The organism is uncultured Gilvimarinus sp. (genome assembly GCF_963975215.1).
In the GTDB taxonomy this organism is placed as follows: Bacteria; Pseudomonadota; Gammaproteobacteria; order Pseudomonadales; family Cellvibrionaceae; genus Gilvimarinus.
In genome coordinates, this window is sequence record NZ_CAXBFW010000022.1 from 1 (window position 1) to 56,328 (window position 56,328).

60 protein-coding genes (1 of these 60 only partly in view) are annotated in these 56,328 nt (G+C 54.9%); 21 read left to right on the forward strand and 39 right to left on the reverse strand.

Annotated features, from left to right (window positions below; all coding sequences use genetic code 11):
* On the reverse strand, positions 1–342 hold a 342-nt coding region (locus tag AAC019_RS13315; RefSeq protein WP_339899477.1), incomplete at its 3' end, for an iron-sulfur cluster assembly accessory protein.
* 410 nt (positions 343–752) lie between these two features.
* On the opposite strand from AAC019_RS13315, the gene rnk reads away from it, so the two are divergent.
* Together rnk and AAC019_RS13325 are read left to right on the forward strand one after the other, a co-directional pair.
* On the forward strand, positions 753–1,142 hold the full coding sequence (rnk, locus tag AAC019_RS13320) for a nucleoside diphosphate kinase regulator (RefSeq protein WP_339899478.1): 390 nt from the start codon (positions 753–755) through the stop codon (positions 1,140–1,142).
* A gap of 57 nt (positions 1,143–1,199) precedes the next feature.
* The gene (locus tag AAC019_RS13325) at positions 1,200–2,480 is read left to right on the forward strand and encodes an aminotransferase class I/II-fold pyridoxal phosphate-dependent enzyme (protein WP_339899479.1); all 1,281 of its coding nucleotides are present in this window, start codon (positions 1,200–1,202) and stop codon (positions 2,478–2,480) included.
* A gap of 85 nt (positions 2,481–2,565) precedes the next feature.
* Here the strand turns inward: AAC019_RS13325 and AAC019_RS13330 are convergent, their stop codons facing one another.
* Entirely contained in the window at positions 2,566–2,949 is a 384-nt protein-coding gene (locus AAC019_RS13330) for a YbaN family protein (RefSeq protein WP_339899480.1), read from the reverse strand.
* 462 nt (positions 2,950–3,411) lie between these two features.
* Here AAC019_RS13330 and AAC019_RS13335 point away from each other — a divergent pair, with 462 nt between their 5' ends.
* The 3 genes from AAC019_RS13335 to AAC019_RS13345 all read left to right on the forward strand — a co-directional run bounded on the left by AAC019_RS13335 (position 3,412) and on the right by AAC019_RS13345 (position 5,247).
* Positions 3,412–3,600: a ParD-like family protein gene (locus tag AAC019_RS13335; protein ID WP_339899481.1), complete on the forward strand. Its 189-nt coding sequence runs from the start codon at positions 3,412–3,414 to the stop codon at positions 3,598–3,600.
* Positions 3,593–4,366 carry a type I methionyl aminopeptidase gene (map, locus tag AAC019_RS13340; RefSeq protein ID WP_339899482.1) on the forward strand — a complete coding sequence of 258 codons (774 nt, stop codon included), beginning with the start codon at positions 3,593–3,595 and terminating at the stop codon, positions 4,364–4,366. The genes AAC019_RS13335 and map overlap by 8 nt, the downstream gene beginning before the upstream one ends.
* 164 nt (positions 4,367–4,530) lie before the next feature.
* Complete coding sequence (locus AAC019_RS13345) at positions 4,531–5,247, forward strand: hypothetical protein (protein WP_339899483.1); 717 nt, start codon at positions 4,531–4,533, stop codon at positions 5,245–5,247.
* Positions 5,248–5,407: 160 nt separating this feature from the next.
* Here the strand turns inward: AAC019_RS13345 and AAC019_RS13350 are convergent, their stop codons facing one another.
* The 8 genes from AAC019_RS13350 to AAC019_RS13385 form a co-directional block, all read right to left on the reverse strand.
* The gene (locus tag AAC019_RS13350; RefSeq protein ID WP_339899484.1) at positions 5,408–6,817 is read right to left on the reverse strand and encodes a family 43 glycosylhydrolase; all 1,410 of its coding nucleotides are present in this window, start codon (positions 6,815–6,817) and stop codon (positions 5,408–5,410) included.
* A 187-nt stretch (positions 6,818–7,004) separates the two neighbouring features.
* Positions 7,005–7,352, reverse strand: a complete 348-nt coding sequence (locus AAC019_RS13355) for a GNAT family N-acetyltransferase (protein WP_339899485.1) — start codon at positions 7,350–7,352, stop codon at positions 7,005–7,007.
* 73 nt (positions 7,353–7,425) lie between these two features.
* On the reverse strand, positions 7,426–7,824 hold the full coding sequence (locus tag AAC019_RS13360) for a hypothetical protein (protein ID WP_339899486.1): 399 nt from the start codon (positions 7,822–7,824) through the stop codon (positions 7,426–7,428).
* A gap of 172 nt (positions 7,825–7,996) precedes the next feature.
* Positions 7,997–8,593, reverse strand: a complete 597-nt coding sequence (locus AAC019_RS13365) for a dUTP diphosphatase (RefSeq protein ID WP_339899553.1) — start codon at positions 8,591–8,593, stop codon at positions 7,997–7,999.
* 83 nt (positions 8,594–8,676) lie between these two features.
* Entirely contained in the window at positions 8,677–9,468 is a 792-nt protein-coding gene (locus tag AAC019_RS13370; RefSeq protein ID WP_339899487.1) for a TatD family hydrolase, read from the reverse strand.
* 53 nt (positions 9,469–9,521) lie between these two features.
* Positions 9,522–9,872, reverse strand: a complete 351-nt coding sequence (locus AAC019_RS13375) for a PilZ domain-containing protein (protein WP_041523574.1) — start codon at positions 9,870–9,872, stop codon at positions 9,522–9,524.
* Between the two features lie 150 nt (positions 9,873–10,022).
* Entirely contained in the window at positions 10,023–11,081 is a 1,059-nt protein-coding gene (locus AAC019_RS13380) for a lytic murein transglycosylase (protein WP_339899488.1), read from the reverse strand.
* A gap of 135 nt (positions 11,082–11,216) precedes the next feature.
* On the reverse strand, positions 11,217–12,221 hold the full coding sequence (locus AAC019_RS13385) for a DNA polymerase III subunit delta' (protein ID WP_339899490.1): 1,005 nt from the start codon (positions 12,219–12,221) through the stop codon (positions 11,217–11,219).
* Positions 12,222–12,346: 125 nt separating this feature from the next.
* On the opposite strand from AAC019_RS13385, the gene AAC019_RS13390 reads away from it, so the two are divergent.
* Complete coding sequence (locus AAC019_RS13390; RefSeq protein WP_339899492.1) at positions 12,347–12,997, forward strand: RluA family pseudouridine synthase; 651 nt, start codon at positions 12,347–12,349, stop codon at positions 12,995–12,997.
* Positions 12,998–13,050: 53 nt separating this feature from the next.
* Here the strand turns inward: AAC019_RS13390 and tmk are convergent, their stop codons facing one another.
* Positions 13,051–13,692, reverse strand: coding sequence for a dTMP kinase (gene tmk / locus AAC019_RS13395; protein ID WP_339899493.1), 642 nt, complete (start codon positions 13,690–13,692; stop codon positions 13,051–13,053).
* Positions 13,693–13,953: 261 nt separating this feature from the next.
* Here tmk and AAC019_RS13400 point away from each other — a divergent pair, with 261 nt between their 5' ends.
* The 6 genes from AAC019_RS13400 (at position 13,954) to AAC019_RS13425 (ending at position 20,541) form a co-directional block, all read left to right on the forward strand.
* Positions 13,954–16,299, forward strand: coding sequence for an efflux RND transporter permease subunit (locus AAC019_RS13400; protein WP_339899494.1), 2,346 nt, complete (start codon positions 13,954–13,956; stop codon positions 16,297–16,299).
* The gene (locus AAC019_RS13405; protein ID WP_339899495.1) at positions 16,296–17,120 is read left to right on the forward strand and encodes an outer membrane lipoprotein-sorting protein; all 825 of its coding nucleotides are present in this window, start codon (positions 16,296–16,298) and stop codon (positions 17,118–17,120) included. Before AAC019_RS13400 ends, AAC019_RS13405 begins: the two co-directional genes overlap by 4 nt.
* Complete coding sequence (locus AAC019_RS13410) at positions 17,120–18,484, forward strand: hypothetical protein (protein WP_339899496.1); 1,365 nt, start codon at positions 17,120–17,122, stop codon at positions 18,482–18,484. Before AAC019_RS13405 ends, AAC019_RS13410 begins: the two co-directional genes overlap by 1 nt.
* Positions 18,485–18,535: 51 nt before the next feature.
* Positions 18,536–19,246: a TetR/AcrR family transcriptional regulator gene (locus AAC019_RS13415; RefSeq protein WP_339899497.1), complete on the forward strand. Its 711-nt coding sequence runs from the start codon at positions 18,536–18,538 to the stop codon at positions 19,244–19,246.
* A 69-nt stretch (positions 19,247–19,315) separates the two neighbouring features.
* The gene (locus AAC019_RS13420) at positions 19,316–19,810 is read left to right on the forward strand and encodes a peptidylprolyl isomerase (RefSeq protein WP_339899498.1); all 495 of its coding nucleotides are present in this window, start codon (positions 19,316–19,318) and stop codon (positions 19,808–19,810) included.
* Between the two features lie 2 nt (positions 19,811–19,812).
* Positions 19,813–20,541, forward strand: a complete 729-nt coding sequence (locus tag AAC019_RS13425) for a UDP-2,3-diacylglucosamine diphosphatase (RefSeq protein WP_339899499.1) — start codon at positions 19,813–19,815, stop codon at positions 20,539–20,541.
* 43 nt (positions 20,542–20,584) lie between these two features.
* Here the strand turns inward: AAC019_RS13425 and AAC019_RS13430 are convergent, their stop codons facing one another.
* The 6 genes from AAC019_RS13430 to AAC019_RS13455 all read right to left on the reverse strand — a co-directional run bounded on the left by AAC019_RS13430 (position 20,585) and on the right by AAC019_RS13455 (position 26,916).
* Complete coding sequence (locus tag AAC019_RS13430) at positions 20,585–21,748, reverse strand: patatin-like phospholipase family protein (protein ID WP_339899500.1); 1,164 nt, start codon at positions 21,746–21,748, stop codon at positions 20,585–20,587.
* A 113-nt stretch (positions 21,749–21,861) separates the two neighbouring features.
* Positions 21,862–23,463 (reverse strand): AMP-binding protein, encoded by a 1,602-nt coding sequence (locus tag AAC019_RS13435; protein WP_339899501.1) that lies wholly within the window; start codon positions 23,461–23,463, stop codon positions 21,862–21,864.
* Between the two features lie 84 nt (positions 23,464–23,547).
* Positions 23,548–24,114, reverse strand: coding sequence for a CoA pyrophosphatase (locus AAC019_RS13440; protein ID WP_339899502.1), 567 nt, complete (start codon positions 24,112–24,114; stop codon positions 23,548–23,550).
* Complete coding sequence (locus tag AAC019_RS13445) at positions 24,107–24,418, reverse strand: YqfO family protein (RefSeq protein WP_339899503.1); 312 nt, start codon at positions 24,416–24,418, stop codon at positions 24,107–24,109. Before AAC019_RS13445 ends, AAC019_RS13440 begins: the two co-directional genes overlap by 8 nt.
* A 124-nt stretch (positions 24,419–24,542) precedes the next feature.
* Positions 24,543–25,715 carry a 3-phosphoglycerate dehydrogenase family protein gene (locus AAC019_RS13450; protein WP_339899504.1) on the reverse strand — a complete coding sequence of 391 codons (1,173 nt, stop codon included), beginning with the start codon at positions 25,713–25,715 and terminating at the stop codon, positions 24,543–24,545.
* Between the two features lie 82 nt (positions 25,716–25,797).
* Positions 25,798–26,916, reverse strand: coding sequence for a phosphoserine transaminase (locus AAC019_RS13455; protein ID WP_339899505.1), 1,119 nt, complete (start codon positions 26,914–26,916; stop codon positions 25,798–25,800).
* Positions 26,917–27,232: 316 nt separating this feature from the next.
* Between AAC019_RS13455 and rrtA the strand changes: the two genes are divergently transcribed.
* A complete protein-coding gene (rrtA, locus tag AAC019_RS13460) occupies positions 27,233–27,832 on the forward strand; it encodes a rhombosortase (protein WP_339899506.1) in 600 nt (199 codons plus the stop codon).
* On the opposite strand, the gene AAC019_RS13465 is transcribed toward rrtA, so the two are convergent.
* From AAC019_RS13465 to AAC019_RS13480, 4 genes are all read right to left on the reverse strand, one after another.
* Positions 27,819–28,478, reverse strand: coding sequence for a 2OG-Fe(II) oxygenase (locus AAC019_RS13465; protein ID WP_339899507.1), 660 nt, complete (start codon positions 28,476–28,478; stop codon positions 27,819–27,821). The genes rrtA and AAC019_RS13465 overlap by 14 nt on opposite strands.
* Before the next feature lie 108 nt (positions 28,479–28,586).
* Positions 28,587–29,039: a regulatory protein RecX gene (locus AAC019_RS13470; protein ID WP_339899508.1), complete on the reverse strand. Its 453-nt coding sequence runs from the start codon at positions 29,037–29,039 to the stop codon at positions 28,587–28,589.
* Between the two features lie 143 nt (positions 29,040–29,182).
* Entirely contained in the window at positions 29,183–30,220 is a 1,038-nt protein-coding gene (gene recA / locus AAC019_RS13475) for a recombinase RecA (RefSeq protein WP_339899509.1), read from the reverse strand.
* Between the two features lie 152 nt (positions 30,221–30,372).
* Complete coding sequence (locus tag AAC019_RS13480) at positions 30,373–30,876, reverse strand: nicotinamide-nucleotide amidohydrolase family protein (RefSeq protein ID WP_339899510.1); 504 nt, start codon at positions 30,874–30,876, stop codon at positions 30,373–30,375.
* 154 nt (positions 30,877–31,030) lie between these two features.
* Here AAC019_RS13480 and mutS point away from each other — a divergent pair, with 154 nt between their 5' ends.
* A complete protein-coding gene (gene mutS, locus AAC019_RS13485) occupies positions 31,031–33,619 on the forward strand; it encodes a DNA mismatch repair protein MutS (RefSeq protein WP_339899512.1) in 2,589 nt (862 codons plus the stop codon).
* An 82-nt stretch (positions 33,620–33,701) separates the two neighbouring features.
* A complete protein-coding gene (gene fdxA / locus AAC019_RS13490; protein WP_041523631.1) occupies positions 33,702–34,025 on the forward strand; it encodes a ferredoxin FdxA in 324 nt (107 codons plus the stop codon).
* An 82-nt stretch (positions 34,026–34,107) separates the two neighbouring features.
* Here the strand turns inward: fdxA and rpoS are convergent, their stop codons facing one another.
* From rpoS to AAC019_RS13530, 8 genes are all read right to left on the reverse strand, one after another.
* Positions 34,108–35,106: an RNA polymerase sigma factor RpoS gene (gene rpoS, locus AAC019_RS13495; protein WP_339899514.1), complete on the reverse strand. Its 999-nt coding sequence runs from the start codon at positions 35,104–35,106 to the stop codon at positions 34,108–34,110.
* A gap of 164 nt (positions 35,107–35,270) precedes the next feature.
* Positions 35,271–36,143: a peptidoglycan DD-metalloendopeptidase family protein gene (locus AAC019_RS13500; protein ID WP_339899516.1), complete on the reverse strand. Its 873-nt coding sequence runs from the start codon at positions 36,141–36,143 to the stop codon at positions 35,271–35,273.
* Positions 36,144–36,231: 88 nt separating this feature from the next.
* Entirely contained in the window at positions 36,232–37,194 is a 963-nt protein-coding gene (locus tag AAC019_RS13505; protein WP_339899518.1) for a DUF368 domain-containing protein, read from the reverse strand.
* Positions 37,194–37,838 carry a protein-L-isoaspartate(D-aspartate) O-methyltransferase gene (locus tag AAC019_RS13510; protein WP_339899554.1) on the reverse strand — a complete coding sequence of 215 codons (645 nt, stop codon included), beginning with the start codon at positions 37,836–37,838 and terminating at the stop codon, positions 37,194–37,196. The genes AAC019_RS13505 and AAC019_RS13510 overlap by 1 nt, the downstream gene beginning before the upstream one ends.
* A gap of 126 nt (positions 37,839–37,964) precedes the next feature.
* Positions 37,965–38,957 (reverse strand): tRNA pseudouridine(13) synthase TruD, encoded by a 993-nt coding sequence (locus AAC019_RS13515; protein ID WP_339899520.1) that lies wholly within the window; start codon positions 38,955–38,957, stop codon positions 37,965–37,967.
* Positions 38,950–39,441 carry a 2-C-methyl-D-erythritol 2,4-cyclodiphosphate synthase gene (gene ispF / locus AAC019_RS13520; RefSeq protein ID WP_339899521.1) on the reverse strand — a complete coding sequence of 164 codons (492 nt, stop codon included), beginning with the start codon at positions 39,439–39,441 and terminating at the stop codon, positions 38,950–38,952. The genes AAC019_RS13515 and ispF overlap by 8 nt, the downstream gene beginning before the upstream one ends.
* 2 nt (positions 39,442–39,443) lie before the next feature.
* Positions 39,444–40,157, reverse strand: a complete 714-nt coding sequence (gene ispD, locus AAC019_RS13525; protein WP_339899523.1) for a 2-C-methyl-D-erythritol 4-phosphate cytidylyltransferase — start codon at positions 40,155–40,157, stop codon at positions 39,444–39,446.
* Positions 40,158–40,166: 9 nt separating this feature from the next.
* Complete coding sequence (locus tag AAC019_RS13530) at positions 40,167–40,445, reverse strand: septum formation initiator family protein (protein WP_339899524.1); 279 nt, start codon at positions 40,443–40,445, stop codon at positions 40,167–40,169.
* A 137-nt stretch (positions 40,446–40,582) separates the two neighbouring features.
* Between AAC019_RS13530 and AAC019_RS13535 the strand changes: the two genes are divergently transcribed.
* On the forward strand, positions 40,583–40,978 hold the full coding sequence (locus AAC019_RS13535) for a DUF3859 domain-containing protein (protein ID WP_339899526.1): 396 nt from the start codon (positions 40,583–40,585) through the stop codon (positions 40,976–40,978).
* Between the two features lie 37 nt (positions 40,979–41,015).
* On the opposite strand, the gene AAC019_RS13540 is transcribed toward AAC019_RS13535, so the two are convergent.
* Together AAC019_RS13540 and AAC019_RS13545 are read right to left on the reverse strand one after the other, a co-directional pair.
* Complete coding sequence (locus AAC019_RS13540) at positions 41,016–41,789, reverse strand: hypothetical protein (RefSeq protein ID WP_339899527.1); 774 nt, start codon at positions 41,787–41,789, stop codon at positions 41,016–41,018.
* Positions 41,790–41,822: 33 nt separating this feature from the next.
* Complete coding sequence (locus tag AAC019_RS13545; RefSeq protein WP_339899529.1) at positions 41,823–42,110, reverse strand: hypothetical protein; 288 nt, start codon at positions 42,108–42,110, stop codon at positions 41,823–41,825.
* Positions 42,111–42,274: 164 nt separating this feature from the next.
* On the opposite strand from AAC019_RS13545, the gene AAC019_RS13550 reads away from it, so the two are divergent.
* From AAC019_RS13550 to AAC019_RS13560, 3 genes are all read left to right on the forward strand, one after another.
* Positions 42,275–43,840, forward strand: coding sequence for an FMN-binding glutamate synthase family protein (locus AAC019_RS13550; RefSeq protein ID WP_339899531.1), 1,566 nt, complete (start codon positions 42,275–42,277; stop codon positions 43,838–43,840).
* On the forward strand, positions 43,833–44,363 hold the full coding sequence (locus tag AAC019_RS13555; RefSeq protein WP_339899533.1) for a DUF3806 domain-containing protein: 531 nt from the start codon (positions 43,833–43,835) through the stop codon (positions 44,361–44,363). Before AAC019_RS13550 ends, AAC019_RS13555 begins: the two co-directional genes overlap by 8 nt.
* Before the next feature lie 272 nt (positions 44,364–44,635).
* A complete protein-coding gene (locus AAC019_RS13560) occupies positions 44,636–45,196 on the forward strand; it encodes a TMEM165/GDT1 family protein (RefSeq protein WP_339899534.1) in 561 nt (186 codons plus the stop codon).
* 187 nt (positions 45,197–45,383) lie between these two features.
* Here the strand turns inward: AAC019_RS13560 and AAC019_RS13565 are convergent, their stop codons facing one another.
* The 3 genes from AAC019_RS13565 to AAC019_RS13575 all read right to left on the reverse strand — a co-directional run bounded on the left by AAC019_RS13565 (position 45,384) and on the right by AAC019_RS13575 (position 47,289).
* Positions 45,384–45,887, reverse strand: a complete 504-nt coding sequence (locus AAC019_RS13565) for a GNAT family N-acetyltransferase (protein WP_339899536.1) — start codon at positions 45,885–45,887, stop codon at positions 45,384–45,386.
* Positions 45,888–46,046: 159 nt separating this feature from the next.
* On the reverse strand, positions 46,047–46,436 hold the full coding sequence (locus tag AAC019_RS13570; RefSeq protein ID WP_339899537.1) for an HIT family protein: 390 nt from the start codon (positions 46,434–46,436) through the stop codon (positions 46,047–46,049).
* A 10-nt stretch (positions 46,437–46,446) separates the two neighbouring features.
* On the reverse strand, positions 46,447–47,289 hold the full coding sequence (locus AAC019_RS13575; RefSeq protein WP_339899539.1) for a 4-alpha-glucanotransferase: 843 nt from the start codon (positions 47,287–47,289) through the stop codon (positions 46,447–46,449).
* A gap of 971 nt (positions 47,290–48,260) precedes the next feature.
* Between AAC019_RS13575 and AAC019_RS13580 the strand changes: the two genes are divergently transcribed.
* Entirely contained in the window at positions 48,261–49,979 is a 1,719-nt protein-coding gene (locus AAC019_RS13580; protein WP_339899540.1) for a DEAD/DEAH box helicase, read from the forward strand.
* Between the two features lie 47 nt (positions 49,980–50,026).
* Here the strand turns inward: AAC019_RS13580 and AAC019_RS13585 are convergent, their stop codons facing one another.
* The 5 genes from AAC019_RS13585 to rapA form a co-directional block, all read right to left on the reverse strand.
* Positions 50,027–50,407 (reverse strand): DUF2007 domain-containing protein, encoded by a 381-nt coding sequence (locus tag AAC019_RS13585; RefSeq protein WP_339899542.1) that lies wholly within the window; start codon positions 50,405–50,407, stop codon positions 50,027–50,029.
* A gap of 27 nt (positions 50,408–50,434) precedes the next feature.
* Positions 50,435–51,925, reverse strand: coding sequence for a PH domain-containing protein (locus tag AAC019_RS13590; protein WP_339899543.1), 1,491 nt, complete (start codon positions 51,923–51,925; stop codon positions 50,435–50,437).
* A complete protein-coding gene (locus AAC019_RS13595) occupies positions 51,912–52,448 on the reverse strand; it encodes a PH domain-containing protein (protein ID WP_339899544.1) in 537 nt (178 codons plus the stop codon). The genes AAC019_RS13590 and AAC019_RS13595 overlap by 14 nt, the downstream gene beginning before the upstream one ends.
* Positions 52,449–52,524: 76 nt before the next feature.
* Complete coding sequence (locus tag AAC019_RS13600; RefSeq protein WP_339899546.1) at positions 52,525–52,812, reverse strand: hypothetical protein; 288 nt, start codon at positions 52,810–52,812, stop codon at positions 52,525–52,527.
* An 81-nt stretch (positions 52,813–52,893) separates the two neighbouring features.
* Positions 52,894–55,845: an RNA polymerase-associated protein RapA gene (gene rapA, locus AAC019_RS13605; protein ID WP_339899547.1), complete on the reverse strand. Its 2,952-nt coding sequence runs from the start codon at positions 55,843–55,845 to the stop codon at positions 52,894–52,896.
* 228 nt (positions 55,846–56,073) lie between these two features.
* Here rapA and AAC019_RS13610 point away from each other — a divergent pair, with 228 nt between their 5' ends.
* Positions 56,074–56,328, forward strand: the start of a protein-coding gene (locus tag AAC019_RS13610; RefSeq protein WP_339899548.1) for a D-hexose-6-phosphate mutarotase. The gene runs 657 nt beyond the window's last position; only the first 255 of its 912 coding nucleotides appear in the window; the start codon lies at positions 56,074–56,076; its stop codon lies beyond the right edge, outside the window.

The following is a 56,328-nucleotide window of genomic DNA, read 5'->3' on the forward strand; positions in this document are numbered from 1 at the left end:
CTCGCGCTCAAATACCACCTCACGCCCCTGCACGCTGGAAGACTTTTTCGCGTTAGGCGCTCGCATCACCAACTGACTGCGGTTGCCCACCTCGTTTAAATCAATATCCAACCCCTCTAAATAGGGCAAGCTGGGTTTATCCAAGCGCAATATTAAACTGCCCTTTTCCACCGTAAGATCGGTGGCCACCTCTTCTCCCGGGCGGCAATAAGCCAAACAGGTTTCTGCTCGCGGCGTTCCCGGCTGGTTCACGAAAACACGTACAGCCTCTACGCCCCGACCATGCAGTAGATCGATCAAGTAGTCACGGGCGGCATCAGAGATTTGGAGCTTGGGCTGCATAGAGCATCCTAATAATCGAAAGGTCAGAAAACGCCATTATACCACCGAGAGCTACGACAAAAAATACCCGACTAAATTAGTCAACTATAGCGAGATCGAACCCTCATACCGGCATCGGGCGCTGTTAGCGGTTGACTTTAAAAGCCGTTGCGGTAATCTCCGCCTTATTAGCCGCGTTTTCTACCCCTTTTATGAGCAGTATTTTGCAATTTCTTATGTGGAGGCTTACACCTCTCTTCCCCCTATAAAGAGTGCGTTTATAGCACTCGGTACTCTATCGTCCGTTTTTGTCAGCGCCTACACAGGCAAACGCTGCCCTTTTAAAACCAAACCACAACAATACGCCCTTTAAAAGCTGCGCTTAACGGGCCGTTTTTTTCTACCTAACCCAGATATCAGGAGGCACCGTCATGGGCGTCAAACCTAAAATCATACTTACCCGAAAAATTTATAACAGCCTGTCGGCGCTGATTGATTCAGCGCCGGAAGACGCCATTACCGAGCAATTATTGGATGAGCTGGAACGCGCTAAAATCGTGTCGCCACAAAAATTACCCGGCAATGTGGTTACCATGCACTCCACCGTGACCTTTACGGTGCAATCGACGCAAAAAACCTTTACCTATGAACTCGTCTACCCAGCCGAGGTCGACAACAGCGAACATAAGTTATCAATTTTAACGCCGGTGGGAAGCGCCCTAATTGGCATGCAAGAGGGGGCAGAAATTGATTGGCCAATCGCTAGCGGTAAAAAAACCGTCGTACATGTCGAGAAAGTGGCTCCGCCGGCTGCACTCTAGCGTCTAAATTCTGTGCTACATTTTATCGACTCACCACACTTGCGACAGGAACCAACTATGAAACTTGAATCACTGGCTCTGCACTGCGGTTACGACTCGGATCCCACCACCAAAGCGGCGACGACCCCTATTTATCAAACCACGTCTTTCACCTTTGACGACACCCAGCACGGGGCCGATTTATTTGATTTAAAGGTAGAGGGAAATATTTACTCCCGCATCATGAACCCCACCAATGCGGTGCTGGAGGCCCGCGTAGCCGCCATGGAGGACGGCATTGGTGCTCTGGCACTTGCCTCTGGCATGGCAGCTATCACTTACGCCATTCAGTGTATTGCCAGTGCCGGTGACAATATCGTTAGCACCAGCCAACTGTATGGCGGCACCTACAACTTGTTTGCCCACAGCTTTCCACGCCAGGGTATTGAGGTTCGCATGGCCTCGTTTGACGACTATGACAAACTCGATAGTTTAATAGACAGCAACACCAAGGCCGTTTTTTGCGAGTCTATCGGCAACCCGGCCGGCAATATAGTCGACATAGAAAAACTCGCTAATATCGCTCATAAGCACGGCGTGGCCTTAATTGTCGATAACACAGTCGCCACCCCGTTTTTATGTAAACCCTTTGAGTACGGCGCCGATATTGTAGTGCACTCGCTCACCAAATATATTGGCGGCCACGGCACCACCGTAGGTGGCATTATTGTCGATTCGGGCAAGTTTGACTGGGTCGGTAATAAAGCGCGCTACCCCATGCTGAATGAGCCCGACCCCTCTTACCACAATGTGATCTACACCGAGGCCTTGGGCGAGGCGGCTTTTATCGGCCGCTGCCGGGTAGTGCCGTTGCGCAATACCGGCTCGGCACTTGCGGCTCACAGCGCCTTTTTAATTATGCAGGGGTTAGAGACGCTGGGCATTCGCATGGAGCGTCACTGCGACAACGCCCTGGCGGTTGCCAAACACTTACAGGCGCACCCTAAGGTAACTTGGGTTAACTACGCCGCTCTGCCCGACAGCGCCTATCAGCCACTGTGTCAAAAAATTACCGCCGGGCGCGCATCGGGGATTTTAAGCTTTGGCATTAAAGGCGGTAAAAGCTCGGGGGCGCAGTTTATCGATGCCTTACAAATGATCTTACGCTTAGTCAACATTGGTGACGCCAAGTCGCTCGCCTGCCACCCGGCCAGCACTACGCACCGCCAGCTCAGTGACGATGAATTAAAATCGGCGGGAGTTTCAGAAGATCTGGTGCGGTTATCGGTGGGGATTGAGCATATCGACGATATCTTAGCGGATATTGATCAGGCTCTTGATCGAGTCGTCTCAACCTAAAAGAACAGTTATAGCCCTGTTACCGGTCACTAAAACCTCTGGCGAAGTCAACCACCCGAGGTTTTAGCAGCCCAAACCCGGACGATTAATCGGCTTTACTCCGGTCGTCGCCGCTCTCAGGGCGCGTACAAAGCCAAAACAAAACGCTCACCATCAGCCCGATTAACAACACCTTTACCCAGGTGAAAATCGCGGACCAGAAAATTAAAATTGCACTGATGCTCATCATCGCGGCAGCGGCATACTTTGCCTGCCGGGGCACAGCCCGGTGGTTCTGCCACTGCTTTATGGGTGGGCCAAACTTTGGATGGGTAAGCAACCAGCGATTAAGCTCGGGCCAACCATGGCTGGATGCCCAGGCCCCCAGTAACAAAAAAACGGTGGTCGGCAGGCCGGGAACAACGGCACCCACTAACCCAAGGCCGACAAATACTAACGCGAGCACGCGCCAGGCGAGGCGAACTAACATAATAATGTTGCCATACAGAGACTCGCCCAAACGGCCTTTTTAAACGTAACCTAAACAGAAAAGCGGTGAGCGGCAACAACCGCACGTGGTGCGCGAGCAATACACCGCCTAGCCGGCTGTTGAAAAACGTAGGCGAGGCCGCCGATGCAAGGCAAAAATGACTTAAAAAGCGGAGTTTACACGTAGTAAATGAGCATTTTGAGGCCTTTTTAACACCGCAGCGGTAACGTAGGTAGTTTTTCAACACCTGGCTAAATAACCGACACCCGATCAGTATACCGTAGCCAAATACTATTCTCAGTACCGTGGCGCAATGTGCGCGACTAAAATGTGGCGCCTAAACGGCCGAATCACGCCCACCCGCACCTGCGCAAAATATCAGCCCCCTAAACAATTATTCACACCGCGCAATATACGAATCATATATAATTCGCATATTCACAATGAAAGAGTACAACCACTATGGGAATCGTAAAAGTATCCGATGAGCTGCACGATGAGTTGCGCCACGCCAGTGGCGTGATGCAACGCTCGATTAACGCACAGGCAGAGTTTTGGCTAAAGATTGGGCGGCTGGCGGAGCTGAATCAGGATAAAACCTTTGCCGAGCTCATCCGGACAGAGCTAACACGGGGCAGCCGCGATGAATGAGGTTATTTTAAAATCGCCCGAGGCGTTGGCCAAAATGCGTCGGGCCGGCGCGCTGTTAGCCCAAGTGTTTGCCGAGCTGGATAAACGCATGCTAGAAGGCGTAACCACAATGGCCATTAACAACTGGGCGGAGCAGTATATTCGCGAGGCCTTAAACGCGCGCCCGGCGAGCCTTGGGCAGTACGATTACCCCTACACATTGAATGCTTCACCCAACTTTGTGGTCTGCCACGGGTTTCCGACCGATAAACCGCTCAAAAGTGGCGATATTGTTAATATTGATATCACGCTGGAAAAGGACGGCTACATTGCCGACTCCAGTAAAATGTACTGCATCGGTGAAGTCACCCCGTTAGCACGCTCACTGGTGGACGCGACTTATCAGGCACTGTGGCGCGGTATTAACAGCGTTAAACCGGGTAACACGCTAGGCGATGTAGGTTACGCGATAGCCAGTTACGCCCAACAGCACGGTTTTAGCGTGGTAAAAGACTACTGCGGCCACGGCATTGGCCGGCAGATGCACGAGGGCCCTAACGTATTACATTACGGCAGCCCGGGCAGTGGCTTAGTTCTGCAAGAGGGCATGACCTTCACCATCGAGCCGATGATTAACCAAGGCTCGGCTAAAGCCAAAACCTTAAAAGACGGCTGGACGGTAATTACCCGGGACAAAAAATTATCGGCTCAATGGGAGCACACCCTAGCCGTCACCGCCGATGGGGTTGAGGTGCTCACACTCAGAGACGAAGAAGCTCTCATTTAGTAACCCCTCACCCAGCAGCTTTCTTTTAATAATTAGGCAAATAGACACCACCCTCGGCTAGTACATTATCAGTGGGGCAGCGAATACATCCACGAAACTATCCTTACGGCCCTTTGTCCTAGCTACGCTGCCCCACAACCGAGTGCGTAACAATGGCCGTCGACATGGATAAGCGACAAACCTGCCCGCCAGAACAGCTCCCTGACTACTCATTCGAGCTTTTGGCCGACCTACCTACAAAACCGACTCGCCCCAAGGTTGACCGCACTTTGTTAACCGCAGCCGCGATTGTCTCGGCGCTGCTCCACCTAGTGGCGCTTTACCATTGGCCGGCACCGCGCCCTACGAAACTCAGTAACACAGAGCTTCATAGCACGCTACACCTAACCCTGCGTAGGCCCGCGCCGACCACTAAAACCGCCACCGCAGCCAACCACACAACACCGCTAAAAACTCCCGAGCCAGACGTCACCTCACCTGACAAGAGCCAAACCCCGGCTAAACCGCCGCAACCCAAAACCAGGTTAAATACAGCGGTCGAGGATACGCCTGCCAACGCGACCACGCCAGCGGCACCGGCTTCTGGCACGATGGTAAAAAGAGCAAACAACCCGGCAATATTTAACCCGCGGCTGCAACAAAAGGTTAACGCTGCCAAAGCAAAACGCTTGCGACTACACAGTAACCGCACAAATAACGACAGCTGGCAAAGTGCTCACAATACCACGGTGCTCGAGTTAGACTCTGGCGGTTGCCTAAAAGCACAACAGAAAAAAAGCCGGGGAGTAGCGCAAGATTGGTATATGTCGGGTTGTAACGGCAAACAAGATACCGGAGAGAAAATACTAAGCAATATGCAGCAAGAGCTGGATAAGCGCTAACCGTGCAGCAGGATTGCGCAAACGCTTTGGCCCCGCACCCTACCCCTTAAATGGCACAATAAAAAAGCGCAGAGCCATTATGGCTCTGCGCTTTTTACGTACCTATTTTGCGTACTATTTAAACACCTACCATTCATCCGGTAGGTTAAGCCTAGTCTCGTTATTCGCCGGCTGCGACCTGAAATGTCGCCGCTTTGCGATCGCCGGCCGAGTCAGGCTTGGCCAACACGAGTGCCCCGTCTTTTACCATAAGGTATTGCGCGCTGTCGCTGCGCGAGCGGAACGAGCTTAAGTCGCCGTTGCTAAGACCGTTTACCTCTTCAAAGGTTGCCGCCTGAGCAAAACTGTCACTACCGTCGTGACGCTCGATGCTCAGCTTGCCCTCGTCGGCGATTAAATAATAACCCATACGGGTTTCTGGCTGAAACGACACCGTGTTATCACCGGCCAACAAAGGCTTGATGTGCCACAGGGTTTGCCAGCGCTCGTCGTTTTTCCACGCCGCCAGACTCACCTCACTACCGTCGCCGTAACGCAGGTATTGCTCGGTGTCGGCATAGCTTTGCAAGGTTTGAGCTACGTCACTAATACCAGAGGCCGTTGGCGTAATTTTAGCGATAGTACCATCGGCGTTGTAGTGTAAGGGCTCAATCGATACCGAGCGGCGAAAGTTTCCGCCGGTAGGTAACGCGGCGGTGTGGTAAATAAAGTAGTCTTTATCGTTTACCTCTAAAATCGCCTGGTGGCTGGTGCCGCTGTCTTCCAAAGTGTCCATCAGCACGCCCTTAAACTCCCACGGCCCGGTGGGGCTATCACTCATGGCGTAGGCCAGCTCTTCGGGGTAGTTCATGGCAAAGGTCAAATAGTATTGGCCGTTTTTCTCATGCAACCAAGGCGCCTCGGTAAAGGGGCCGGGAATACCCTCAATCTGCAGCTGATGGATTTTACCGTCAAACTCAATCATATTGTCTTTAAGTTTGGCGTAATACAGGTGCGAATTGCCCCAATACAAGTAGGCTTGGCCGTCGTGATCGACAAATACCGACGGGTCGATATCATCCCAACTGTGGCTGTGCTCGATCATATGCGGCGCCGGGTCGGTCTCACTCGGATCCAGCAATGGTTTACCCAAAGCATCTTTCCAGCCAGTGACCGGATTATCGGATACCGCCACACCCAGGGTATAACCGCCCAACGAATCCTCCGGGTCAACCCCGCGCACGGTGGTGTACCAATAGAATTTACCGTCATGCTCAATCGCCTGAGACGCCCAGGCGGAGTCTGCCTCAGCCCACTCAAAAATAGTGCGTGGCACCTCGCCCTCAAGCGTCCAGTTATCAAGGTCATCGGTATCGGATGAGTAAATATTCCACTCGCGCAGCACAAAGAAATCCCCCTCTGGGGTAGCCTCATCGTGGCCTACGTACAAATACACCTTGCCATCGTGTACGAGCGCGGCCGGGTCCGCACTAAAACGCTCTTTAATCACGGGGTTGTCGGCCAAGGCGCCCGCCGCACAGCTAAGGCCTATCAGGGTTGCGCCTAACGAGCGCGTAAACGATGTCAACATGGGGTTCTCCTAGTCACTATTCTTCTACAATAAAACCATATTGAAAATATAATAATACAATTAAGCCAAAAGAATCCAGTAACTCCGGCTAACGTTAGGATAAGGGAATTGAGGGGACAGTTTCTGGGCGTCATACAGGGTGCTGTGGGGCCGGAGACACGATTGCCCCCAATGACCGATTAAATGGTTACAGTGCCATATGCAGCAACGGATACGGCTTCCCTGGACCATCGATGGGTGAGCGCCCCGTTACCGTAAAACCAATACGCTGGTAAAAGCCTATTGCCTGCTCATTCTGCTCGTTACCATCAACCCTGGTCCCTCCCTGACGGTTGATAGCACGAAGCGCTAATAAAGCACCCACACCCTGACGCCGCTCACCCAATGCAACAAACAACATTTCGATATTGCTATCATGGACGCCACAAACCCCCTGTATCTCACCACCGCGGTCTTTGGCACACCGTAAATCAACAGCGTCAAAATACTGCTCTAAAATCAGCGATTTTAAGGCCTGCAGATCCTCTTCCGCCAAGAAATCATGGGTTGCCCTTACCGATGCCTCCCAGATATCAAGAAACCTTAGGTGATCTACTTTTTCTACGGTCTCAATATTCGTCGTGTAAGCGGGTGGTTAGCTTGGCTCGACGTGAAGTAAGGCTTTTTATATAAGCATCAATATCCGCTTCAGAGTAGCCCAGCAAGCGGCCAATATCGCGCTCTAACTGGATGGGGTTGGCGGGCTTATTAAGCGTTGCTAACACCAACGACGCCAAGTGAGGCGCCTGCTCTTGATAACCGTCGCGATAATAAATATACCCGATTAACTCAATCTCGCTGTCAGGAAAAAGCTTGCCGGCGTTAAATACCCATTCAAGCGCGCCCACCGATTGCGCCAAAGGCAAAACATTGTCCGGCAAACCATCGGAGAAAAACAAAATTAAATGTTTCTCACCGGTAGCGAATAACGCACATTCTCGGCCTTCGTGCGGTCCGACCTTCCCCATCGCTAGCGACTCTGAGAATAGGCGATCGCGCGCGAAGCCGCTTCACTTTCACTTAGCAGTAACGATAGCCCGAGCAACCCCCAAAGAAACACCTCGACCAGCACCACAGCCCTACTCCCTTTAGTCGAAATGCACAAATTAACGCGATATGCTAAACACTTAAACGTGACGTTTATGTCTGAGCGTAACGCTTGGCAAGCACCTGATAAACCGCTTTAGAAAAATCATCAGCTGCAGCATCCAAAGCGTCAACCACCTCAACCAAATGCTCATTATCTTCGCGGCCATCGGCCCAAATTTTACGGTAGCTGCCGTCTTTGTAGCCGTTATCCTGCCGAAAAAAGTTAAGCACGTTTTTGCCCACGTAACGGCGGTAAAGCTCGGCGTAGCTCATGTTAACGCCGGCCATTAAGCGGCCGAACAACTCCAGATGAAACCCCTGACCGTTAAGGGTGGCGGCGGTAAAGGCCTCTACATCTAAACGAAAATCCGGCTGATCGGTCGTAATATCCAACTCGTGAGCGACTTTATCGGCAATGTCATCAACGCTGGCGCCGCTCTCTAACAGAATACTTAAACCAAAATGCCAAATGTCGATAAGCTCCAGCGCCACTTGCTCGGTGTCGGGCGTTTGGTGTTTCCACCACTTCCAACCAAAGTGGTCCATCAGCTCGCCACACTCGATCCATATGGCCCGGTACCAGGCGTTGCCCTGCTCGCGCCACGCGGGGTGCACTTTGCTGTTCATATCGTCTTGTAGCTGCAGCATGGCGCGGGTTTGTTGTTTGACGGTTTCCAGTGACACGGGTAAATCCTCGGTATTTTTTAACGAGCGTGTTATCTAATAAGGCGTTACTGCGGGCGGTAGGCCTGCGCGCGATTAAACAAACGGTAAAAGTTCTCGGTGGTGATTTCGGCCAGCTCCTCGTAGCTAATGCCTTTTAGCCCGGCGACAAACTCGGCCACCTCGCGCACGTATTGCGGCTCGTTGGGCTTACCGCGATACGGCACCGGCGCCAAATAGGGCGAATCAGTTTCGACCAGCAAGCGATCGAGCGGCATATTACGCGCAACCTCTTGCAGCTCTTTGGCGTTTTTAAAGGTGACGATACCCGACAGCGAGATGTAGTAGTTCATCTCCATCGCGGCCTGAGCCATCTCCCAGGATTCGGTAAAGCAGTGCAACACCCCAGCATGCTCGGGGTTGCCATGGGCTTTGATTAAATCGAGGGTATCCTGACGCGCGTTGCGGGTGTGCACCACCACCGGCAGCCCCACCTGCCCGGCTACCTCCAAGTGCAGCGCAAAACTGGCCTTTTGCTCCTCGGTACTGTCGGTCTCGTGGTAGTAATCAAGACCCGTCTCGCCGATGGCGACTACTTTATTGCGCCCGGCCCATTGGGTTAGTTGCTCGCGCGTCGCGGTGCCGGCCGAGACATCGCAGGGGTGCACCCCCACCGAGGCCAAAACCGATGGATTTTGCTGGGCGATTTGAATCACTTGCTCGACATTATCCAGGCTGATGCTGATGCACAGCATTTGTTTAATGTCGCGCGCGTGGGCGGCGGCAAGAGCTTGCTCAAGCTGGCCGTCGTAGGGGTCGAGGTTAATTCTGTCCAGGTGGCAATGGGAGTCCACTAGCATATTGTCACCATATTCTATGTGAGTTTGGGTTGCAGGCGGCCGGGAGCGCCGTGTTACATGGTGTGGGTAGGCCTATCTGATTCGAGCGAGCCTGCCAGATAGTTTTCGATTTTGGTTACAGCGGTATTGTCTTCGTCGGTAAACTGCACGCCAATACCGGCCGCACGGTTGCCCTGAGCGCCTTTAGGCGTCACCCACACCACCTTGCCGGCCACCGGGATTTTCTCGGGTTCATCCATTAGGTTGAGCAGCATAAACACTTCGTCGCCCAGTTTATAAGGCTTGTTGGTGGGGATAAACAACCCGCCATTTAGCACATAGGGCATATACGCGGCATAGAGTACAGCTTTGTCTTTAATGGTCAGTGAGAGAATGCCATTGCGGGCGCCACCAAGTGCTTGCATAGAATCTATCCGATCAATAAGTGCCGGTTAAGGCCAGCTTAATTGTTTATATGTTTACTTTGTTCACCAAAGGTAATGGATAAGCCCCACTGTGTCCAGCGCGCACGGCGCGCCTGCCAACGTGGTGCCCCTAGCCCAAGCCAGCCGCCATTAGTTTAATTCGTCGGACAGTAAACCGATCGATAGCGCGTATTTAAAGGCGGGGTTAAAGCTCATAATGGTACAAAAGTTACGATAGACGATATAACCACGGTCATCGCCTTTATCAGCCAATACCAGCGCGGCCGGGATCGATACGTCGGGCAAGTCCGAGCCATCGGCACGGCGCACCCCAAGCTTTTGCCAGTCGCTCAGATCGCGCCACACGCCCAGGCTTTTAAAGCGTTTGCAGTCGGCATCTGGGGTTAAACCGGCGGCCTGCTCGGCGGGCAGGCTTTGCTCACCGCCAGCGGGTAAAGTAACGGGCCGACCCCACGTTTGATCATCGCGCCAGCCGCGCACGCTAAAGTAGTTGGCAATAGAGGCAAACACATCGGCGTTGGTATCCCAGATATCGCGTTTGCCGTCGCCGTCAAAATCCACCGCGTACTGCTGGTAGCTTTCGGGCATAAACTGAGATTGCCCCATGGCGCCGGCCCAGGAGCTTTTTAAGTGTTCGTAGGTGGGAAAACCACTGTCGAGCATATCCAGCGCCGCTAAAAATTGCTTGCGAAAATACGGCCCGCGACGCTTGTCGTAGGCAAGCGTGGCCAACACATTAAAAATGGGCTCTTTAATGGGGAAGGTGCCGTAATTGGTTTCCATCCCCCAAATAGCCACCAAAAAGCGCGGTTGCACGCCGTACTTTGCCGCCACCTGGTTGAGCACCTCGGCGTTTTCCGCCATGAGTTTGCGGCCGGTGGTAAATTTCCAGTCACTTAAACGGGCACTCAAGTAGCTGTCGTAGGTTTGCACCACTTCAGCCTGGTTGCGATCGGATTTAATAATACGCTTTACCGGCGGGGTAATCTCCGAGAAGGCCTGCTGCAAGGTTTGCTCGCTAATGCCGCGGGTTTTAGCCTCTTGGTAGAGCTCATCCAGCCACGCCTGAAACTCCGGATCGGCAGCGGTGCTTTCGGCCGGCTCGTTGGCGTTTGCCAAAGCGGACATTAACCCAAACGACAAACCCAGCAGCAGTAGCCGGAACAGACATGGGAGATTTTTTATCATAGCAATAACTCATTAACCAAGGGGCTGAAAGCAAGTAGCCAAGTTACATTATCATAGCGCGCCGAATTTTTGTGGGTGGCAGTTCAGTAATTTGCCAACAAATGTAAAGCCCAGCGAAACGGCCTCAAAGGTGCCCTAGCCTGCCCGGGCGCGCAACAAAACGCCCCAGTCCATCAGCAGCTCTTCTAACAAAAGCTGCACATTGGGGTTGGCACCACTGTTAAGCAGTTTTTTACTGTGCAGTAGTTTTTCCTGAAAGCGGTGCAGCAAGCTCGGGGAGATCCCCTTGAGCACGGCCGTTAGGCCGGCATCGATATCGACAAAGCGCGCCCGCTCGGCCCCCACCTGCCAACAGGCTAAATCGTGCAGCCAACCACTAAACCACTCTAAAACAGCGCGGCCGTCGCCTTTTTGCCAACCGGCGGCAACGCTTAGCGTGTCTGTTTGCCCCAGTGTTAACTGGATAAGATCGGTGCTCCAGCGCTCGCGCTGATCAAGAGCGTCGCCCTCCAGTAAATCCCTTGCCGCCAATGGCGCGCCACGGCTAAGCGCCAGCAGCTCGGCCGCGCTATGGCCCGAACCCGACACTAGCGGGGTGAGCCAGTGCAGGCTTTGTTCGTGCGGGGGGATCGCCATGGTGCGCAACTGACAGCGGCTGCGGATCGTGGGCAACACACCACTGGGCGTATCGCTCACTAAAATCAGTAACGTATCGGCCGCCGGCTCTTCCAGAGTTTTAAGCAGCGCGTTGGCCGCATTGCTGTTCATGGCTTCGGCGGGCATTAAGGTCACCACTTTGTAGCCCGACTGTTGGGCCGTTTTACCCTGCGCCTCGGTCAGCGCCCGAACATCATCCACCCGAATCGCCTTGCCCGGCTCGGCAGGGGCCAGCTGAATTAAGTCCGGGTGGGTGCCGGCGCGGTTAAGCTCGCACGATTTGCACTTACCGCAGGCCGATTCAGACACTGGCCGCTGGCACAAAACGTACTGCGCCATCGCACGGGCAAGATGCCGCTTGCCCAAACCGGGCGAGCCCGCCAACATCAACGCATGGGGTAAACGATTGTCGCTAAACTGCTGTATAAAGCCCTGCCAAACCTCTTGTTGCCAAGGATACGGCAGCGCCGGAAAATCACTCATGGGTTACATCATCCAAACTTGCGAGAGCGCAGCTTATCAAGCGGTGACACGTTTGGCGATAATCGCCCTTGTGTGAATGGGCATCTCTGGGATAATGACGCCACACCCGCTTGCCGAGCTTCGCTATGACCCGTATTTCACCCCCACCAACCGTACCTCTGGCGTATCACGATGACGCCTTTATTGTTGCCAATAAACCTTCTGGCTTGCTCACAGTGCCGGGTCGGGGGCCCGAGAAACAAGATTGCCTGATCAACCGCTTGCTGGTAAACCATCCCAACAGCCGTATTGTTCACCGTCTGGATCAGCCCACCTCGGGGCTGGTGATTGTGCCGCAAAGCTACGAGGCGCTGCGCCACATTGGCCGTCAGTTTGAAACCCGAACCGTCAGCAAACGCTATACCGCTGTGGTGGCAGGCTTGGTGGCTCAGAACGAGGGATCGGTCGAGCTACCGTTGATTTGCGACTGGCCCAACCGCCCGCGGCAAATGGTGGACTGGGATAACGGCAAAAAAGCCCTCACCCATTACCGCGTCTTAAGCCGCGATAGAGCCACTCAGCAAACCCGGCTAGCCCTAATACCGGTAACCGGCCGCTCGCACCAGTTGCGGGTGCATATGCGCGAGCTTGGCCATCCTATTTTGGGCGACACTTTGTACGCCCCCGCGTCCGTTATTGCCGCCAGCGACCGGCTGTTGCTGCATGCCGAATATATCGAATTTGCCCACCCCGTGACCGGTGAGCCTGTTGTCATTGAAGCGCCAGCGAGCTTCTGATGACACAAATAAGACGCCCTGAGACTGGACGATGGATGTGGCGATTCCCCAGCTTACCGGCCCAGCTCGGGCTCGCCGATCAGGCGTGTCAGGCAGAAATCGATATCGCATTGCACTTGCGTTAGCGCCCGTCCGGCATCCACCTGGGCATAGCGGGCCGGGTTAGCTTCGGCCCGCTCGCGGTACGCCTGGCGCACGCGGTTGAAAAACGCAATGTCCTCGCGCTCAAAACGGTCTAGCTCGGCTCGGGCGGCGGCGCGCTGCAAACCAAGCTCGGGCTCGATGTCCAGCACTAAGGTCAAATCCGGGCGCAACGCCCCCTGCACTAACTGTTCAAGCTCACTTATCACCGTTTTATCCAGCCCACGGCCACCGCCCTGATAGGCATAGGTGGCATCGGTAAAACGATCACACAACACCCATCGGCCCTGTGCCAAGGCGGGCTTCACTAGCTGCTCTAAGTGTTGTGCGCGGGCGGCAAACACCATAAGCAGCTCGGCCTTGTGAGCCACCGGTTCGTCACGGGTGGCCAACAATAATTCACGCAGCTGCTCGGCCAGGGGCGTGCCGCCGGGCTCGCGGGTCACCAGCACGTCAATACCGCGGGCCGTTAGCCAATCGTGCACAAAGGCTAAGTTCGTACTTTTACCGACACCTTCCGTGCCTTCGATGGTTATAAATTTTCCTGCTGCCAAGGGTTTATCCGCCTTTCTTGTCAGTATGTTGCAAGCATTTGCTTGAGCTTACCCCAAGGGCAAGGTGCAAAGTAACGCTGCTGTGCAGTCTACACAGTGCATTCACCACAGGCGAGACGAGCACTCGAAATTTTTACTACAACGCCATCTTTACACCGATAAGTTAACAGTGTTAACTTAGTCTCGCGATTACGGATAACACCCCCAGTAAAAACGCTTGGGGTACAACACCCACGCCCGAATACATTTGGAGGTATCGAGGTGAACACACTCGTCAATTACTGGGCACGCATTGTGATTGGTGCCCGCCTGCCTTTGCTTATTGTCACCGCGCTAGTAGCAGCACTGGCGTTTATTCCCATGAAGAACTTGTATTACGACAACGCCAATGAGCGCTTTTTTGTCGAGAACGACCCAAACCTCACGGCGTTTAATCAATTGTTAGAGCTGTTCGGCGATATCGAATATCTCAGCATTGGTATTACCGCGCCAAGCTCCGATCCGGATGTGTTTACCCCAGACACGCTTAACGTCATCGACTCGCTGTCACGTTTTTTAGAGGCGCAGCCGCAAGTGACTCAGGTGCGCTCGTTAAGCGAATACGAGTACACCCACTCCGAGGGTGCCATGATGGCCACTGACCCTCTTATCGAACCACCCTTTACTCACACCGACCTCGCCCAGGCGCGCGATATTATTCACAGCGAGTCCATGGCCATGGACTCGCTCATTACCCGTGATTTACGTCATACCCGAGTGGTCGCGCGAGTGCGATATCAAGTGGGTAGCGATGAGGCCAAAATGGCCCTGATGCAATCGGTACGAGAGTTTATCGCCGCCGAAAAATTCGCCGTGCGCGGCTACCCGCTTAAGCTTAGCGGCCAGCCGGTTTTTACCGAACAGTTTGAAGTATTAACCAAGCGTGACCAGAGCTGGATCCACCCTGCCATGGCGCTGGTGATGATCATTATTCTGTTTTTTAGTTTTCGCTCATGGGCCGGCATGCTGTTACCCTGGGTGGTTATCGGGACATCGCTGGTGTTGGTTAGCGGTATTCAGGGGCTGGCCCGCTGGCCGCACTCGGTGGTGGAGTCGGCGCTGGTGCCAGCGTTAATTATTATCGGCATTGGTATCTCGGTGCACGTGATTGTCGAGTTTTACCACGCCCGGGCGCGAGGGCAAATACCACCACAAGCCGCACGCGATGCCATCACCCACTTATGGTTGCCAGCGTTTTACACGGCAATCACGACAGCCGCCGGGTTTCTCGCCCTGGGGGTTACCGAGCTACTGCCGGTTAAGCAGTTTGCCTGGCTTGGTGCTATTGGCGCGCTAACATTATTTGTGGTGGCCTTAACCGTATTGCCGGCCCTGCTTAGCTATCTATCAGCTTTTACCCCGCGCACTAAAAAATCCGTGAGCACCGGGTTAATCGCCCGCTTTACGCAAACACTGCCTGCATTTACCTATCGTTGGCGGCAAGTGTTGTTAATGACCGGCACCATACTGTTAATTATTAGCAGCTTTCTGGTTCCCAAACTCACCGTTGACTCGAACTTTATTACTTACTTTAAACAGGATAACCCCACCCGCCAGGCACTCGAGTATTTTGATAACACTTATAACGGAGTACAAAACATCGATTTTATGATCGATGCCGGCGCCGAGGGCGCAATACACGACCCCGACTTTTTGCAGCGGGTGGCAACGCTACAGCATTGGCTTGAGGCGCAACCAGAAACCGGCGCCGTCAACTCTTTAATCGACTTTCACAAACAAATTAATCGCGCGCTGCACTACGATGACAACGCCTGGTACCAGTTACCCGAGTCGCGAGAAATGGCTGCTCAGTTTTTACTGCTGTTTGATAATACCGGCCCCACAGAAGACCTTACCGATGCAAAAGATTTTTACGAGCGCTATCTGCGCATCTCGGTACCGGTAACCAATCTGGCCGCCAGCGACACCCGCGCGCTGCTCGATCGTATTGAGCGCCATATTGCAGCACAGTTTGGTGATTTATCCGTTACTGCGACTGGCTCTCTGGTGATGTACAACGCTCAGGATATTTATATCAATCGCGGTATGTCGCGCTCATTTATTATTGCGTTAGCCGTAATAAGCCTCAGTTTTATCGCGCTGTTTCGCTCAGTTAAATACGGCCTGATCGCGCTGGTGCCAAGCGTAGTGCCTATTTTAATGACCGGGGCGCTACTGGTAGTGCTGGGCATACCACTCAATCTGGGCACCATGATCGTCGGCGCCATGACCATGGGGATCGCGGTGGACGATGCCATTCATGTCATGAATCGTTACCTCAGCGCCAAGCGCTCTGGCAGCAACACACATCAGGCGATTAGCACCGCTATGAATGAGTCTGGCCGCGCCGTGATTTCTACCTCTTTTGTGTTGGTGGCCGGCTTTAGCGTAATGCTGCTCGGCTCGTTTATACCCTACATCTATACCGGGCTCTTCGCGGCCACCATTATGGCCCTGGCCCTGCTTGGCGACTTACTGTTTTTACCCGCGCTGCTGCACTGTATCGACGGTGGTAGCGAGCGCCGCACCGCAACACTTTTAACCGAACAGGAGGTTCATACCCCATGACTAGATTGCAACTAACTCTGGGCATCAGTTTTTTGTGCCTTAGCGCATTCAGTTACGCTGAAGCTGACCAGAACGACACCCTCGACGCCCGCGCGATTATGGAAAAAGTCGACACCCGTTACACCGGCGATTCGTCTCGCGCCGATGCCCAGCTGGTGTTAATTGACCGCAAAAATCGCGAGCGGGTGCGCGATATTCGCCTGTACACCTTAGAGCAACCGGACGTCGAAAAGTCCATCTCGTTCTTTTTAAGCCCGACCGACGTCGCCGGCACCACCTACATGAACTACGACTACGAAGACAACCGGGACGATGACTCCTGGTTGTTTCTACCGGCACTTAAGCAGGTTCGCCGTGTCGCCGCCGGCGACAAATCCGGTGCATTTATGGGCAGCGACTTTACCTACTCTGATATTAACGGCGTAAATATCCGCTGGTATAACTACCAAATACTCAGCGACAGTGAAATCGTCGACGGTGCCGATACCTGGTTAATTGAGTCGACACCTAAACCGGAATTTGCCGATAAGGTCGATAGCGAAACCGGGTATGTAAAATCCCACTTGTGGATACGCAAAGACAACTTTGTTCAGGTGCAAGGCAAAATCTGGATGAACCGCGCCAACCGGGTTAAATACTTTCGCGCCGATCAGCTGGAAAAAATCAGCGACATCTGGACCCCGATGCGCTTGCAAATGATCACCACACGCAACGACGAGCGCGAACACGCCAGTGTGTTTCGTTTTAGTAACACGGTGTACAACCAAAACACCGATGCCGCGCTATTTACCACCCAACAAATGCAGCGTGGGCTCGACTAATGCGCCGGCACAACAACATCGCCGGTGCAGCACTGCTGACGTTAGCCTTTGCCAACCCGGCGCCAGCGCAAGATTTTTTTGCCACCGTGGCAACCGATGAGCCCACCACCGGTGTAGATGCCGACAGCCCATGGCAAAGTAAAGCGTGGGTACAACAAAGCGCCGGTTATGGCTACCGAGCTCCGGCGGCCAACGTCAGCCGGAGCTCGGCAGACTTTACCCGGTTGGAAACTCAGCTTTACAGCGAGCTCGAGTGGCGCGAAGGGCCCATTAAGGCGCGGGTGGCTGGATCAATAACCCAGGACTGGTTACCCGGTTTAGCCCAAGCGGGTATCTGGAGCGGCTACGACTTTACCGCCGAGCAGCGCGCGCAGCGACGCTGGCGGCTAGATTTATCGGATACTTATGTATCCTGGGAGCAAGACAATTGGTGGCTCAAAGCCGGCTACCAAACGTTTGCCTGGGGCGAGGCCGAATCGTTAAAAATCACCGATGTTCTGGCGCGCCGCGATCAGCGCTGGCCCGGCCAGCAAGACTTAGAGCTTACCCGCTTGCCGGTACCGGCATTGCGCGCCACCTGGCAAAACCGGCTGGACCTGGTGATGCTTATCGAGCCCCTGCCCGATCGCCTGCCCGCCGCCTATGAGGAGTTCGACCCCTATATCGCCCTGCGCACCGGCGATAGCCAAACTGACCCGATGCTGATCGAGCAGCCTGCTAACCGGCCGGGATTTGCCCTGCGCTGGCGCGAGCACTGGGGAGGCGTCGATACCCAGCTACTGCTGGCCGAAGTCGACAGCTACGAGCTGACCCCCACCCAAATTGCTATCACCCCACAAGGCAACACCGAAATAACCCTAGCCACATCGCGCCAGCAGATTGTGGGGCTGAGCCTACAGGCCGTTCAGGGCAATTTTTTGTGGCGCAGTGAGCAAGCCTGGCACAACCATGTGATGTTGCCCGCCGCCGAGCCCACGGCTAGCTGGCAAGACACAAGTCAGTGGCGCGGCATGGTGGGCGCCGACTACAACGGCATTCACAACCTCACCATTACCGGTGAGTACAGCTGGATCCATAGCGACACTACCGGCGACGTTACAACACAGGCAGAGTCGTGGCAGAGCGGCGCCTCGGCGCGGGTCACTTATACCGCCTACAACGAGCGTTTAACACTGCAAGCCTATGGCCTGGTACTGCCAGGCAATGAGGGAACCGTTTGGCGCCTCAGTGGCGAATGGGTGTGGAGCGACCAGCTGCAAACCGAGCTTATGCTAGTGGACTACTCCGCCGGCGCCCCCGAGGACACGCTGTATCCCTACCGGGCCAACGATGCGGTGCTACTTAGCGCCCGTTGGGCACTGTAAAGGGCGATCTGGTAAACTGGCGCTTTCGTGAACGAGAGCCCGATTGCCCCAATGAGTCAGAGCCCGCCAAACCCCAAGCCCGCCGTTGCCAAAAAAGCTGCCTACCACCATGGCAACCTGCGCGAGGCGCTGCTTGAGCGCGCCATGCAAATATTGCAGCACGACAGTAGCGACAAGCTCAGCCTACGCTCATTGGCAAAAGACCTCGGGGTCAGCGCCACAGCGGTGTACAGCCATTTTACCGACAAAACCGAACTCTTGATTGACCTGCGCACCCAAGGGTTTTACTTACTCAACGAAGCGCTATTAGCAACCCTTGCCGGCGCCCCCCATGAAAGTGCAGAGCAAAAAGTGCGGCTGCTGGGCCACACCTATATGCGCTTTGGGCAAGACTTCCCCAACCTGTTTGACACGTTATTTACCTGGACACCCGAGCTCGAACGGGTCACCCCCGTTTGCATCGAAGCCGGGGCCGACTGCGAAGCCACCTTGCGCGACACTTTGTGCGAGATGCTCGCCGATTACGGTGTCGCGCGCGACGACTACCGCGCAAGCATCGCCTCCATGAGCGCTTGGTCGCTGGTACACGGCATGACGATGTTAGTGCGCTCCGGCGCCATTGAGGGCGCGGTGCACTGCGGCCACTGGCCCGTGTCATTCTCAGCCAAAGAGCCTCAGCAACAGGCCCAAATGTTTGAGCACTTACTCAGTATTGAACTGGCGGGCTTAAAAGCCTGCATCAATTCCATTAACGAACCTTGATGTGGGTTCCGTAACCGGCCCCGGCATCGTATCATTAGCGCCTTTTCAGGTAGACCCTAAGGAACCACTATGATTACCCTGCACACCAACTACGGCGATATCACGTTAGAGCTGGATTTTGACAACGCGCCCAAAAGCGCCGCCAACTTCAAGCAATACGCCGAAGACGGCTTTTACAATGGCACCATTTTTCACCGCGTCATCGACGGCTTTATGATCCAGGGTGGTGGCATGGATGAAAACATGGAGCAAAAAGAAACCCGCGCCAACATTGAAAACGAAGCCGACAATGGCCTGAAAAACCTGGCCGGCACCGTGGCTATGGCTCGCACCAACGATCCACACAGCGCCAGCTCGCAATTTTTTATTAATGTGCAAGACAACGACTTTTTGAACCACTCGGGCAAAAATGCTCAGGGTTGGGGCTACTGCGTATTTGCAAAAGTGACCGACGGCATGGACGTGGTCAACAAAATCCGCACGGTTAAAACTGGCAGCAAAGGCTTTCATCAAGACGTACCGGTCGACACCATCGTGATCGAAAACGTCACCGTAAACGGCTAGATATGAGCACGCTGTTCATATCAGACCTACACCTGCACGCAGCCGAGCCGGCTGCCGTGCAGGCGTTTTATACCTTCTTAGCGGGCCGGGCACGCAGCGCCCAAGCGCTGTATATACTGGGTGATTTTTTTGATGCCTGGATTGGCGATGACGACGATGCGCCACTGGGGCACGAGGTGGCCGCCAAGTTGCGCGCGCTGGCCGATACCGGTGTCGCCATTTACCTAATGCCGGGCAACCGCGACTTTGTGTTGGGTCACGACTTTGCAAAACGCGCCGGCGGCACCATGCTAGCCGACCCGACGGTGATTGATCTGTACGGTAAAACCACGGTGTTACTGCACGGCGACAGCCTGTGTACCCGCGACGAGCCTTATATGGCGCTGCGCGCGCAGCTGCGCTCGCCCGATTGGCAGGCGCAAGCGCTGGCACAGCCACTGCAAGTGCGCCGGGCCATGGCCGAGCAACTGCGCGCTAAAAGCAAAACCATGAACAGCTCAAAGCCCGAAGACATCATGGATGTTACCCCGGAGGCGGTCGTCGATGTACTGCGCGAACACAACGCCAGTTTAATGATTCACGGCCACACCCATCGCCCCGAGCGGCACCCACTAACCGTTGATGGCATAGCCGCCGAGCGAATAGTACTGGGAGACTGGCACGACAATGCCTGGTGTTTGGTCGCCGACGAAAAGACGCTGACGCTTGAGCATTGGCCAATTAGCACTTAGCCTTAGCACTGTCAGCAACACACAATAAATCCCCAAACGTAGATTACGCTTGGGGATTTTTTTGTCGATTAAAAAATGCCTGTACCTTGTCGGCATCCCACATCGTATCCTGATACCCCAGCTCCATAAGCTCGGAGATAAAAGGGTTGGCAAACAACAGGTAGCTGGCCGCCGTGGCCCCACCACTTTTGGTCGTGGCGCCAATGGCGCGCAAAAAGAAGCGCACACTGCGAGGCAAGTAACGCACCTTGCGCCCGGCAATCGTATCAACGCCTTTGCTGGGCGAAATAATCATATTGCTCACGGGCTTTAAGCCGAGGTTCTCGGCAGCGCGCACCTCGGGCGGAATAAGCTCCAGCAGGCTGTTTAAACGCTCCATGTGCTCTATATCATTTTCCAACGCATCGACAAACGCGCTGTTAAGCAAATGCCCAACAATTTGCGCCATAGACGGAGAGTGTCGCACCGGCATAACCGCTTTATTGGCACCACGTGTGGGATGGCGATTACCACTGACCCCGATCACAAACAAGGCCTCAGCGCCCAGGTGCAAAGCTGGGCTGATAGGCGCTAACTGGCGCAAGGCGCCATCGCCATAATACTCTTGGTCTATACGCACAGTGGGAAAAATAGTAGGGATCGCCGATGAGGCGAGCAAGTGCTCCAGATGAATATCGGTGGGCACCCCGGCACGGCGAAACCGCTTCCAGCCCTCTAGTTGCTCGTGGCCCTGAAAAAAACTTACCGAGCGCCCCGAGCTATAGCCCATCGCCGTAATCGATACCGCGTGCAGTTTTTTTGTCTCGATGTTGCGGGCGATATTGGCAAACTCTATTTTACTGGCCAGCAAGTCCCATAGCGGCGCGTTATCCAGTAAACTCAATGGTCGCTGCCGGCCAATGCCCTCGTTAAACAGGGACAAAAAGATTCGCCCAAACCCCCGGCCAAAATCCGACCAACCGTGACTGTAGACATCGCCAATCGACAGGCCCCGCCAGATATCGGCCAGGTCGGTCACCGACTCACGAAAATTGCCCGGGTGGGCGGCCAGCGCAATGGCGTTAATGGCACCCGCCGAGGTGCCGCAAATAACCGGAAAAGGGTTCTCAGTATCAGCCGGTAGGATTTCAGCCAGCGCCTGTAAAACACCTACCTGATACGCCGCCCGCGCACCACCACCCGATAAAATAAGCGCGGTGCGACTCACAACAAAGAAACCTTATCAACCCAAACCTTCAAGCAAATACAGCCACATAAATAATATTGGTTTACTTCCATCGTTGTTACTTTAAGGTCCGTATAGGGGTTGATTAGTAAGGGTTATTTCAGCTCGCGTCGCAGCACTTTACCCACATTGGTTTTAGGCAGCTCATCGCGAAACTCCACCGAGCTTGGCACTTTATAAGCCGTTAGTGATTGCCGCGCAAATTCGCGTACATCTTTTTCGCTAAGCGAGGCATTGGCGCTAACCACAAAGGCTTTTACCAGCTCGCCGCTTTCTTCATCGGGCACGCCCACAACGGCCGCCTCGACAATATCCGGGTGCTCGGCCAGCGCGTCTTCCACCTCATTGGGGAAGACTTTAAAGCCTGAGACGTTAATCATATCTTTTTTCCGATCGACTATTTTTACATAGCCATCGGCGTCAATGGTGGCGATGTCGCCGGTTTTAAACCAGCCCGCCGCGTCGATAGCCTCGCGCGTGGCATCGTCACGATTCCAGTAGCCTTTCATTACCTGCGGGCCCTTTACGCACAACTCGCCGGCTTCACCCACGGGTAAATCAGCGCCGGCTTCGTCGATAACTTTAACGTCCGTTTCTGGCACCGGCAGCCCCACGGTACCCAAACGAATACCATAGCGCGGGTTAATGCAAACCACCGGGGAGGTTTCAGTTAAGCCGTAACCTTCACACACTGGGGTGCCGGTCACCTCCTCCCACTGCTTGGCGGCGTGATTTGTTAGCGCCATACCACCCGAGGATGATAAGCGCATATGGCTAAAATCCAACGCGCGAAAATCGTCGTTGCGGCACAGAGCGTTAAACAGAGTGTTAAGACCGACAAAGCAAGTAAAAGGCACACCCTTTAGCGCTTTGGCAAACGCCGGAATATCCCGCGGGTTAGGAATCAGCAGGTTCTCGTTACCCAGCGAGAACGCGCACATACAGTGAATGGTGTAGGCGTAAATATGATACAGCGGCAGCGGTGCCACAAAGATGTCTTGGTTTTGCCGAAACACATCGCCCATCTGTTGGTTCACTTGCAGCATGTTAGCCACCAGGTTGCGGTGGGTAAGCATTGCACCTTTTGCCACCCCGGTGGTGCCGCCGGTGTACTGCAGTATCGCCACATCGTCGGGGCTAGCCTGATGAGGCGCCAACTCGGCCGAGCCGGCTTTGATGACTGATTTAAATGAGCGGCTGTGGGTAAAACTAAACGGCGGCACCATTTTTTTGATGTACTTCACCACCGAATTAATCAACAGTGATTTAAGCGGCGGATGCAAATCGGCCAGCTCCGTCACAATAACCTGCTCGACGTCGGTGTCGGGCACCACCTCGGCGGCCGCGCCGGCCACGTTAGCTAAAACGACCAAAGCCCTGGCACCCGAGTCGGTGAGCTGATGCTTTAGCTCTGAGGCGGTATACAGCGGGTTGGTGTTAACCACAATCATGCCCGCACGCAACGCGCCAAACACCGCGACCGGGTACTGCAGCACATTGGGCAGCTGTATGGCGATTCGGTCACCGGGCTTTAAATTGGTTTCGTGTTGTAAAAACGCTGCAAACCGACCCGATAAATTATCAATATCGCGAAACGTTAAGGTATGGCCCAAACAGGTAAATGCCGGGCTGTCGGCAAATTGACTACAGGTTTCAGTAAACACCTCAAGCACTGTGCGATTACAATCTAACGTCATACCGCCTCACTCCCAGTTATTGTTATCGGGTTTGATCATACCCGATGACTCTCCCTGATTATAGACCACGCCGATTTACCCGGGTCAGCCTAAAAACACACTGGCCACTTCGGTGGCCAACAATGCTGTCAGCCCCCAGATATCGTAGCCCTGGTGGCGATAGGCGGGTATTTGGTAGCCTACCCCCTGACGCTCGATAGTATCAAATCTAGCGACCTGATCCGGCTGAAAAAGCGTGATTGGCGCGGTAAAAATCGCACTTAACTCCGCCGGGTCGGGAATTAATGCCGCCCCTGGCGCAATTTGTGCCACAACCGCACTTACCCGAACACCCGCCCGGGTATACCGCGCTGGTAGCGCGCCCAGCAAGGCAGCCCTGTCGGGGCTTAAATGGGTTTCCTCGTGGGCTTCACGCAGGGCAGTGACAATTAGATCGGTGTCGCCCGGCTCAAATTTGCCACCGGGAAACGCCACCTCCGAGGGGTGTTGCAGCATATGCGCGGCACGCTCGGTTAAGATCACCTCAACCGTGCCGGCCCGCTCAATCAAGCCAATCAGCACTGCCGCCTCGCCCGCTTGCGGTTGGTACTGGCGCAGCGTTTCGATTGAGTGTAATTGCCGCGTTAGCCGGCCCCAACCGGCATTAAACATCGGCCAGTTGCCAGATATCGTAGGCGGGTTCTTCAAAGGGGTGGGCGTCCATTAAGGCTTGCTTCGCGGCGCGAATATGCTCGTCGGCACACACCAGCTCGACGCGCCACTCGGGGTCGCGGCTAAGCTGATTCTGCTGTCCGCTAAACGGCTGGCTGCCAGCGAGAGGACGAAACTGCCCCTCCCCCAGCACTTGCCAGCAACATTGGTCATAGTCGCCAATTTTGCCGGCACCGGCGGCGAACACCGCCTGTTTTACCGGCTCTAGGTGAGAGTCAGGTACAAAAAACACCAGCTTGTACATGGGCATCTCCGGGGTACGGGGTACGGGGTACGGGGTACGAAAATGATACCGGATTTAATCCGTCAAACGCTATCTTTCTCCGCTCCCGTATCCCGTTAACCGTCCTCCGTACCCCGTTCTCCGCTTAGATCACTCGCACCGAGATAACATGCTCTACGGCTTTAATCGCCGCTACCACGTCATCGGCCGGGGCTTGCTCTACATCGATGATGTTGTAGGCGATATCGCCGCGGCTTTTGTTTACCATATCCACCACATTGACGTTATTGTCGGCCAAGGCAGACAGTACATGCCCCAACACGCCGGAGACATTATCGTTGCAAAATGTTATACGCGCACCCTGGCCGGAGCGCTCCATTTGCACGGCGGGAAAGTTTACCGAGTTTTTAATGTTGCCATTTTCAAGGTAATCCATCAGCTGATCGGCGCCCATAATTGCGCAGTTTTCTTCCGCCTCTGCGGTGCTGGCGCCGATGTGCGGCATAGCGTATACGTCATCGCGCCCCAGCAAAATCGGCTCGGGGAAGTCGCAAATATACATACGCAAGCGTTTGGCGTCTAAGCTCTGCACCACAGCGGCGGCGTCAACAATGGCCTCGCGAGCAAAGTTAAGCAGCACCGCGCCCTCTTTAACCGATTTAAGCGACTCTTCGTTAATCAGGTGGTGAGTGGCTTCAATCGCCGGCACATGCAGGGTGATGTAATCCGAGCGCGCCAACAGCGACTGTAAGTTTTCGGCACGCGCCACTTGGCTAGGCAAACGCCAGGCGGCCTCAACCGACAGGGCCGGATCGTAACCAATAACGTTCATACCCAGGGCCAAAGCGGTATCGGCAATCAAAGAGCCGATCGCCCCTAAACCCACAATACCCAGCGTTTTACCGGTAAGCTCGCTGCCGGCAAAGGTGGATTTTTGCTTTTCCATCAAGGCGCTCATCTCAGCCGCGTCAGTCATGTCGGTGAGTGACTGTGCCCAATTCATGCCGGGAATAATGCCCCGTGAACCCAGTAACATACCGCCGATCACCAGCTCTTTTACAGCGTTGGCGTTGGCGCCCGGGGCGTTAAAGACCACCACACCTTTTTTGGTGTAATCGGCCACCGGCACATTGTTGGTGCCTGCTCCGGCACGGGCGACAGCTTTAACAGACTCTGGCAGCGCCTCGTCGTGCAGTTTGTGACTGCGCAAAATATAACCATCGGGGGCATTGATATCGCTGGCCACTTCATACTTACTGCGGTCAAAGCGATCCAGGCCTTTGACAGAAATTTTGTTATAGGTTTTGATCTTGTACATGTGCGTATCCAATGTCTAAAGGTGAGACATTTAAGGCGCGGCGTACCGCGCCTGCGAGGTTTGATTCGGTTGCCGAGGTTGATTAAGCGCTGGTGACTTGCTTATAGCCCCACTCGAGCCACGGCATTAACGCTTCGAGGTCGGCGGCCTCGACGGTGGCGCCACACCAGATACGAAGCCCCGGAGGTGCATCGCGGTAAGCGCCAATGTCATAGGCAACGCCTTCGCTATCGAGCAGTTTAACCAACGCTTTAACCTGCTCTTCGCTAGCGTCGAGCGTAAAGCACACACTGGTGTTGGAGCGCGTGGCTTTGTCTTTTGCCAAAAATTCGATCCAGTCGTTCCCGGCGACAAATTTTTCCAGCACCGCCAGGTTGGCTTCACTGCGGGCGATTGCCGCTTTGGTGCCGCCGATTGACTCAACCCAATCCAACGCGTCCAGGTAGTCGGCCACACACAGCATTGATGGCGTGTTGATTGTGGCACCCTCAAAAATGCCCTCGATCAACTTGCCACCTTTGGTCATGCGGAACAGCTTAGGCAGAGGCCAGGGTGGCGTGTATGACTCCAGACGCTCTACCGCGCGGGGGCCTAAAATCAGCACGCCGTGGGCACCTTCACCACCCAGCACTTTCTGCCAGCTGAAGGTAATCACATCGAGCTTTTCCCAGGGCATCTCCATCGCAAAAACAGCCGAGGTCGCATCACAAATGGTTAAGCCCTGGCGGTCATCGGCAATCCAATCACCGTTGGGTACTTTGACGCCCGAGGTGGTGCCGTTCCAGGTGAAGATCACATCGTGGTCAAAGTTAGGCTTGCTCAGATCTGGCAACTCACCATAATCCGCTTCAAGCGCGGTAACATTATCGAGCTTAAGTTGTTTGGTGATGTCCGTTAGCCAGCCTTTGCCAAACGACTCCCACTGCATAACGTCCACCGGGCGCTGACCCAGCATCGACCACATGGCCATTTCTACCGCACCGGTATCCGAGCCCGCGACGATACCAACGCGATAGCCCTCTGGAAGACCCAGCATCTTAGCGGTTTGCTCGCAGGCACGCCCCAGCGCCGCCTTACCCAGGCCTGAGCGGTGTGAGCGGCCAAGCGTGGCGAGATCCAGCTGGTTAACGTCATAGCCCGGGCGCTTGCTACAGGGGCCAGATGAGAAGTTAGGGTTTTGCGGTTTCACCGATGGTTGCATAGCAATCCTCTGAATCAGTCGGGATTAAAGGTGCACACCCACCTACGCGGACTCCTACTTGCAGGGCTCCCTTAGTTCGCGGGCTCCCGTGGGGCAAAGTCACCTGGGCATGTGTATGAAAATTGGGCGCTGATTATGCCAGTTAGCGCCGATCTGGTCTATGGGTAGTCATCGTCATATAACACCGCGTGAGTCAGTGTTCTGGGCAAGTGCCGGTTTGCGTCAATAAGCCGTAAAAATCTGCCGCAACCTCGCTGTGCAACGCGCTATTTATTTCGCCAGTGAAGCACCTTGGCAATTGAGCTATAGTAGCCCCATGTCACCAAGACACCGCTCTATCGCCATCTTTATGCTCTTAAGCGCCTTAGCTCTGGCGGGGCTTGCGGCTGCCAACGAGACGCTCAACCCGCTACTGCAATATCAACGCAGCGCCATCGACCAATGGCAAGTGTGGCGCCTGTTTAGCGCCCATCTGGTGCATTTAAACTTAGTACATGGGCTGCTTAATTTAGCGGGGCTTTGGTTGATAATTTTTTGGGTGGGCGCCGAGCGCCGCCGGGCATCATGGCTACTTGCGGGAGCGTTAATTGCGCTTAGCATTTCGTTAGCCCTGTACCTATGGCAACTCAACATAAGTTACTACGTAGGGCTGTCGGGGGTATTGCACGGCTTGCTGGTGTTTGGGCTGGCGCCACTGTGCGCACAAAACCTGCCCGCCGGTTGGGCGGGCATCATCGCGATTAGTATTAAGCTGTGCTACGAGCAGATTATCCCCGGTGGCAACAGCGCCACCGAGGTGCTTATTGCCGGGCCTGTGGTCTCCATCGCGCATATTTACGGAGCGGTCAGCGGGGCCCTGCTCGCATTCGTCTGGGCTCTGGGCAGCAAGCTAAAAGCCCGCACTAACGACTTTTAAGCCGCGCCTTTACCCCCGGCGTTGTCTGCACCGGGCGCTCTCTAAACCAAATGTTACAGGCCCACTTCTCGCCACTTACCACCGGCAAACCACCGTGCAAGCTGCCGGGATGACGCATATTGGTACCAGAGTAACAGTTGTAAAACAGCAACAGTCGGCCGCGCCGTGCCGTCACCTCTATATTCAATTCGGGAAACCCGGTGGCACCACCGGCGGCCACGTCATTTAAATACAGTAAACAAGTCACCAAGCGCTGCCCGCCTTTCGCCATACAGCGCTCACCGCGCTCGGTCGCCGGATCCCAGGCATCAAAGTGAGCCGCATATTCTTGTGTTGGCCCATAGTGGATCATTTGTAACGACTCGGCGTTTGTTAAGGGCACGCCCAATAGCTTACTCACCCGCACCGACAGCCCGGACACCACAGGATTAATATGATGCTTAATCCAGCAATTACTGCCACTGCGCCGCGCGCTGGCTACGCCACCTTGAGCGCCGCTGACTAAGGCTTGCTTAAACTGCTCACTCGCCAAAGACTTGAGGGTGTTAATTTCCAGGCCCGAAACATAATCGTCGAACACCGCAACAAACGGCTCTTGGCTTAGTATTTTGGTTGCGGGAAGGTTTGCAGGCAGCGTCAATATCATAGCGTTAGTGTACTTATATTAAGCAGCATAGGCGGTGTGCAAGTAATATAAGCAGTTATAAATAACACAGGCAGTTTATCAAACGCCGGCATAACGACTCGCTTAAGGTTACACAAGCTCATATATCTGTGACATGGTAAAGCCGCGATACTGCAAATAACGCATCTGCTTCGCTTTATCTTTGTACTCTTGGGCAGGCACCGGAAACTTGCGCCGCAGCACCTCCTCTGCCAGCGTTAGCCAGTTCACATCACACTCTGCAAGCGCATCTTCAACAATGTGTGCAGCAACGCCTTTCTGTTGTAGCTCTCGGGTTATACGTTCAGGGCCACGCCCCTTTGACACAGAGCTGCGCACAAACATACCCGCAAAGCGCGCATCATCCAGATAACCAAGCTCACTCACCCACTCAAGTGCTGCATCGACGCATTTAGCGTCATTAAACTTATGCAATAACTTCTCGCGCAACTCGTAATACGAGTGCTCTCGCCGGGCAAGTGACCCAACGGCACTGTTACGCACTTTAGCAGCCAACTGCTCGGGGTCCATTTCAGTATTCACGTGATTACTCTCGGGCGTGTCCACTCTACTTTCCAGGGTATCGGGTACCAGATGATTTTTTTACCAAGATTCAATTTGCCTATATGTAACACGCAAAAAAGCCGCAATAAATGCGGCTTTTTTAACCCGATTACAACACTCGATCAGGCCTCTTGCTCGACATCACTTTCCGCTTTGGCCTCGGGCGCTTTAACGGTGCCCAACATCTCACCTCTTACGCGTCCTTCAAGCTCTTGGGCGATTTCAGGGTTTTCTTGCAAAAACTTCACTACGTTGTTTTTACCCTGACCGATTTTATCGCCATTGTAGCTATACCAAGAGCCGGCTTTATCAATCATGCCGAGCTTAACGCCGCAGTCGATAACCTCACCTAAGCGATTAATGCCCTGGCCGTATAAAATCTGAAACTCAGCTTGCTTAAACGGTGGCGCCACCTTGTTTTTAACCACTTTAACCCGGGTTTCAGAGCCGATCACCTCTTCGCCGTCTTTTACCGAGCCAATGCGACGAATATCCAAACGTACCGACGAGTAAAACTTAAGAGCATTACCACCGGTGGTGGTTTCGGGGCTGCCAAACATCACACCAATTTTCATACGAATTTGGTTAATAAAAATCACCAGACAATTGGCATTTTTGATATTACCGGTAATTTTACGCAGCGCCTGAGACATTAAGCGCGCCTGCAGGCCCACGTGATGATCGCCCATCTCACCTTCGATTTCGGCTTTAGGGGTAAGCGCGGCCACTGAATCGACTACCAATACATCCACCGCGCCCGAGCGCACCAGCATGTCGGACACTTCCAGCGCCTGCTCGCCGGTATCCGGCTGCGAGATAATCAGCTCATCGACTTTTACACCTAGTTTCTCGGCGTAAATTGGGTCGAGGGCGTGCTCGGCATCAATAAAGGCGCAGTTGCCGCCAGCGCGCTGGGCCTCGGCAATCACTTGCAGCGTCAAGGTGGTTTTACCGGAAGACTCGGGGCCGTAAATCTCGACGATACGCCCCTTGGGCAAACCGCCAATACCCAGTGCCACATCCAGCCCAAGCGAGCCGGTAGAGATGGCGGGAATAGCCACATGCTCACGGTCGCCCATGCGCATAACGGTACCTTTACCAAACTGGCGTTCGATCTGGCTCAGGGCCGCCTGCAACGCTTTTTCTTTATTCGCATCCATATGACACACCTCAACGTTAAATTCAAAATTCGCACTGGCCTGTTATCTTTGTGACCCAAAGCGTGCCGCCAGGGCCCTTTGTCAGGCTATGGGTAGAGCATACAGTAAAAACCTGTATATGAAAACAGTACTATTAATTTATACAGTAGTTTTTACACGCTCGCCAGCCGCACCAGCTCGCGCAAGGCGGTAACACAGGCCTGATAGCGCACCTGGGCTCTATCCCCCTGATAAACATAGCACTCTGAAACCACCGTGCCCGAGGCATCAGCCCAGGCAAACCACACGGTGCCCACTGGTTTATCGCGGGTGCCGCCATCTGGCCCGGCGATACCACTGACAGCCACCGCTAAATCGGCGCCGCTGGCGGCCTTAGCCCCCAGCGCCATCTGCTCGACCACAGTGCCGCTCACCGCGCCCTCTTGCGCCAAGCTCGCTTCACTGACGCCCAGCAAACGGGTTTTGGCACTGTTGGCGTACGTGACAAACCCCGTTTCAAACCACTGCGAGCTTCCGGCAATGGCCGTGATCGCGCTGGCCACCCCACCCCCGGTGCAAGACTCGGCGGTACTCACCTGCCAGTTGCGCTCAAGCAAATAGCCGCCTAGTTCAGCCGCCAGATGCTGCAGTGTGGCGCCAGTATTTTTCTCCGACATACAGCTCTCTCTGAAAGGTTAAATAGCACAAAGAATCAACGGGCATTTATAACAGACCTTACGGTATTCTCCGTACCCGCTCAGTGCAAGTGGATTGTGATTACCGTAAAATGCCCGGCTAAGATTCGTTAACCGCACATACCTCTGGAAAAATATGCCGTCCAAAACGACCTCTACCGCCGACACCAGCGCTCATACCCCCATGATGCAGCAGTATCTAAAGATCAAAGCCGAGCACCCTACCGAGTTGGTGTTTTATCGCATGGGCGATTTTTACGAGCTTTTTTTTGACGACGCCAAAAAAGCCTCAGAGCTGCTGGATGTGACGTTAACGGCGCGCGGTAAGTCCGGCGGCGAGCCGATACCAATGGCGGGGGTGCCCTATCACGCGGCCGAGGGCTATTTAGCGCGGCTGGTACGCGCCGGTGTGTCGGTGGCGATTTGCGAGCAAATCGGCGATCCGGCCACCAGTAAAGGGCCAGTGGAGCGCAAGGTGATGCGCGTGGTTACCCCGGGCACGGTGAGCGACGAAGCCTTAATGGATGAGCGCCGGGACAACCTGCTGGTGGCCCTGCACCGCCATGAGGACACTTACGGCATCGCCTCGCTGGATATGGCGAGCGGCCGCTTTTTGGTTTTACAAGTCGATGGGTTGGATGCCGCCGCCGGTGAGTTGCAGCGCCTTAACCCGGCCGAGCTACTCGTCAGCGATGACCTTGAGCTGCCCGAGCTAACCGAAAACCGTAAAGGCGTACGCCGCCGCGGGCCGTGGGAATTTGAGCTAGAAACCGCCCAGCGCTTGCTAACCCGCCAGTTTGGTACCCAAGACTTATCGGGCTTTGGCTGCGATCACTTAGACAGCGCCATTGCCGCCGCCGGCTGCCTGCTAAGTTACGCCCGCGAAACCCAGCGCACCGACCTACCCCACGTGCGCGGTCTGGCCTATGAAAACCGCGATGAAGCCGTCGCCCTGGATGCCGCCACCCGGCGCAACCTGGAGATTGACATCAACCTTACCGGCGGTGACGACAATACATTGTTTTCGGTGCTCAATCGCACCGCTACCGCCATGGGCGCACGCCTGTTGCGACGCTGGCTAAACCGCCCGCTGCGCGACATGCACACACTGGTCGAACGCCAAGAGGCCCTAAGCGTACTGACCGATAATTACAAATTTGAGCCTATCCGCGAGCTACTAAAGCGCATTGGCGATATGGAGCGCATTTTGGGCCGTCTGGCGCTGCGTTCGTCCCGCCCGCGAGATTTATCTCGCTTAGGGGCATCGCTAACCTGCTACCCCGAGCTGCAAGCCGCGCTAAAAACCTGCCAGTCACCGCGCTTAACAGAGCTCTCGCAAGCGATCAGCACGTTTCCTGAATTGGTTGATTTACTGCAGCGGGCGATTGTCGAAAACCCACCGGTGGTCATTCGCGATGGCGGCGTTATCGCCGAGGGCTACGACACCGAGTTAGACGAGCTGCGCAACATCAGCAACAACGCTGGCCAGTACCTTGTGGATTTAGAAACCCGCGAGCGCGAGCGCACCGGCATCAGCACACTAAAAGTGGGCTACAACCGGGTACACGGTTATTTTATCGAGCTAAGTCGCGCGCAATCGGGCGGTGCACCAGCCGATTATATTCGCCGCCAAACCCTAAAAAATGCCGAGCGCTTTATTACCCCAGAGCTAAAAGAGTTTGAAGACAAAGCGCTGTCAGCCAAAAGCCGGGCCCTCAGCCGCGAGAAAGCGCTGTACGATGAGCTGATTGAAAAGCTCAATGAACATTTAGTAGCCCTGCAGGATTCAGCCGCCGGGGTTTCCGAGCTGGATGTACTCACCAACTTTGCCGAGCGGGCCATTAACCTGGACTTGTGCCGGCCCGAGCTGGTCCACACGCCAGGGCTCGATATTAAAGACGGCCGCCACTTAGTGGTCGAACAGGTGCTGGACGGCCCGTTTGTCCCCAACGATCTGGACTTTAATGACGATCGCCGCATGTTGATTGTTACCGGCCCCAATATGGGCGGTAAATCGACTTATATGCGACAGGCCGCGTTAATTACCCTGCTGGCTCACGTAGGCAGCTTTGTACCCGCCGCCAGCGCGCAAATTGGCTTGGTCGATCGCATATTTACCCGCATAGGCTCGTCCGATGATTTAGCCGGGGGCCGCTCGACCTTTATGGTAGAGATGACCGAAACCGCCAACATCCTGCACAACGCCACCGACCGCAGCCTGGTATTAATGGATGAAATTGGCCGCGGCACCAGCACCTTTGATGGCCTGGCGCTGGCCTGGGCCTGCGCCCGCCACCTGGCCGAGAATGTGCGCGCCTTTACCTTGTTTGCCACCCACTACTTTGAATTAACCGAGCTGCCCGAGAGCCTGCCCCATATTGCCAACGTGCACCTCAACGCCACCGAACACAAAGACAACATTGTGTTTTTGCACAAAGTGCAGGAAGGCCCGGCAAGTAAGAGTTACGGGATTCAGGTGGCCAAGTTGGCCGGTATTCCCACCCCGGTACTGCAAAGCGCCGCCGAGCAGCTGGTTCTGCTGGAAAATAACGAGCGCCCAACCCCGGTAACCAACCGCTCGCCCGAGCCCTCGCCCCTGCAGGCAAGCTTATTTGACGCACCGGTTAGCCCGGCCATTGAGGCATTAAGCGAAATTGACCCGGATGATTTAACCCCAAGGCAGGCATTAGAGGCGTTGTACCGCCTGAAACAGCTGAATTCATGACAATTGATCTACCAAAAATTGAGAATGCTGGTAAAATGCCCCCCTTTACGCACCAAGCACCTGTAATCGTGGAGTCTGCACAATGACATTCGTAGTTGGGGATAACTGCATTAAATGTAAACACACCGACTGTGTCGAGGTTTGCCCGGTTGACTGTTTTTACGAGGGGCCCAACTTTCTCGTCATTCACCCAGATGAATGTATTGATTGCGCCCTATGTGAGCCCGAATGCCCGGTAGATGCTATTTTCTCGGAAGACGAGCTACCAGAAGATCAGGAAGTGTACCTGGAGCTCAACGCCGAGCTATCCGAGGTATGGCCTAACATTACCGAGAAAAAAGACGCTCCGGCCGACGCCGAAGAGTGGGATGGCGTGGAAGGCAAGCTGCAGTATCTGGAGCGATAACGCACCTGCCCCACAGCCATAAAAAAACCGCGCCAAGTGCGCGGTTTTTTTATACGTGGGTAAATCGTTTTAAAAAGCCAAACTAAACCCCAAACAGATTCTCGCTGCTTAGGCCCTGTTTTTCCATAATGTCGCGCAAGCGGCGCAGCGACTCGACCTGAATTTGCCGCACGCGCTCGCGGGTTAGGCCAATAGCGCGACCTACCTCCTCCAGCGTGCTCACCTCATGGCCGCGCAAGCCAAAGCGACGCGCCAGCACCTCGCGCTGTTTCTCGCTCAGCTCGTCAAGCCACTCATCCAGGCTGTCGTTTATATCGCTATCTTGTGTCAGCACGGCAGGGTTAGATTCGCGCTGATCACTGATGGTGTCCACCACGGTACGGTCCGACGAGCTGCCAATCGGGGTATCCACTGAGGTAACCCGCTCATTCAAGCCCAGCATACGCTCCACATCCGCGACCGGACGCTCAAGCATAGTGGCAATTTCGTCGGCCGAGGGCTCGTGATCGAGTTTCTGAGTAAGCTCCCGCGCTGCTCTAAGGTAAACGTTTAGCTCTTTTACCACATGAATGGGCAAGCGGATGGTGCGGGTCTGGTTCATAATAGCCCGCTCGATGGTCTGGCGAATCCACCATGTGGCGTAGGTCGAGAAGCGAAAGCCACGCTCGGGGTCGAATTTCTCGACAGCGCGAATCAAACCAAGGTTGCCCTCCTCGATCAGATCCAACAGTGCCAGCCCGCGGTTAACATAGCGGCGTGAGATTTTAACCACCAGGCGCAAGTTGCTTTCGATCATGCGCTTGCGCGAGGCCTCACAACCACGCAGGGCCTTACGTGAAAAATAGACTTCTTCTTCCGCGCTGAGCAGCGGCGAAAAACCAATTTCGTTTAAGTAGATTTGTGTCGCGTCAAGTGAAGAGGTATCGCTGGCAAAGCGATCAGGTGTGGGCTTTCGTTTGGTGGCAGTTGAGCGTTTGGGCTCATCATCAAGTACTATTTCGGCAACGTCACCATCGTCTACTTGAGCAAGGATGTGATCGTTGCGGCTGGCGTTATTTATTTCCCTATTTTGTACTGGCATGCTAGGCCCCCTTCAGGATCCATACCGGAGTTTGTCGCCACACTTCCGGCTGACAATATTTCCAACAGTACCTCGTTGCCACAACCATGTGGCTGTTACGCTTTAAGTTCAGGTGCGATTACGCCTTTACTGCATCTTTTAATGTTACGCCAAACCCACTAGCCCTAACGTTTAGGCAGATACGTTAACGGGTTAACCGGTTTGCCATCGCGCCTTATCTCAAAGTGCAATTTCTGTTTATCGGTACCGCTGGAACCTAATTTAGCAATTTGTTGACCGACTTTTACGCTATCTCCCTCGCGCACTAACAGTGCATCGTTGTGCGCATAAGCACTAAGGAAGGTTTCGTTATGTTTGACGATCACCAACTTACCGTACCCGCGCAGCCCGGTACCCGCGTAAACCACTCTCCCAGCACCGGCTGCAAGTACAGAGTCACCTACTTTGCCACCAATATCAATACCTTTGTTTAAACCATCGCCACTGCTAAAACGGCCGATTACCGGCCCACTGGCGGGCCAGCGCCACTGCACTGCCCCACTGGGTAATGGCGCCAAAGGCGGCGCGGTAGCGGCAGGTGTTTTATTTTCAGAACGTGGCGCCTGATTCACTTGTGGCGTCGACGCTGTGTTCACCGATGTACGAGGCCCTTGCGCCACAACCGTAGAGTTATTGCCACTGCTAACAGGGCGCCGGGGGTTGGCCGCAATAGCCGGGGGCGGCTTACGCTGAGAGGCGTCGTCGATATCCAGACGCAGCTGCTGCGACTTATAAATCGTATAGGGCGGACCGATGCCGTTGTGACGCGCAAGTGCCCTAAAATCCAGCCCGTAGCGCCACGCGATAGAGTAAAGCGTCTCGCCCGATGAAACGCTGTGAACCAGAATTTTACGGGTGGGTGGCTGACGCCGGTCGGCGACATCGGCCGGAGGGGCGGAGCTACAGGCGGCGAGCCACAAGGCGATCAATATAATGAACAGGCGATTTATGCGACAACCGCATAATGTGATCTGCATCCACATTTTAGCCTGCTTCATCGACCCACTTACCCCTGCCGGCTTATTTACTTTTGCGATTAGCAACGCCCCATTATTTAAAAATTATCTTAAATAATGCGTAGCAACATCAAGTTTTAACGCTACCCGCCATTTTTGTACGTTTTTTTGTCAGCCAACCAGCGCCGTACTCCAGGGCAAACACCATTACCACCGCCACAACAAACAAGGCCAGCACACTGGGCCAGGCACTGTTTGCACCCACGCTAGCCTCAAACTGCCAGGGCATCAGGTTGCGCTGCACCAAAGGTACCAGCTCCCCGTGACGGTCTACCATGGTTGTTACGGTTTGTTTCCAGGGCCAGACAATACTCAGCGAGCCCGCCAACACACCGCACAACACCGCCAACGTTGGCTGCCGGTAGCGATTTAACAGCCAATGTAACAGGTGCGAAAACAGTAGCAACCCCAGCACGCAACCGGCCATAAAGGTCGCCAGTAACTTAAGATTAAAGTCGGTGACAGCGCCAATAATAACCGGGTATACCCCCATAATAAGCAGCAAAAAACTGCCCGAGATACCCGGTAAGATCATCGCACAAATGGCGATAGCGCCCGCGGCAAAGATGGTCGCGGTGTTAATGGGCATATTGACGGGCTTAACCGAGCCAAGCCAAATGGCCGCGAGCGCGCCCACCACAAAAGCCACTAACACCAATACCCGGCGCCACTGCAAATGCCGCCCAATATAAACCGTAGAGGCCAAAATAAGCCCACTAAAAAAGCCCCACACCTGCAACGGGTAATTGTGTAGTGCAAACTCGATAGCGTGAGCCAGGGTGGCAATGCTCAATAAAATGCCGCCAAACAGCGCACACAAAAAAGTGCCATCCACATGGCGCCAAAACGCCGTCCAGCCTTCGCGTTTAAGTATTAATAGTGCAGCGGGTGTAAACGATTTAAGCGCGCCCAACAGGCGCTCGTAAATACCGGCAATAAAGGCAATGGTGCCACCCGAGACGCCGGGCACCACATCCGCGGCGCCCATGGCCATGCCTTTTAGGACGGTTGCCAAGATGGAGGTTGACACCATTAGCGAGCGGTTCCCGATAGCAGCGGGACAAAGCGCACGGGCTCTAAAACTTGAGTGACAAAATCGTCGCTGTCGCCCTGGCGCATAATCAGATGCAGGCTCTGCTCGCGATCGCCCACCGGAATCACCAGTACCCCATTGGGGGCCAACTGTTGTTTGAGGTCTTCGGGGACAAAACGCGGCGCGGCAGTACTTAAAATACCGTCAAACGGGCCTTTGTCGGCCCAGCCAAAACCGCCGTCGGCATGGCTTAAAATCACATTGCGTAACCCCAGTTGACGCAGCCGCTGGCGGGCTTTGTCTTGCAGCGGCTTAATACGCTCGACGCTGTACACCTGCTCGACCAACTGCGCCAGTACGGTGGTTTGATAGCCCGAGCCGGTGCCAACCTCTAGCACCCGCTTTAGGTTGCCGCCGGCGGCGCCCAGCAGGATTTCGGTCATACGGGCGACAATATAAGGTTGCGACAGGGTTTGACCAAAGCCGATAGGCAGGGCCGAGTCTTCGTAGGCGCGGTGCGACAACGCCTCATCCAAAAACAGATGACGCGGGGTATTGCGGATCACATCCAGCACTTTTAAGTCACTAACGCCCTGCTCCATAAGCCGCTGCACCAGCCGCTCACGGGTGCGCAGCGACGTCATGCCCACACCTTCCAGAATCAGATTGCTCACCCTTTACCCCTGTTAAATCGGCCTCGGCTAGTGCCCAGTGCCTTTTTTGATCTCGCCATTTTTAGTTTGGCCACTATAGCATAAAAGCCAATCAATTCAGGCCTCTGACAGCCGCTTCGGAAGCTTGGTGGCAAGCAGCTCGGCGATCACCGATGTGGCGTAACAGCCCACGCCCAAGGCAAAATCGAGGCGCAAGTCATCGCCCTGCCATTGCCAGCTTAAGCCCTGTGCTTTTGATACCAGCGCCCGGCGATCCTGGTTAACACCGGTAAACTCCAGCGGCTCGCACCAGTGCTGCCAGGGCGCCAGCACTTGCTCCTCCAGCGCCAGCGCGGCACCTGTTACCTGCGGCCTACCCCGGCCCCACAGTGGGCCACTGGGTAGCGCCTCACCGCCAATCTCGATGGGCGACTCGTCGGGCATTAGCTCGCGCCAGCAATCGCGCTTGACGCGCTCTGCCAACACTTGGTTAAACAGGTACGAGCGCGCCGCCGACAGCGCCATAGAGCGCTTGGGCCGGTTTTTAATGCGCACCTGATCGACCAGTAAACGCTGCGCCAGCACCAAATTGCCGCCGTCGATACCAAAGCGCTGTGGGCCAAAATAGTTGGGCACGCCGTGCGTGGCAATGTCGGTTAAACGCGGCTCCAGCGCTGCCACATCGGCAGTTACCCCGCGCAATAAAATACTAAAACGGTTGCACAAATGCTGACCCCGGCGCAGCTTTTGCCGGTGGCGCGCAACCTCTAGCACCCGGATGGTGTCGGTTCGCAGGGCCTGCCAGTCGGGCTCCGGGCCTTTGGGAAGATACACGCTAAACCACTGGCGGGTAATGGCGTGGCGATCTTTCAGCCCGCAGTAGCCAATATCGCGGGTTTCAATACCCGCTAATGCCGCTATTTGTCGGGCGATCCAGGCGGTGTTATCGCCGTCTTTCTCGATGTACAAATAAACATGTTCACCCTCGCCCGAAGGGCTAAAACCGAGTTCTTCGGTCACTAAAAAGTCGGCATTTTCGGTGCGAAAGCCCGCCTCACCCAACAAATCACCGTGAGCACGGGGAAAGTTAATAGCAAATTCTTCAGGCACACGGCTCTCCGACCAAAGGTTTTAATAAGACGCTCGCCTGCGCGGCAATGCCCTCTTCACGGCCGGTAAAGCCGAGCTTCTCGGTGGTGGTGGCTTTTACGTTGACCTGATTAATTGCACAATCTAAATCGGCGGCGATGGCCTCACACATGGCGGATATATGCCTCGCCATACGCGGCGCCTGCGCAATAATCGTCATATCGGCATTGCCCAACTGCCAACCATTGGCGCGCACTTTTTGATTTACCAGGCGCAGCAGCTCACGGCTATTGGCGCCTTTGTACTGCGGGTCAGTATCCGGAAAGTGGTGGCCAATGTCCCCCAGTGCGCAGGCGCCCAGCAACGCGTCGCACAAAGCGTGCAGCAATACATCGCCATCGGAGTGCGCCACCAAGCCATGGGTATGCGGGATCACCACGCCACCGATAACGATTTTATCGCCCGGCCCGAATTTATGAACGTCGTAGCCCTGCCCTATGCGCATATTTACTCCTCCCTTTGGTGACGCAGTATCGCCTGCGCCAGTACTAAATCTTCTTGGCGGGTCACCTTAATATTGTCAGCCCGCCCCTCAACCACAATAGCGCTGGCGCCACCGTGCTCCATGGCACTGGTTTCATCGGTTACCGCAATACCGCTGGCTTTTACCTCGCGCAGCGCCCGCGCTAAATCCTGACACCTAAAACACTGGGGCGTTTGCGCCGCCCACAGCTGGCTGCGATCCAGCGTACGGCTAACCCAACCATCATTAACCTGTTTAATCGTGTCATTCACGGGCGTTGCCAGCAGGCCCCCGGCGGCGTCACTGGCGCGCACTTTATGCAGCAGCCGCTCTATATCAGTGACCCGCACACAAGGGCGCGCCGCATCGTGCACCAGCACCCAGTCATCCGGCCCGGCAAACAGTTGCAGCGCTTGCAATGCCTGTAACACAGAGTCAGCTCGCTCGGCGCCACCGATTACCGTGTGCACGTTGGGGTGGCTGGCCAAAGCCAGAGTGGGCCAGTGGGCATCATCCGGGCCCAAAGCCACAACCACGCCTTTAATGTCGGGCACGGCCAATAGCTTCTCTAGGGTGTAAGCCAGTATGGGCTTGCCATCAATGGGTAGGTATTGTTTAGGGGTATCGCTGCCCATGCGGGTACCACTGCCCGCCGCAGGTACGATAGCCCAGCATCTGCGCGCTAGATCTTCTGGCATAGAGGTGTCTTATTCGTCGGGGGTATGGGTCATAAAGAAGGTTTCGCCGTCTTTGATCATGCCAATATCGTGACGGGCCCGCGCCTCGACCACTTGATGGCCGGTTTTTAGATCCTCGACCTCGACAGCCAGCACGCGGTTGCGCTCTAGCAGCTGCTCATTTTTTGCGCTTTGGCGGACGATTTCTTGCTCCAGCCGGGCACGGTGGGCATAGCTGCCATCCCCGACCCAAAGCCGGTATTGCAGCCCCACAAATATCACTATCAAAATCGCGAGCAACCATTTCATAGGCGGCAGTTTATCGCAGCTTGGGGGTAAGGGCTATCACAGTCGATAATTCTGGGGGCACCGCTCACAGTTAACAGCCGGGGCGCGGCGGTGTATAGTAGCGCCCGCTCTGTTAACCCATTACCGCACGCACTCTCATGGCCAAAAAGAAATACCAAGTTAAGCTTAAAAGCTGGGGCATTTACACCCCCTGGGACAATGAATCTAAGGCGCTGCCTAAGCTGCTTAAAGTCACCCGGGAAATCCCCTGCGAGCTGGATATTGAGTTCGGCTATATCGCCAACATTAAAAAAGCCAAAAACAAAAAGCTGCAGTACTGTATTTACCACCCGGACATCCCAGGCGACGACGGCGAGCCACTTGCGCCTTTTAGTGGTGAAGAGTTTATCCGGCAAAACGACTGGAACTTTTTTATCGGCGACACCATTTGGGCCCCGGTAGAAAACAAGCAGGGCCCCTGGCGTATTACCCTCGCGATTGAGGGCGAGCTTATCGCCGACGAGACCTTCACCATGGTAATGCCCGGCGCTTAATCGGCGGCACTGTTGCGAGCCCCGCCGCGCTTGCAGGTTATTTGTCGTCGCTAAACATTGATTTTAAGCCGTCTAACGCCTTCTTATCTGACTCGGACACTTTGTCTTCAATCGCTTTGGTCGCCTCTTCTATGGCGCGATCGCGCAGCTCGTCTTCCAGGCGATCCTGCGCCTTATCCATTAACGGCTTCACTATCGCCAGCGCCAACTCTTGCGGCGTTAACCCCTCCTCACGGCTGCCAATATTGCTCTGATTAATGCCTTCAAGGGTTACCGTGCGATTTTTAAAACTGGGCGAGATCACCGACATTTGCGTGTTAGTAAACGACAGCTTCTCGATCATAAAGCGCAGCTGTTTGGTCTGGCCTTGGGGCTCCGCCTCGGGCTTGGGTTCGCCATCGGCAAACTGCGAGCGCACGTTATCGAGTATCTCTTGCACATTGGTGCCGGTTGCGCCGTCGTGTTCGGCGTTTAAGGTTACCCCGTCAATTAAAACTTCATTCAGTACAATCACATCCGATCTAACGCTGGCGGGCTCAATTTGCAGCGCTACCTCGCTAAACTGGAACAGGTTGTCCGAGCTATAACCCGGCGGGTTGGCGATGCTCAGGCCATAGATCTCGCCCCGGCCTTTAAGCAGCTCGATGTGCACCCGGTCGACATCCACTTGGGTTTTGGTCACATCGGTGCCGACCTTCTCGATACCCGACTCTACCAATGAGTCCAGATTGCTAAACAAGTAGTAAAGGCCACCTGCTACCGCCACAACGATCAACAGCAGTACGATTAAAATAATTTTTGAGGCTTTCATGGTTTTATCCTTTTCTGTCGTGATCTAGTAAGTTCATTCAACCGGGGCGCGCACCATCTCTGACTCCACCGAGTCGACAATGGCATCCCACCCCTCCACAATTACTTTATTGGCTTTAGCGACCATTGCGCTCACCGATTGCCGCTCGATCTGAGCCAGCTTATTGCGCTGCTGGGCTATACTTTGGCGCAATGTGGTCACCTCGGCGCGCAGCGAAGTCACCTCGGCGCTTAGCGCTTGCTCTCGCTGGTAGCCCATATACAGCACCGCAGCCTGCGCCAGCACCACAACCCACAGTAAAAGCATCATTAATCCACGCATGGTTTTGCTCCGCTCACTTGCCTAAAAAATTTGGATTCGCGCCTGCACACATGCACCCGCTCGCAAAAAAGCCTATCATAGCGCGATAGCAACCGGTTAACGCTTTAAGCGCCACCAGCCGGGTAGATAAGCCAACAAAAGACTCTCAACCGAAGCCAGATTTCATGACCAACGACAATTTCGCCCTGTCCGCACTAAACGCTTTCGCGCTGCTGTTTATTGGTTTGCTCGTGGTGGTTATTATCACCGTGATCGTCCTTTACATCATAGACGTGAATCAAAACACCCACACCATTAGGCGCAACTACCCGGTTATTGGCCGCTTTCGTTACCTTTTTGAGCATATGGGTGAGTTTTTTCGCCAGTACTTTTTTGCCATGGACCGCGAAGAGATGCCCTTTAACCGCGCCGAGCGCTCGTGGGCCTACCGCGCGGCCAAAAACGTCGATGCCAATATCGCCTTTGGTTCGACCCGCGACCTATCGCCCACTGGCAGCGTGATGTTTTTAAACTCGGCCTTCCCCACGCTCGAGCAAGACGCCGCACTGCCCTCCGAGGTTACCATCGGGCCATACTGCCGCACGCCCTACACCACCAGCTCGATCTTTAACATCTCGGGTATGAGCTACGGCGCCCTGTCACGCCCCGCCGTCCGGGCGCTATCGGCCGGCGCCGCCAAGGCCGGCTGCTGGCTAAACACCGGCGAAGGGGGCCTATCGCCCTACCATATGGAGGGCGGTGGCGATATCGTGTTTCAGGTGGGTACCGCCAAATACGGCGTGCGCGACGCCGAGGGCCATCTAAGCGATGAACGCTTAAAAGTTATCGCCGGGCACGACAACGTGCGCATGATCGAGGTCAAACTCAGCCAGGGCGCCAAGCCCGGCAAAGGCGGTATTTTACCCGGCGAGAAAGTCACCGCCGAGATCGCCGAGATTCGCGGTATTGCCGAAGGGCACCCGTCCATCAGCCCTAACGGCCACCCGGACATCCGCTCGGTCGACGACCTGCTGGATATGCTGGAACATATCCGCGAAGTCACCGGCAAGCCAGTGGGCTTTAAAGCCGTGATTGGCGATAAAGGCTGGCTGAGCGACTTGGTACAGGCCGTTAAACAGCGGGGCATCGACCGCGCACCGGATTTTATTACCATCGATAGCTGCGACGGCGGCACCGGCGCGGCGCCCCAGCCACTGATGGACTTTGTCGGCCTGCCGCTAAAAGAGAGCCTGCCCTGGGTATCGGATTTGTTAAACCAAGCTGGCCTTAAAGAGCGTATTAAAATCATCGCCTCGGGCAAGTTGATTACCCCGGCCAAAGTCGCCTGGGCGCTGGCCTGCGGCGCCGACTTTACCGTTAGCGCACGGGGTTTTATGTTTGCCTTAGGTTGTATTCAGGCCATGCAGTGCCACAAAAACACCTGCCCCACCGGGGTCACCACCCACGATCCAAAACTGCAAAAAGGCCTCGACCCCACCGACAAAGCCACCCGCGTGGCACACTATCAGCGCAATATGACCTACGGTGTCGGCCTGATTGCCCACGCCTGCGGCGTCACCGAGCCGCGCCAGTTGCGCCGCAGCCACGTGCACGTTGTCGCCGCCTCTGGCCTTTCTGCGCCATTAAGTGAAACTCATCCCGAACCTATCACTCTGATAGATGACCAAACTCGCCCTGAGGAGCCCCAGCGCCAACTCAGTGGTAACCAAGAGGAGCTAATCGATGAGTAAATGGTTGCGTAACGCCCTACTGCTGCTGGTAGTTATCAGCCCCTTTAGCAGTGCCCAATTTGAGCCGCAGTACCCTATTATTGAGGAGCTAAGCTGGACCGACAGCAGCTACCTGGCCAAACAGCGGGCGCGGGTTGACCGATTAACCCGCGAGAACACCGGCACCCCGATTCGCGGTGACAAAACCGACCTAAACACACTGCAGCGCGTCGTCGATCGCGAGTTAGTGACCAACGATGACAAGCTCACCCTGCAAGCATTGGGCGTCGTGCTCGCCGACGTCATGCTCACCGCCGAGCCCGCGCTCGAGTGGAAAATCTACGAGGACAAACGCGGCCGCTCGCGCGCGCTTTGCATCAAAGACACGCAGGATTGTCTGTTTCCTGTTACCATGCTGTCGCGGCGCATGAAGGTAGGCTTAAAGCCCGATGTAAAAAAAGTCTATGTCGAGGCGATGGATTTGGTAGGCGCACAGTTACCGCCTTTGCCCTATGGCGAAACGCGGGAGTATCTTCCTTATTAGAGTGCCGTCTATGGCGGACTTTTAATAAGCCCGTGTCGCCGGGCGTAGCGAGTGACTTTTCTTTGTTTGCCAAATCAAAGTAACCAAAAGGCCGCTCCTGCGCATTCATGTAGCGCTACGGCTGTCCTCTAAAATCGGTTTCCGCTCGGCCGACTGCAGAGGAGCCATAAAGGCACTTCGTCGCGCAATAGCCTAATCAAGATCTTTGAGCTGAAGCAAAAGCAGAAGCCTTGGATAATTAACAACCCTTACTGAACAACTCATTAAAAATTATGGAAGCATTAATAGGCTCAACCCTCGCCGTTGCTATTGCCGAGATGGGCGATAAAACTCAACTGCTCGCCCTTTTGCTGGTGGGCCGCTATGGTCGCCCGGCGCTTATTTGTTTAGGCATTTTAGTGGCTACGCTCATTAACCACGGTTTATCGGCGTGGCTGGGCGATTGGATCGGGGGCTTAATTCCACCTCAGTGGCTACCCTGGATTGTCGGCGTCAGTTTTCTTGCGGTCGCCCTGTGGATGCTAATACCCGACAAAGCCGATGACACCGACGGCCGCTTTGCCGCACTCGGCCCCTTTGGCGCAACCTGCGTGTTATTTTTTCTCGCCGAGATTGGCGATAAAACCCAAATCGCCACCGTGGTACTCGCCGCTAAATACAGCGCGACCTGGATGGTGATTATCGGCACAACACTCGGCATGTTGTTGGCGAACGTGCCGGTGGTTATTTTTGGCCGCTGGATACTGCAGCGCATTAATTTAAAGTGGGTGCATATCGGCGCGTTTGTGTTGTTTTTGGGGTTTGCGTTGGCGAGTTTTTGGCAGGGGATTTGATAGGACGAGAACGGAGAACGGAGAACGGAGAACGGAGAACGGAGAACGGAGAACGGAGAACGATAAATGCTAACGAGGTATTAGCTGCTCAATATAGGCCAGGGCCAACATCCCTCGACACTCTACGTGATCCCGTGTAGAGCGAAGCGTCGAGACGGGACCCAGAGTCTTTAAAACTATGCTTAATTCACAAAGGTAAAACGTATCGAACCTCCTCCACATTTGCGTGAGACGCTTCTGTTTTTTCTTTCCCCTCCAGAGAAAACCCGTGAGACTCATAGAATTGAATGGCGCGGACATTTTGCTTTGCCACCCACAAGTAAAGTGCCCGGTAGCTAGCCGAAGTCTCCTTCACCACTTCTCGCAGTAAAGCGGTACCAACGCCTGAAAGCCACACAGTAGGTTTTACATTTATACCCACCAACTCCGCCGAGTGCTCACCACCCAAATCGGTATCTCTCGCCGGGCCGAATACGCTAAAACCCAGCAAACCATCGTCATTTACCGCCACTAAATACCGCCCCGGCCCAGCGTGCTTTAGCGCTCTTTGCCAGTTTGAGCGGTATATCGCCATATCCATTGAATCAAGAAACTCGTCGGGCATAATTCCAGAGTACGCAGACTTCCACGCTTGAAACTGCACCTGTGCAATTGCTTCAGCGTCTGAAAAACGAGCTTCCCGAATATTCATAGCAACTTCCTTTTTCTAGCTGTCGCCTCAAACTTGGCGAAAGCTACCGCTAACACGGGCATACAAACAAAATCCACGTTAGCAGCAGCCTTTATCCCCAGATTAAAGCCACTGGGTCCCGGGTCGCCGCTTCGCTCTGCCCGGGACGACAATCAAAATCTACAAAAATCGACGAATCTTCTCCGCTTGCGCTGCAAGCTCCTCCGGCTCGCCCTGCCCCGCGCGGGCAAAATCCAACTCGCCCATTTCATCCATCGGCACCAAATGTAAATGCGTATGGGGCACTTCTAAACCGGCAATAATCATCGCCACTCGCTCGGCGGGAAACGCTTGCTGCAAGGCGCGTGCGATTTTTTGGCTCACTACGGTTAAGTGCGCCATCGTGTCGGCGTCAAGGTCGTACCAGTGGTCGACTTCTTGGCGGGGGATCACCAATACATGGCCGGGTTTTAACGGGCCGATGGTCATAATGGCAACGGCAATGTCATCTTGCCAAACAAAGTGGCCGGGAATATCACCGGCGATAATTTTGCTAAAAATACTGGCCATAAAGCCTCCTTTAATAAACAGCAATGCTGTGGTGCATCAGTTCGCGCGCTAAAATCTCATCGAGGTTAGTGAGTTGATCCTGCTCTATTTCGATAATAGCGAAGTGCGCGGTTCTTAGTTTCTCGCGGGCATCTAAGTGCCCGGCCAACTCGCCCGGGCCAGTTGGCTTACCCCAGTACACGATGGCTATTTGTTGCTGAGGTAAATAAAAATCGACGGTTAAGCGCTGTGTGCCGCCGCTGCCGGGCAACACTAACGTGTAGTCTACCGCGTGGGTTAAACCTGCCACATACAGCCAGTTATCAATTTGTGCGCGACCGGCGTCGCCCGCCGGGTGCCCATCGGTGCAGGTAGTCGCTGAGGGCGATAATTGCTGCGCGGCCAATTTAAGTTGCGGGTTTTCCAGCAGGCTCTCGGGCCAGGTCACAAACGGAATGGCCGTGCTATCACTAACGTGCTGTTGACCGCCTAGGGCTTCACCGCGCTCGGTTAAATGCCAGCCGTGCACATGGCGTTTTATCCAACCGCGCTCGGCTAATAATAGGTTCACTAAACGCGCGGGTAAGTTTAGCTTTTGGGATAAGTTTCGCGCACTCAAGGGGGCGTCGGGCAACAAACGCAACACGCTGTGCTGGCGCAAAGACTCGGGCCAAACAATGTACTCGCCATACTTGGGGTGGTTGGCGTAAGTGCCCCCTTCAAAGCGGCCCTTTTCGGTTAAATGCCATTGGCCGTCCACTTTGACGATCCACCCACTATTGGCCAGCAAGATAAACAGCTCTTTGCTGTCTTTGCCAATAGCCCGCGCCAGCGCGGTAGTCGATAAATGCTTATGTGCTTGTTTATCCTGCATAACCTATCCGTATCAAAAAGCCCGCGAGCCACGTAAACACCAAGCGTAACATGATATTACAGAGCTACTATAAAATGCGGTTTGATCAAAGCTCCGGGCGCAATACTAAGCCACTGAACCCCGTGTCGCCGCTTCACTCTGCACGGGATGACGGGGTAGCGAGTTACGCGGCTCTGTGCAAGCGCCCGTGAGTGGCCGCGGGACGCTGGTTAGTCCTTTGCCTACGTCCCCATAATATGGATGTGAGGACGTAGAACAACGCAGGTGTAGTTGTCGAAGTGTGCAGGCGCGGCCTTTTGAGGGCTTTGCTCTCACCCAAACAAAGAAAAGTAACGCGCCACGCCCGTCCACACGGGCCTATAAAAAGCCCACGCCAACGGCAACCCTACCGGTTAAGGCCTTCGCTGCAGCGCCCCCTAAAAATACCGCTGGTCAAACCCTGGCCAATACCCTATACTGCGCGCCTCAGTAAAGCCCTCCTATATAAAGAGCCACAAATTTTAAGGCTCGTCTGCGTGCAAAGAACACTGCAGGGTAATGCTGATTGGCTCTAGACTCTGGCAAATGACAGAGAATCGGAGCCCGGGAGGAAGCTAAAAAAAGTAACTGCTCAGAGTGCAGGTAAAACTGCGCTGAAATTTGAATAGTTATCTGAACGTAGCTTCCCGGCAGTGTGTATACCATGCATGTGTCTCGCCTGTGCTTATTTTGGCGCCTAGCCGCGCCCCAGTTATCTACGCAGCGGTTGTCTAGCAATCTGCGTCGTTATCAACGAGCCAAATGGCGAATACCCGAGTTTAACTGTAGCCCTGCTACGGTTGCCGGTCGTTGTCTGTGTTGCACTTTATCGTAAACGTCACCCCACACGCGGGTGCGTCGCTGCGATCATTCCGGGTCAAACTCCGCCTCACGGCGCGCTGTGTCGCGTCACCGTAAAGATTGTTGCGCATTGGCGCACCTGGGAACTATAAATGACCACAGAAAACCTTACTTTTTCCGATTTGGCCCTTTCACCGGCGGTATTAAGCGCCGTAACCAAAGTCGGCTATGAAGTACCCTCACCGATTCAGGCAGCCGCCATCCCGGCCCTGCTGGACGGTAAAGACATCGTTGGCCTGGCGCAAACCGGTACCGGTAAAACCGCCGCCTTCGCCTTGCCGATGCTGTCACAAGTCGACACCACCAAATCGCACACTCAAATTCTGGTGCTGGCGCCAACCCGCGAGCTTGCTATTCAGGTAGCCGAGGCCTTTCAACGCTACGCCAGCGAAATGCCCGGCTTTCATGTGCTGCCTATTTACGGCGGCCAGGATATGCGCGGCCAGTTGCGTCAGCTTAAGCGTGGCGCTCAGGTTGTTGTGGGCACCCCCGGCCGGGTAATGGACCACCTGCGTCGTGGCAGCTTAGATCTGTCTAAGTTAACCAACTTAGTATTGGATGAAGCCGACGAAATGCTGCGCATGGGCTTTATCGACGACGTATCCTGGATTTTGGAGCACACCCCGGCCACACGCCAAACCGCGCTTTTCTCGGCCACCATGCCCAAAGAGATTCGCCGTGTTGCCACTACCTACTTGCGCGACCCGGAAGAAATCCGCATCGCCAACGAAAGTAAAACCGGCGCCAACATCGAGCAGGTTTACTGGATGGTGAGCGGCACCAACAAGTTGGATGCGCTAACCCGTATTCTCGAGGTTGAGCCGTTTGATGCCATTATTATGTTTGTGCGCACCAAAACCGCTACCGTAGAGCTGGCCGAAAAACTAGAAGCACGCGGCTACTCGGCAGCGGCCATTAACGGCGACATGAACCAGCAGTTGCGCGAGCGCACCATCGAGCGCTTAAAGAACAAGAAACTGGATATTTTGATTGCCACCGACGTTGCCGCGCGCGGTATCGATGTGGAGCGTGTAAGCCACGTTATCAACTACGATATTCCGTACGATAGCGAAGCTTACGTTCACCGTATTGGCCGCACCGGCCGCGCCGGCCGCTCGGGTAAAGCGATTTTGTTTGTCGCCCCGCGCGAAAAACGCCTGCTTTACTCAATCGAAAAGGCGACTTCACAGCGCATTGAAGCCATGAAGCTGCCCAGCGGCGACACCATTACCGCCGCTCGTGTGGATCAGTTTTTTCAGGGTATTACCGATGTCTTAGAGTCGGAACAGGACATGAGCTTTTTTGACGAGCTATTGGGTAACTACTGCCGCGAAAAAGAAATCGAGCCCGAGCAACTGGCCATGGCCATGGCTTACTTGCTGCAAAAAGATCGCCCGCTGCAAGTTAAGCTGGCTGACATCAAACCCGATCCGGTTCGTGAAAAGCGCGAGCGCAGCGATCGCGGTGATCGTGGCGACCGCCCAGAGCGTCGCTCACGCGGACCAGAGCAAGGCATGAAGCGTTTTCGCATTGAGGTTGGCCGCACTCACGGTGCCCGTCCAGGCGACATCGTCGGCGCCATTGCCAACGAGGCCGGCCTGCAAAGCCGTCAAATCGGTCAGATCAAACTGTTCGATAGCTTCTCGACGCTGGATCTGCCCGAAGATATGGCAGCGCCTATGGCACAGAAGATTGCCTCGATTCACGTACGCGGCCAAGTGTTGTCGCTGAGTGAAGATCGCGGCCCCGCCCGCAAAGGCGCTGGCAGCTTTAAGCCAAAAGGTAAAAAGAAAAAGTTTGCCAGCAAGTAATTAAAGCAAACGACAAAAAAGGGGCCGCTGCAAAGCGGCCCCTTTTTTTATGCTTTGGCAACAAACACCAGCCAAGCAATAGCGGCTACAGCACCAATTAACACACCCCACAACACCCGTGTCGCTGTTGCTTTGGCGATAGGTGCCGTGGCTGAGCTTTCCACTCGCGCTGCACTGGTCGCGGTTTGCTCGATACTCGGATCGATAACCGGCTCGGCCTTATCCCACTCATCCACCACTTGCCGCGCGCTATCGTAGTCGGCCTCAGCAACCATCACCCGCACAACACCCAAAGCCTGCAGCTCGCCGATGCCGCCTTGCAGATATTCACCCTGGATGCGCGCCGCAATGCCCGCCTGCGCCAACACATCGACAATCATTTTCGCCTCGATAGTATTGGCGGCTTGGTACAACAGTATGTCGGTCATGGTGTCGCCTCAGTGAAGTAAACGGCTTTACAGCCAGGCGCGACGATAATTAACCACATCGGTTAACAACGAGTCGCGCAACTCGCTCGCCATTGCCGCCGGCAAACAGGGAATGGTCAAGACGCCATCGGCGCTCCACACCTGCAAATGCACAAGCCCAAAACAACGGGATACCGGCGTGGCTACCACCCGTATTTTTTGCAACTTGCCGGTAGGCAACCAGCGCTCGGTAAAGCCGATAAACCCGGTGCGTAAAGCCAACCACTCAGCACTGCGGTAGTAACCCAGGCAGTGCCAACGGCGCCAAAAATACCCGTAAATGAATGGGATAAACAGTAAACCCAGCAAGCTCACCGCACCCAGCGCAAACCAGCCCACCGCCACGGCCGCCACCGTAATGACGCTGAGCGAGACCACAGGAAAGACTTGGTAAAACCGACTGATGCTTTGCCACTGCGCCGTCGGCAATGACAGCTCACCGCGCAGTAACAATAAATTAACGATATCCAGCACCGGCACAATAAAACGTTGATTATTTTGCGCCTGCGCCGCGCCAAAACTGCCGGCTTTACTGATATGCACAGTATGGCGGCGCAATAAGCGCGCGATTAGCCCCTGACTAATGGTGACTTTTTGCAGCTTGTAATGCTTAAAGCCGCGGGTGCGTATGGTGGTAAGGCCGGCGCGATACTGAAACCGATCCCCTACCCGGGTTAAGTGGTAGTTCCAGTAACGCACCAGCGCCAAAATCACCGACAAGCCAAACAGCAATGCCGTACCGGCCAATACCGCCATAAGCGCCAGCACTAATGTTACCGACACCGCCAGATTGTCACTGACCCACGTAACCAAGCCGTACACTTGCGAGTGCTCGAGTGACGCGACCGAAGTCTCGATTAGCGGGCCGAGGTATTGCCCCAAAGGCGCCGCCAGCGGCGCCAGGTACAAGAGCGTGTTGTGCATTAAACCGTAGCGCAGTATCTCGGCCGGCGGTAAATGCAGGGAGAATTCAGGCTCGCCTGCGGCAATCGAATTATCCGCATCACCCTCTGTGGCCCCAGCTTGGGCTGCCTGCTCCAACACCAATTGGCGCAAGTTCTCGGCCGCCTGCACACTCAAGCCGGGCACGTCCACCTCTTGCTGAGCCGAGCCGGCACTCTCAAAACCGAGCGTTGCCAGGTTAAACGGGCGAAAGTAAAACGGGTGGGCAATGTCGGCCTGCTGTACCCGATCAAAATCCAGCGTAAGACGTTTACGGTTAAACACGCCCGAGCGCAAGGTTAAGCGGGTGAGCTCGACTTTATAGCTAAAAAACCAGTACTGTAAAAACACGCCCACAATAAGAAACACCAGCAACGCCGGCACACCGTACATTAACGCCATGTGGCGCAAGGTTTCGCCGCCGGCGAGCAACGGCACCAGCGCCGGCCAAAAGTTAATCAGGTGCGGAATGGATTTAACAAAAAAATAGACCGTGGCAATTGGCGATACCCGCTGCCACTCGTTATTCGGCTGCATCCAGCAGCTCCTCTGCCACCACCTGTTGGGTCAGGTAGTTTTTTAAACGGTGGGCGGTATCTGTCGGCAAACCCGGTATTTTTACATCGGACTGCCCCCCACCGGCGGTATACACCACCAACTTACTTAAACCAAACCAGCGCTCGATGGGGCCCTGAGTCACCTCGGTGTGCTGTACCCGGTTGTTACCGGCCGAGGTCGTCGAATGCCACCAAAAGCCCATACGTATATGCACGTCTTTCTCGCGCAATAAATACTGCGTGTGGCGCACCCGGCGAGGTGCCCAGACAAAAAAAAGAAACAATCCCAAGGTGCCCACACCCCCAAGAAGGTAGCCAATCACGGGCAACACAACCGGGTCGCCCAGCCACGCAAAAACCACCCCGGCCAGGCAAATAATAAAAAAGTAAATAAAAACAACGATGCGCAACACCCAGCAATAACGCGGGTCAATGGGGCGCCAGGGCTCGTCGAGCAAAGGAGGAAGGGTATCGTCGGTTACAACTGAATCAAGCTGTGCCATTGCAGTCCCTGTCATTATTGTTGAGTGCTTCAGGAACTGATTGTCGCCTTAAATACCAGCTACAGGCAAGCCGACATTAAAAATCATCGTACATCTGAATATGATATCCGCCCTCAAGCGCCTCACTTAAGGCTTTATCGGCGGCCACAACGCGCTTATCCTCCAGCAGCGAGGCGGGCACGCCTTTGCGTTTGCTGATGTTAATGTCGGTAAAACCCGCGCGCATCAGATAAATTTTGCACAGCTGCTCGGCACCAAACAAGTCGGTGAAATTAATGTACACAATAAAAGGCACTTGCTGCCCCGTTTTAACATCGTCGTCGATGTCTTTGCGCGCCGTAGCGTCGGCGGAGAATATATACATAGGGGCCTCTAAAAAATGTCTGATGTCGGAGGCCCGAGGTCAGACGCATCAAACGTCAGACATCGGACTTCAGACGTACAATCATACCGCCACAATCACCCGTACGGCATCGAGTTTTAAGCTGGCTTGCTCCAGGTGTTTAACCGTGTCGTCCAGCTGTTGTTGCAGCTCGTCAATTTCCAGCTGGCGCACATTGGGGTTTACCTTCGCCAGATCTTGCAAGCGGGCGATTTCGGCCCCCAGCAATTGTCTGGCGCTGGCCAGGGCGGCGTTCACTTGTGTGTCGCGCTCGGGGGCCATGATATCTTCGGCGCTATCGAGCAGGGTGGCAATTTGCGCGCGCGAGTGGCGCACTAACTCTTGCGAGGTCGCACGCGGCACTTTTTGCACAACTTTGGCCAGTTTATCGGGACTTAGCACCGCGGCAAAGTTTTTACCGTTTACATCCAGCAGTACGCGCATCACCGCGTCTTGCAGGTAGCGTGTTAACTGCAATTGCGCCGGCGCCGGGCAGTGCAAACAAAACACCGCTTCTACCATAAGCGTGCCGGGCTTTAGCGGTGGCAGTTTTAGCGTGGCCACCGCGGTGTTGCCAAACTCGGTATCCAGTATCAGCTCCATCGCACCGCGCACCAAGGGGTGCTCCCAGGTGGCAAAGCTAATGTCGTCGCGCTCCAGCGCTTGCTGACGATCAAAGGTGATGGTCAAACCCGATTCGGGTAAACCCGGGAAGGGGTCAACCCGCATATGCTCGCCCGGGTGCAATACCCAGCTGTTTTCACTGTGGCGCTCGTACTCGACGTTAAAGCTGTCCAACACGCGCATTAAAAACTCCGGCAGTACTTCGCCGCTGTCTTGCTGCTGTAATTGCTCGACCAGCTGCGCTGCCACGGAGGGGCGGCAAGAGTTTAGCTCCAGTAAGCGGTCGCGCCCGGCTTGCAGCTCGGCATTTAATTGCGCGGCAAACGCGGCGGTTTCATCCACCAGCACATTCAAGTCGTCACCACCGGCGGCCTCCATGGCTTGCTGGAGTCGCTCGCCATAACGGGAAAACGCCGCATGACCAATGGCACAGGTGTGGGTAAAGGCATTAATGCCTTCATGGTACCAGCGGGCGAGTTTCTCTTGCGCGGTTAAGCCATCGGGCGCCGTGTACAAAGGTACATGCAAGTGAATTTCACCTGCCTGACCGATGCGATCTAAGCGGCCAATGCGCTGCTCGAGTAAATCCGGGTTAAGCGGCAAATCAAACAGCACTAAATCTTGTGCAAACTGAAAGTTGCGCCCCTCACTGCCAATCTCCGAGGCAATTAATACCTGGGCGCCCTCTTCCATATCGGCAAAATAGGCCGCCGCCCGGTCGCGCGCCACCAGGTTCATATTCTCGTGAAACACAGCGGTGGCCATACCCTGACGCAAGCGCAGGTAAATCTCCAGCTCTTGTGCGGTATCTCCATCGGCGCAAATCACCAATATTTTTTGCCCGCGGCGCGCTTTAATAAACTCTTTTAACCACGGCACCCGTGGGTCGCGTAACCACCAATCACCCTCGCTGGCCCAAAAGTACTCCGGGTGCAACTGGCTAGACAGTGGCCGCTCGGCCAGCGCCTCGGCATCGTCTTGCTCTAAGGCGATGGGGTGCTCGTGCAGATGACGCTCGGGAAAGCCCTTAACCGCGTGGCGCGTGTTGCGCAGCAGTACCCGGCCGGTGCCGTGGCGATCAAGCAGTATGGTCACCAGCTCGTCGATGGCGACGGCCAACGATTGCTGCTCGGCGTTTTCGCGGGCCGCGGTAACAGCGTCAGCGTCCAGGTAGTCGGCCAAGGCCGCCCATTGCGGTTCGGCTAAGCTGCCGGCCACTGCCGGGTCGTCGGGCCGCTGCGCTAGCATTTGCTCGACTAAATCACTCAACGGCTTATAGCTTTGCTGCTCGGCGGTGAATTTTTCAAAGTCGTAATAACGGTCTGGGTCTAATAAACGCAGGCGGGCAAAATGGCTCTCTAGGCCCAGCTGCTCGGGGGTGGCGGTTAATAGCAGCAGACCTTTGGCACGCTCGGCCAGTTGCTCAATGGCGATGTACTCATCGCTGGCGCGGCTTGGGCTCCAGCTTAAATGGTGCGCCTCGTCCACCAGTAACATATCCCATTCGGCGGCCAGTGCCTGCTCTAAGCGCTGCGGGTTACCGGTTAAAAAGTCCAGCGAGCAAAGCACCAGTTGTGCCGACTCAAACGGGTTTACCTCGTCCTCCTCAAGCCGGTCGAGCAGTTGCTCATCGTCCAGCTCAAAGTCGACCACGTCCTCTTCGTCTGTGCCCTCCAGCGCCCGGCAGCGCTCTTCATCGAGCAGGGTAAACGATAAGTTAAAGCGGCGCAGCATCTCTACCAGCCACTGGTGCAGCAGCGCCGGCGGCACAACCACCAGCGCCCGCCGGGTGCGGCCGGTAAGCAGCTGGCGGTGCAAAATAAGCCCCGCCTCGATGGTTTTACCCAGGCCCACTTCATCGGCCAGTAGCACCCGCGGCGCAAAGCGGCTGGCTACTTGCTCGGCGATATACAACTGGTGGGGCAGCAGCGAGACTTTAGGCCCGGCCAGGCCAAAGACATCGCTACTTTCTATTTGGTGACGCAGGTTTTGGCTGCGAAAACGCAGGGCAAAGTGATTACTGCGGTCAATTTGCCCCGAGAACAAGCGCTCGCGCGGCTTACTAAACTGGACAAAACTGTCGAGCTCAAACTCGGGGATCGCTACAATCTCGCCATCATCGCTCATGGCTTGATACAACAGGCAACCTCCCTGCTCGATCACTTGCTGCACCACCAGCCACTGGCCGGCCTGATGCTTAACACGCTCGCCCTCGGCGTAACGCACCCGGCTTAACGGCGCCTCTTTAAGTGAATAAGTACGGCGTTGTTCGGCGGCGGGAAACCCGATGTCCACCGTGCCACCGCTTACTTGTAAGACGACACCCAAACCCAGCTCGGGCTCGGTATCACTGACGTAGCGCTGACCGACGGTAACTGCTGTTTGCGACACACTGACCTCGATATTGTTAAACGGGCGCGCATAATACTGTGACTGGCCCTATAACGAAACCTTAAACCGGTTACAGCGGGCATGCGAAGCCACACTGAATTTGTTAAAATTTGTCTTAGTGTGCTGTAACACCACACTAATGAGCGGCCACCGCCGGAAAATCCGGCACAAAACAAACCATAGAGCCGCCCTTCGAGCCCCACATGCCAATCCATAGCGAGACTTCATATGCCTGTAGACTCCCTGCGCGATATTATTGCGCGTTGCGACTTTCTTACCCTTACCGATAGCGCCAGCCGCTTTCCCGATCAGCCGGGTAACGGGCTGCCACTACTCGCCATCGATACCCCAACCTGCCAGGCCACTGTGGCGCTAAACGGTGCACAACTGCTGAGCTTTGCGCCCAAAGGGGGTGAGGAGTTGTTATGGGTCAGCCCCAACTGCAACTTCAGCGAGGGCGCCAGCCTGCGCGGCGGCATCCCC

Excerpts from the sequence above, each read along its gene's own strand:
- rnk (WP_339899478.1), top strand. The coding sequence starts at position 753 with ATGGGCGTCAAACCTAAAATCATACTTACCCGAAAAATTTATAACAGC.
- AAC019_RS13325 (WP_339899479.1), top strand. The coding sequence starts at position 1,200 with ATGAAACTTGAATCACTGGCTCTGCACTGCGGTTACGACTCGGATCCC.
- AAC019_RS13330 (WP_339899480.1), bottom strand. The coding sequence starts at position 2,949 with ATGTTAGTTCGCCTCGCCTGGCGCGTGCTCGCGTTAGTATTTGTCGGC.
- AAC019_RS13335 (WP_339899481.1), top strand. The coding sequence starts at position 3,412 with ATGGGAATCGTAAAAGTATCCGATGAGCTGCACGATGAGTTGCGCCAC.
- map (WP_339899482.1), top strand. The coding sequence starts at position 3,593 with ATGAATGAGGTTATTTTAAAATCGCCCGAGGCGTTGGCCAAAATGCGT.
- AAC019_RS13345 (WP_339899483.1), top strand. The coding sequence starts at position 4,531 with ATGGATAAGCGACAAACCTGCCCGCCAGAACAGCTCCCTGACTACTCA.
- AAC019_RS13350 (WP_339899484.1), bottom strand. The coding sequence starts at position 6,817 with ATGTTGACATCGTTTACGCGCTCGTTAGGCGCAACCCTGATAGGCCTT.
- AAC019_RS13360 (WP_339899486.1), bottom strand. The coding sequence starts at position 7,824 with ATGGGGAAGGTCGGACCGCACGAAGGCCGAGAATGTGCGTTATTCGCT.
- AAC019_RS13365 (WP_339899553.1), bottom strand. The coding sequence starts at position 8,593 with ATGCTGCAGCTACAAGACGATATGAACAGCAAAGTGCACCCCGCGTGG.
- AAC019_RS13370 (WP_339899487.1), bottom strand. The coding sequence starts at position 9,468 with ATGCTAGTGGACTCCCATTGCCACCTGGACAGAATTAACCTCGACCCC.
- AAC019_RS13375 (WP_041523574.1), bottom strand. The coding sequence starts at position 9,872 with ATGCAAGCACTTGGTGGCGCCCGCAATGGCATTCTCTCACTGACCATT.
- AAC019_RS13380 (WP_339899488.1), bottom strand. The coding sequence starts at position 11,081 with ATGATAAAAAATCTCCCATGTCTGTTCCGGCTACTGCTGCTGGGTTTG.
- AAC019_RS13385 (WP_339899490.1), bottom strand. The coding sequence starts at position 12,221 with ATGAGTGATTTTCCGGCGCTGCCGTATCCTTGGCAACAAGAGGTTTGG.
- AAC019_RS13390 (WP_339899492.1), top strand. The coding sequence starts at position 12,347 with ATGACCCGTATTTCACCCCCACCAACCGTACCTCTGGCGTATCACGAT.
- AAC019_RS13405 (WP_339899495.1), top strand. The coding sequence starts at position 16,296 with ATGACTAGATTGCAACTAACTCTGGGCATCAGTTTTTTGTGCCTTAGC.
- AAC019_RS13410 (WP_339899496.1), top strand. The coding sequence starts at position 17,120 with ATGCGCCGGCACAACAACATCGCCGGTGCAGCACTGCTGACGTTAGCC.
- AAC019_RS13415 (WP_339899497.1), top strand. The coding sequence starts at position 18,536 with ATGAGTCAGAGCCCGCCAAACCCCAAGCCCGCCGTTGCCAAAAAAGCT.
- AAC019_RS13420 (WP_339899498.1), top strand. The coding sequence starts at position 19,316 with ATGATTACCCTGCACACCAACTACGGCGATATCACGTTAGAGCTGGAT.
- AAC019_RS13425 (WP_339899499.1), top strand. The coding sequence starts at position 19,813 with ATGAGCACGCTGTTCATATCAGACCTACACCTGCACGCAGCCGAGCCG.
- AAC019_RS13435 (WP_339899501.1), bottom strand. The coding sequence starts at position 23,463 with ATGACGTTAGATTGTAATCGCACAGTGCTTGAGGTGTTTACTGAAACC.
- AAC019_RS13440 (WP_339899502.1), bottom strand. The coding sequence starts at position 24,114 with ATGTTTAATGCCGGTTGGGGCCGGCTAACGCGGCAATTACACTCAATC.
- AAC019_RS13445 (WP_339899503.1), bottom strand. The coding sequence starts at position 24,418 with ATGTACAAGCTGGTGTTTTTTGTACCTGACTCTCACCTAGAGCCGGTA.
- AAC019_RS13450 (WP_339899504.1), bottom strand. The coding sequence starts at position 25,715 with ATGTACAAGATCAAAACCTATAACAAAATTTCTGTCAAAGGCCTGGAT.
- AAC019_RS13455 (WP_339899505.1), bottom strand. The coding sequence starts at position 26,916 with ATGCAACCATCGGTGAAACCGCAAAACCCTAACTTCTCATCTGGCCCC.
- rrtA (WP_339899506.1), top strand. The coding sequence starts at position 27,233 with ATGTCACCAAGACACCGCTCTATCGCCATCTTTATGCTCTTAAGCGCC.
- AAC019_RS13465 (WP_339899507.1), bottom strand. The coding sequence starts at position 28,478 with ATGATATTGACGCTGCCTGCAAACCTTCCCGCAACCAAAATACTAAGC.
- recA (WP_339899509.1), bottom strand. The coding sequence starts at position 30,220 with ATGGATGCGAATAAAGAAAAAGCGTTGCAGGCGGCCCTGAGCCAGATC.
- AAC019_RS13480 (WP_339899510.1), bottom strand. The coding sequence starts at position 30,876 with ATGTCGGAGAAAAATACTGGCGCCACACTGCAGCATCTGGCGGCTGAA.
- mutS (WP_339899512.1), top strand. The coding sequence starts at position 31,031 with ATGCCGTCCAAAACGACCTCTACCGCCGACACCAGCGCTCATACCCCC.
- fdxA (WP_041523631.1), top strand. The coding sequence starts at position 33,702 with ATGACATTCGTAGTTGGGGATAACTGCATTAAATGTAAACACACCGAC.
- rpoS (WP_339899514.1), bottom strand. The coding sequence starts at position 35,106 with ATGCCAGTACAAAATAGGGAAATAAATAACGCCAGCCGCAACGATCAC.
- AAC019_RS13500 (WP_339899516.1), bottom strand. The coding sequence starts at position 36,143 with ATGAAGCAGGCTAAAATGTGGATGCAGATCACATTATGCGGTTGTCGC.
- AAC019_RS13505 (WP_339899518.1), bottom strand. The coding sequence starts at position 37,194 with ATGGTGTCAACCTCCATCTTGGCAACCGTCCTAAAAGGCATGGCCATG.
- AAC019_RS13510 (WP_339899554.1), bottom strand. The coding sequence starts at position 37,838 with ATGACGTCGCTGCGCACCCGTGAGCGGCTGGTGCAGCGGCTTATGGAG.
- ispF (WP_339899521.1), bottom strand. The coding sequence starts at position 39,441 with ATGCGCATAGGGCAGGGCTACGACGTTCATAAATTCGGGCCGGGCGAT.
- ispD (WP_339899523.1), bottom strand. The coding sequence starts at position 40,157 with ATGCCAGAAGATCTAGCGCGCAGATGCTGGGCTATCGTACCTGCGGCG.
- AAC019_RS13530 (WP_339899524.1), bottom strand. The coding sequence starts at position 40,445 with ATGAAATGGTTGCTCGCGATTTTGATAGTGATATTTGTGGGGCTGCAA.
- AAC019_RS13535 (WP_339899526.1), top strand. The coding sequence starts at position 40,583 with ATGGCCAAAAAGAAATACCAAGTTAAGCTTAAAAGCTGGGGCATTTAC.
- AAC019_RS13540 (WP_339899527.1), bottom strand. The coding sequence starts at position 41,789 with ATGAAAGCCTCAAAAATTATTTTAATCGTACTGCTGTTGATCGTTGTG.
- AAC019_RS13545 (WP_339899529.1), bottom strand. The coding sequence starts at position 42,110 with ATGCGTGGATTAATGATGCTTTTACTGTGGGTTGTGGTGCTGGCGCAG.
- AAC019_RS13550 (WP_339899531.1), top strand. The coding sequence starts at position 42,275 with ATGACCAACGACAATTTCGCCCTGTCCGCACTAAACGCTTTCGCGCTG.
- AAC019_RS13555 (WP_339899533.1), top strand. The coding sequence starts at position 43,833 with ATGAGTAAATGGTTGCGTAACGCCCTACTGCTGCTGGTAGTTATCAGC.
- AAC019_RS13560 (WP_339899534.1), top strand. The coding sequence starts at position 44,636 with ATGGAAGCATTAATAGGCTCAACCCTCGCCGTTGCTATTGCCGAGATG.
- AAC019_RS13565 (WP_339899536.1), bottom strand. The coding sequence starts at position 45,887 with ATGAATATTCGGGAAGCTCGTTTTTCAGACGCTGAAGCAATTGCACAG.
- AAC019_RS13570 (WP_339899537.1), bottom strand. The coding sequence starts at position 46,436 with ATGGCCAGTATTTTTAGCAAAATTATCGCCGGTGATATTCCCGGCCAC.
- AAC019_RS13575 (WP_339899539.1), bottom strand. The coding sequence starts at position 47,289 with ATGCAGGATAAACAAGCACATAAGCATTTATCGACTACCGCGCTGGCG.
- AAC019_RS13580 (WP_339899540.1), top strand. The coding sequence starts at position 48,261 with ATGACCACAGAAAACCTTACTTTTTCCGATTTGGCCCTTTCACCGGCG.
- AAC019_RS13585 (WP_339899542.1), bottom strand. The coding sequence starts at position 50,407 with ATGACCGACATACTGTTGTACCAAGCCGCCAATACTATCGAGGCGAAA.
- AAC019_RS13590 (WP_339899543.1), bottom strand. The coding sequence starts at position 51,925 with ATGCAGCCGAATAACGAGTGGCAGCGGGTATCGCCAATTGCCACGGTC.
- AAC019_RS13595 (WP_339899544.1), bottom strand. The coding sequence starts at position 52,448 with ATGGCACAGCTTGATTCAGTTGTAACCGACGATACCCTTCCTCCTTTG.
- AAC019_RS13600 (WP_339899546.1), bottom strand. The coding sequence starts at position 52,812 with ATGTATATATTCTCCGCCGACGCTACGGCGCGCAAAGACATCGACGAC.